Origin of the sequence: Comamonas sp. 23 (assembly GCF_049601575.1) — a bacterium.
In the GTDB taxonomy this organism is placed as follows: Bacteria; Pseudomonadota; Gammaproteobacteria; order Burkholderiales; family Burkholderiaceae_C; genus Comamonas; species Comamonas squillarum.
Map to the genome: position 1 here is coordinate 3645835 of NZ_CP187127.1, position 54954 is coordinate 3700788.

Here is a 54954-nt window from a genome sequence, read left to right on the forward strand (position 1 = left end):
TGGCAGCGGTACACATCCTCATTGGCCATGCCATAGCGCTCGCAGCCAAACAAAAAGGCCACGCCACTCTCGCCGCTGGGGTTGGCGGCTGCGGCGTCGCTGGCTGCGGGGGTGGTCTCTTCATCCAGCGGACCCGGCCCGGCCTGGGCGGCCAGCGCGCCTTGCAGCAGCAGCGCAAAGTGCTCGCGCGGAGTGCGCGCGGGCGGGCCAAAGTCACGCGGGGTCATCGCGGTGGCGCACAGGTGGCTCATGCCATCGAGCGCTTCCTCCACGGTGGCCACAATGCGGCAGTTGGCCAGCACATCCAGTGCGCCGCTGGCGCGCTGGATGGTTTCTTCCTTGCGCAGCACATTGCTCCAGCGCGGGCGCACCAGTACCAGGTCATCGAAACCCATGGTCTTGATGGCGCGGGCGGCGGCGCCCACATTGCCGGCGTGGCTGGTTTCGATCAGAACAAAACGGGTTTTCATAGACAGGTCGAGCAAAAATGGACATGCACCAGCGAAAAAAATCGACCGCAGGTACAATCTAGCCCCTATTGTCGCTGCCGCATCGCCGGCCGCGGTCTACTTGCCGCTCTTGCCCCAGCGTTTCGCAGCGTTTTTGCTGCCCCACTTACGCCCACACAATTTATGTCGTCCTCCTCCCTGCACCCCATGCTCAACATGGCCATCAAGGCCGCTCGCGCTGCTGGCGCCATCATCAACCGTGCCGCGCTTGACGTGGAATCGGTGCGGGTATCGACCAAACAGGTGAACGACTTTGTGACTGAAGTGGACCAGGCCTCCGAGCAAGCGATCATCGAGACCTTGCTGACCGCCTACCCGGACCACGGCATCCTCGCCGAAGAATCGGGCAACGAATACGGCAACCCCCGCTCCAACCACATCTGGATCATCGATCCGCTGGACGGCACCACCAACTTCATCCACGGCTTCCCCGTCTACTGCGTCAGCATCGCGCTGGCCGTGAACGGCCGCGTCGAGCAAGCCGTGGTGTACGACCCCACCCGCAACGACCTGTTCACCGCAACCCGTGGCCGTGGCGCCTTCCTGAACGAGCGCCGCATCCGCGTGTCCAAGCGCACCCAGCTGCGCGACACACTGATCACCACCGGCTTCCCCTTCCGTCCGGGCGACAACTTCAAGCAGTACATGGCCATGCTCGGCGATGTGATGCAGCGCACCAGCGGCGTGCGCCGCCCCGGCGCAGCGGCGCTGGACCTGGCCTATGTGGCCGCCGGCTTCAGCGATGGTTTCTTTGAAACGGGCCTGAGCATCTGGGACGTGGCAGCGGGCTCGCTGCTGGTGACCGAGGCCGGTGGCCTGGTCGGCAACTTCACCGGTGAAGCCGACTTCCTGGAGCAGCGCGAAGTGCTGGCCGGCACGCCCCGCATCTACGGCCAGTTGGTGCCCATCCTCGCCAAGTACAGCAAGTTTGCCAGCGCAGGCGACAAGGCTGCCGTGCGCCAGGCGCTGAACGACGACGGCGCCGAGCCCGCTGCGGCCACCCCGGCCGAGCCCGACGCCGAGCAAGCCGAGTAAATTTCCGCACTCTCCTACGACAAAGCCCACAGGCCAGGCCTGTGGGCTTTGTCTTTGGGCGATCAGAAAACCGCCTCTGTCTGTCAGTTGCCAAACACGATCTGCGCAACCACACCAGACGCAATGGCCACCAGCAGGTAGTCACCGCCATTCTGGATCCAGTGGTAGCCGCGCGGGGGCGAGCTCAGGCGGTGTCCGCGCCAGTCATTGACCACATAGCCATGCGCCCGGTACTGGGGCGGCACGCGCGAGCCCTTGACCCAGCGGTGGTCCGGCCCCGCACCGCGGTGGTTGCGCGCATCGGGCCGGTGCGCATCATGGCGGCGATCGGGCTGCGCACGACCCCGGTCATCATGGCGCTGCGCATCCTGCGGCGGGCGCGGTTGCGCTTGCACGCCGACTGCTCCAGCCCCCATCGTAGCCACCAGTGCAGCGGCGGCGATACGGCTCATCCATGTTGTCGTTGCGTTTGTCATTGAGGACCTCCTATCCTTGTAGAGCACAAGGCAGAACCGCCTTGCTTGCAACCCATGATGGCGCAAGCCTGAGGGCAAGGTGGTAGGAATCGGGCAGCTTTACCGAGATTTTCGAGGCGGTGCGATGGGCTTTACATTCGCATCGGGGTGTTAAATCTCTTCAAAGATAGCGGCGCTTGCCGCTGCGGCGTCCGCCCGCGCCGAGAACTCCTTGCATGGCAGATCTGCCAGATATTTCCATGCGCTGCATGCGAGTGACCGCCAACTTTATTCGCCAATTGCGTTAATATGCTCACCCCGCCCAGGCCAATCGCCCCCCAGCCAGCCTTGTATGATGCGCATAGCGGCCAGACGCACACAGGCGCAGCCACCCTGCCCCCTGATGCACCGCCGGTGGTGCCCGCCTTTATGAGCCCGGTGCTAACCCCATCACCCATGCCATGCCAAGTTGGATGCATACCAACCCATACCAATAGATGAGTTCAAACCCAATGGAAAATCCAACGCTGACAAAAGCCGATTTTTCATCGCATACGCCCATGATGCAGCAATACCATGCTGCTAAAGTTGACCACCCCAACACCTTGCTGTTCTACCGCATGGGGGATTTTTACGAGTTGTTTTATGGCGATGCTGAGAAGGCCGCGCAGCTGCTCAATATCACCTTGACCCAGCGCGGCCAGTCGGCCGGCCAGCCGATTCCGATGGCGGGCGTGCCCTTCCATGCGCTGGAGAACTACCTGGGGCGCTTGCTCAAGCTCGGCGAATCGGTGGCGATTTGCGAGCAGGTGGGCGAAGTGGGGGCCAGCAAGGGCCCCGTCGAGCGCAAGGTGGTGCGCGTGGTCACGCCCGGCACGGTGACCGACAGCGAGCTGATGAGCGACAAGGCCGAGGCCATGCTGCTGGTGGTGCACCAGGCCCAGCGCGCCCGCTGTGGCCTGGCCTGGCTCAGCGTCACCCAGGGCAAGATTTTTCTGGCCGAGTGCACGCATGAAGAGCTGCCCGCCTGGATTGCGCGCATTGCGCCCAGCGAAGTGGCCTACAGCGCCGGTGCCTCGCAGCGCTTTGAGCAATCGCTCTACCAGCTGCGCAGCAGCGGCGTGCTGACCTGCCCGCTGGCGCTGCGCCCCGACTGGCAGTTTGACGAGAAGCTGGGCGAGCGCAAGCTGCTCGAGCAACTGGGCGCGGCCAGCCTGCAGGCCTGGAATGCGCAGACCTTGTATGCTGCCCATGCGGCCGCTGGCGCGCTGCTGACCTATGCCGAGCACACCCAGGGCCGCAACCTGCCTCATGTGCAGACCATCCATGTGGTGCGCGACGATGCACTGATCGACCTGCCTGCGACCACACGCCGCAATCTCGAGCTGGTCAAGACCTTGCGCGGCGAGGACGGCCCGACCCTGTTCTCGCTGATCGATACCTGCCAGACCGGCATGGGCAGCCGCTTGCTCAAGAGCTGGTTGCTCGAACCCAGCCGCGACCGCAGCGATGCGCGTGCGCGCCTGGGCGCCATCGCCGTGCTGCGCGGCGACAGCGACACGCTGTCGGCAGCGCCGTGGCAGATTCTGCGCACCGAGCTCAAGGGTGTCTCCGATGTGGAGCGCATCACCGCCCGCATCGCCCTGCGCCAGGTGCGCCCGCGCGAGTTGGTAGCGCTGGGTTTGACCTTGCAAAAGGCCCAGCAGCTGGCGCGCAATGCCGCTGCGCCCGCGCCACTGCTGGGCGAGATTTTTGAAGCGCTGCAGCCGCCCTTGGAGGCGATGGAGCTGCTGATCCGTGCGATCGATCCCGAGCCCGCAGCGCTGGTGCGCGACGGCGGCGTGATTGCAAACGGTTTTGATACCGAGCTGGATGAGCTGCGCGCGATCCAGACGAATTGCGATGCCTTTTTGCTGGACCTGGAGACGCGCGAAAAAGCGCGCACCGGCATCAGCAACCTGCGCGTGCAGTTCAACAAGGTGCATGGCTTCTATATCGAGGTCACCAGCAGCCACAAGGACAAGGTGCCCGACGACTACCGCCGCCGCCAGACCTTGAAGAACGCCGAGCGCTTTATCACGCCCGAGCTCAAGACCTTCGAAGACAAGGCGCTGTCGGCCCAGGAACGCGCCTTGCAGCGCGAGAAATGGTTGTACGAGCAGGTGCTCGACCAGTTGCAGCCGCATGTCAGCGCCCTCACGCGTGTGGGCCAGGCGATTGCCTCGCTCGATGCGCTGTGTGCGCTCGCCGAGCGCTCATTGACCCTGAACTGGTGCGCGCCGCAGTTTGTGCCCGAGCCCTGCATCGACATCGATGCCGGCCGCCACCCGGTCGTGGAAGCGCGCCTGGCCGAAACCTCCAACGCTTCCTTCATCGCCAACAACACGCGGCTGTCGAGCCTGCAGCGCCTGCAGATCATCACCGGCCCCAATATGGGCGGTAAATCGACCTATATGCGCCAGGTGGCGCTGATTGCGCTGCTCGCCAGCATGGGCAGCTATGTGCCCGCCACGCGCTGCCTGCTCGGGCCCATTGACGCGATCCACACCCGCATCGGCGCGGCCGATGACCTGGCCAATGCCCAATCCACCTTCATGCTGGAGATGACCGAGGCCGCGCAGATCCTGCACAGCGCCACCCCCAACAGCCTGGTGCTGATGGACGAGATCGGCCGGGGCACCAGCACCTTTGATGGCCTGGCGCTGGCCAGCGGCATTGCCACGCATCTGCATGACAAGACCAAGGCCCTGGCCTTGTTCGCCACCCATTACTTTGAGCTGACCGAGCTGCCGGCCAAGGCCAAACATGCGATCAACATGCATGTGGCCGCGACCGAAGCGGGCAGCGACATCGTGTTTTTGCATGAACTGCAACCGGGCCCGGCCAGCCGCAGCTATGGCGTGCAGGTGGCCAAGCTCGCGGGCATGCCCGCGCCCGTGCTCAGCCATGCCCGCCATGCACTGGCCGCGCTGGAAGCGCGCCAGCAGGCGGGCGACTCCCAGGTGGACCTGTTTGCCCAGCCGGCCTCGGCCGAGACCCCCACTCCCAGCGCCGTCGAGGCGCAATTGCGCGAGCTGCAACCCGATACGTTGACACCGCGCGACGCCCTCGATCTACTGTATTCACTCAAGCGACTCGCTGACAAGTCATGACCTATTGTGTAGCCATCAAGCTGAACGCCGGCCTGGTGTTCCTCTCCGACTCCCGCACCAATGCGGGCCTGGACCATATCAGCACCTTCCGCAAGATGATGGTGTATGAGAAGCGCGGCGAGCGCTTCATGGTGCTGCTGTCTGCCGGCAATCTGTCGATCTCGCAATCGGTGCGCGAGATATTGCAGACCCAGCAGCTCGAAGACGAGAACGGCGGCCCGCCCATCACCATCTGGAACGCCAAGAGCATGTTCGATGCCACCCGCGTGCTGGGCGCTGCCGTGCGCCATATCCAGGAGCGCGATGGCAAGGCGCTCGAGCGCGCTGGCGTCGACTTCAACTGCAGCCTGGTGTTTGGCGGCCAGATCGCTGGCGAGAGCCCGCGCCTCTTTCAGGTCTACTCGGCCGGCAACTTCATCGAGGCCACGGCCGAGACCCCCTACTTCCAGATTGGCGAGGCCAAGTATGGCAAGCCCGTGCTCGACCGCGTGCTGACGCCCAAGACCCCCCTCAATGAAGCGGCCAAATGCGCGCTCGTCTCCATGGACAGCACGCTCAAATCCAACCTGTCGGTGGGCCTGCCGCTGGACCTGGTAGTCTACGAAACCGACCAGCTCGCCTGCGACAACATCGCCTGCATCGACGAGTTCAACCAGTACTTCCGCATGGTGCGCAACACCTGGGGTGACAAGCTGCGCCAGGCCTTTGACAGCATCGACGACCCGCACTGGGACAGCGGTGATACGGCCGCATCGATCCAGCCGGACAACAGCGCCATCCGGCCGGTCAAAAAAATCACCAATTCAAATGTGATGCTCTAAAGCGGTAGTTGGTGCGGAGTGCGCCAGCCTGCGCACAAACTATCAGCCATGCACCAGATTGGGGTTTTGCGCCAGCTGCTGGGCAATCGCACGGCAGGTGCGCAGCAGCGGCTGGATATAGGCGGCCTGCACATCTTCGCGCTGGCGGAACAGCAAGGTGCTGACGCTGATGGCGGCCACGGGGCTGCCGTCCGGCCCCAGCACCGCAGCGCCAAAGCAGTAAATGCCCTCTTCATTTTCTTGCGCATCGGTGGACCAGCCGCGTTGGCGCACTGCGTCCACCTGCTGCTGCAGCGCCTGCGCATCGCCCACCGTCTGCGCCGTCAGCGGCGCATAGCTCAGCTCTGCCATCAGCGCACTGGCATCGCCGGGAGGCAGCGCGGCCAGGTAGGCCTTGCCCACGGCGGTGGAGTACAGGTTCACGCTGGTGCCAATGCGCGATGACATCTGCACGGCGCTGTCGCTCTCGAGCTTTTCGATATAGACCATGCTGTGGCCCGAGGGCACGGCGAAATGGATGGTCTCCTGCGTGGCATCGCGCAGATCACGCAACGCCTGGGTCGCTGCCATGCGCAGGCCCGAGCGGCTCCAGCTGCGGCTGGCCAGTTGTACCAGGCGCGGGCCCAGGGTCCAGCAGCGCGTGCTCCCCACTTCCACCAACATGCGCTCGGCCTGCAGCGCCGCCACAATGCGGTGCACCGTCGGGCGCGGAAAACCTGTTGCCTTGGCCATCTCGGCAATGCCCAGCGGCTCGCTGCCATCTGCCACCAGCTGCAGCACGCGCATGAACTTGGAAAACGCTGCCGTGCCGGCAACACTGCTTTCAGAAGACGAAGTAGCCATGCGCCGTAGCATACCCCAGCGCAAGAGGGTTCAGGGTCGCCAGCTGCATGCACTGCGCGCTCTCCTGCCATTCGACGCATACAGAGGCCAAAGCATTCTTCTTTTCCATAGGAATGCGGTTCCATCCCTTCAACGGTGATGCCTTCCGAATGATCACTATGGAAAATCCATAGCCAGCATCGCGGCAGACCGCTACCATGGCGCATCCCCCCACGACACCGCTTCCCGCCCGCCATGCGCTTTGACCTGCAAGACCTGCGCCTTTTTGTCCATACGCTGGAGTCCGGCACCATCACCCAGGGGGCAGAGCGCTGCCATATCACCCTGGCATCGGCCAGCGAGCGCATTCGCGGCATGGAAGCGGTGCTGGGCGCGCCCTTGCTCCACCGCAGCAAGCGCGGGGTCACAGCGACCGAGGCGGGGGCCGTGCTGCTGCCCCATGCCCGCCGCATGCTGCTGCAGATGGAGCAGCTCGCCGGCGACATGCAGGCCTTTGGCCAGGGCCTGGGCACGCGCATTGAGCTGCTGGCCAACACTTCGGCGATCAGCGAGCACCTGATTGCGCCGCTGGGCGCTTTTATGCAAGCCAACCCGCAGCTGCGCCTGGAGCTGCGCGAATGCACCAGCGATGCGATTGCGCGCGCGCTGATGGCCGGTGAGGCGGATATGGGCGTGCTCTCCAACGCCGTACCTGCGGGCAGCCTGCACACCCAGGTCTGGCGCGATGACCCGCTGGTGCTGCTGGGCACGACGCGCCTCTTGGCCGCCCTGCCCCAGGATGTGCAACTGCACCACCTCAAGGACATTGCGCTCCTGGGCCTGCTGCCCCAGCATGCGCTGCACCAGCTGATGGCCGCGCAGGCACTGCAGGCGGGCGTGGCGCTGCGCTACCGCGCGCTGGCCCCGCACCTCGAAGCCCTGTGCGACTGGGTCGCGATGGGCCTGGGCGCTGCGCTGGTGCCGCGCACCGCTGCCGAATGCGCCACCCTGCGCTGGCCCCAGGCCCGGCTGCGCCTGCGGCCGCTGAGCGCCGACTGGGCCGCACGCCAGCTGGTGCTGGCCTGCCGCGACCCCGCCCAGCTGCCGCCCCAGGCGCTGCAGCTATGGACCTTTTTGCAGGAAGCGGCCCACTAGGCATTGCAGCGAGCGCCATCCACGGCCCGCATAGCCGACGGCCTGCCCGGCCTTTGTCCCCGGCGGGCCCATCTTGTGCAACACTTGCGCGCTTATGTTTTCCCGCCTCTCTGTTTACTTGGCGCCAGCGCTGCTGTGCGCCGCCGCCCCTGCCCTGGCTGCAGGCTTTGATGACTGCCCGCAGTTCTTCTCGGGCAAGCCGCCCAGCACCAGTGCCTACGGCCACTTGCGTCCTTTGTGTTTTGAAGAGTTTGCCGTGCTGCATTCGGGCCAGACCAAGACGCCGATCTTTGTGGCCCAGCGCCTGAACGCCCGCATGCTGGACCAGGCCAAGGACTTGAAGCGCAGCGACAAGTTCTACGAAGAAGCCCGTCTGCCCGCGCGCGAACGCGCGCAGTTGTCGGACTACCGGCGCTCGGGCCTCAGCCGTGGCCATATGGCTGCGGCCGGTGACATGAGCACCAAGTTCGGCAAGGCCCAAAGCTATTCGCTGGCGAATATGGTGCCGCAGGACCCGACGCAAAACGGCAAGCCCTGGTCGCAGATCGAGCAGGACACGCGCCGCTATATCCGCCGCGCCAAGGGCGATGTCTTTGTCATCACTGGCCCGGTTTTTGGCAAGCAACACCGCACCATCGGTGACGGCCAGGTCTGGGTGCCCGATGCCGTGTTCAAGATGGTCTACGACCCAGCGACCGGCCAGCGCTGGGTGCATCTGCAGGACAACCAGCCATCGGCCAAGGCGGGCAAGCCCCTCAGCTACGCGGAGTTTGTGCAGCGCACGGGCATTCGCCTGCTGGACTGAGCACAGTCCCTGGCTCAGAAAAAAGGCCCATGCTGCAATGCGCAGACATGGGCCTTCGCGGGTGAATGGTGCGGCTCAGTGGTCGTTGGCCGCATCCAAAAACGCCGTGCCTTCGCTCAGCGGCGCAAAGCGGTAGGACGCGGGCGTGCGGCTGAGCTTGACCGGGGCGCCCAGGCCGGTGTAGTCGCCCATCTTCACGACCATCTCGCGGTGCGCGGTATGCGGGGCTTGCAAGGCCTGCTCCACATTCAGCACCGGCGCGGCAGGCACGCCAATGGCCATCAGGTCTTGGGCCAGTTGCACGCCGTCATGCGCGGCAAAGGCTTTTTCAAGCAGCGGCTTGAGCACATCGCGGTTGACCGAGCGCTGGCCGGCCGTGGCAAAGCGCGTGTCATCGGCCAGGGCCTCCTGCCCCAGGTGCTGGCACATCAGGCGGAACTGGCGGTCATTGCCCACGGCCAGAAAGATTGGCGCCTTGCCGGTGTTCACCACATCGTAGGGGTAGATATTGGGGTGGGCATTGCCGGAGCGGCCGGGGATCTTGCCGTTCATGAACCAGTTGGCGGCATGCGGGTGCAAGAGCGAGATGCCCGCGTCGTACAGCGAGGCATCGACCAGCTGGCCCAGGCCGCTGCGGCTGCGCTCGTGCAGCGCCAGCAGCACGCCAATGACGGCATTGAGGCCGGTGACCATGTCGACCACCGGCAGGCCCACACGCAGCGGGTCGCGGTCGGCCTCGCCATTGATGCTCATCAGCCCGGCCATGGCCTGGATGGCCGCGTCATAACCGGGCAGGCTGCCCAGCGGGCCATCGGCGCCAAAGCCGGTGACGCGGCACCAGACCAGGTGCGGAAACTGCTGCTGCATCTGCTCGTAGCCAATGCCCCATTTCTCCATCGTGCCGGTCTTGAAGTTCTCGACCACCACATCGGCCTGCGCCATCAAAGCGCGCACCTGGGCCTGGCCTTCGGCACTCGCCAAGTCCATGAACTGCACGCGCTTGTTGCGGTTCAGACCCAGGTAGTACGAGGCCACGCCTTCGCGAAACGGCGGGCCCCAGCTGCGCGTATCGTCGCCTTGCGGCGGCTCGACCTTGAGCACATCGGCGCCATGGTCGCCCAGGATCTGGCCGCACAGCGGCCCGCCCAGAATGCGCGAGAGATCGAGCACCTTGATGCCCTGCAAAGCGCCTGCTTGGGCCGCCTGTGTTGTTGTCATGGTCCGTTTTTCCGTTTTCCGTTGTATCAGTCCAGCGTCACACCCGACTGCTGCACCACTGCCTGCCATTTGTCTACTTCAGTACCGATAAAGCGCCCCAGATAGGCGGGCGACCGGTCCGGTGATGCCTCCAGGCCCTGCGCGGCAAAGGCCTTTTTCACACTGTCCGAATCCAGCGCCTTGGAGAAGGCTTGGTTGAGCACCTGCACACGCTCGGGCGGCGTGCCCTTGGGGGCGACGACACCGAAGAAAACACCCACGTCATACCCGGCCATGCCCTGCTCGGCCACGGTGGGAATGTCGGGCAAGGCGCTGGAGCGGCGCGCGGTGGCTACGCCCAGCGGTTTGACCTTGCCTGCCTTGATATAGGGCATGGCCGTCAGGATATCGGTAAAGCTCATGTCGACCTGTCCCGCCAGCAAATCATTGAGCGCCGGGCCCGTGCCCTTGTAGGGAATGTGCTGCAGCTTGGTGCCCGCCAGGTTGTTGAACATGACCCCGGCCAGGTGCGACGAAGCGCCATTGCCCGATGACGCGAAATTGAGCTTGCCGGGCTGGGCCTTGTCCAGCGCGATCAGGCCCTGCACGTTGTCGGCTGGCAGGCTGGCCTTCACCACCAGGATATTGGGCAGGTAGCCCACATAGATGATGGGCGCGTAGCTGGTGCGCGGGTCGTAGCTGATCGACTTGTACAAGCTCTTGTTGATCGCCAGCGGCCCCGAGGTGCCGAACATGATGGTGTAGCCATCGGGCTTGGCGCGCGCCACATACTCGGCGCCGATATTGCCGCCTGCGCCCGCGCGGTTCTCCACCACTACGCTCTGGCCCAGCTCGCGCGTCAGCTCGGTCGCCAGAATGCGGGCCATCGCATCGGTGGGGCCGCCCGGTGGGAAGGGTACGGTGAACATGATCGGACGGTCGGGGAATTTGTCAGCGGCTTGCGCCGAGGCGATGCCCACGCCACCCAGCCCGGCCAGGCATGCGAGGGCGAGCGCCGCCGTGTTCAAGGAAAATTTTTGCATGTTTGTCTCCATGTATTGAGGGATGCAGGTCTGCTGCCTGCGTATTGATGGGGGTGTCTCTGCCGGTCTGCGTATCTGTTATTCAGTCCAGCCAATCGGCGGGAATGGCGTCGCTCGCCAACGGGTCGCGCGGCAACACGCGGTGCAGCAGCACCAGTTGCGACAGACGCAGGCGCTCGGCCGAGTCGATCTGGCCGGCTTCCCAGGCCATCGCAATGGCGGTGGTGCAGTTGTACAGACCGGTGGCAGCCTGGCGGGCCAGCACCGCGCCGCCGTCTTGCGCGGCACGCTCGGCCAGCGCGCTGGCGCGGGCCAGAGCGGCATCCAGCGTCTGGCGGTAGCCTGCGCTGATGCTGCAATGCGCCAGCAGGCCGTGCAGATAGGCCTGCAGCACCGGCAGCGAGCCTTCCCGCTGGATGGCGCGCACGACATCGAGCGCGACAATATTGCTGGTGCCTTCCCAGATGGAGCCCAGGTGGGCATCGCGCACCAGGCGCGGGTCCGTCCATTCCTCGATGTAGCCGCAGCCGCCGCGCACTTCCATCGCGTCACCTGTGACCTTGCGCGCATCGCGGCAGGCGCGGAACTTGATCATCGGCGTCAGGATGCGCAGCAGCGCATAGGCCTCCTTGTCGCCCGCGTCCGAGCGCATCAGGGTCTGCGCGGTCTGGAACACCATGGAGCGCGCCTGCTCGGCGGGCACGCGCAGCTTGTCGAGCTGGCGCTGCATCAGCGGCATGTCCTGCAGGCGCTTGCCAAAGGCCACGCGCTCGCTGGCGACAAACTCGGCCTCGGCGACCGCGCGGCGCATCATGCCGGCCGAGCGCACACCATTGGACAGGCGCGAGTTGTTGACCATGTCGGCCATCTGCACAAAGCCCCGGCCCTGCTCGCCGATCAGGTAGGCCGTGGCGCCTTCCATGCGGATCTCGCCGCTGGCCATCGACTTGGTGCCCAGCTTGTCCTTGAGGCGAATGATGCGGTAGTGGTTCTGGCTGCCGTCATCGAGCTTGCGCGGCAGCAAAAAGAGCGAGATGCCCTTCATGCCAGCGGGCGCGCCTTCGACACGGGCCAGCACCATCGCAAACTCGGCATCAGGGTTGGAGCAGAACCATTTGTCACCCGTCACGCGCCAGCTGCCATCGGCCTGCGGTTGGGCCAGGGTCTGGGTGTTGGAGATGTCGGAGCCGGCGGCCTGCTCGGTCATGAACATGGCGCCCTGGGCCTGGCTGTCCCAGTCCAGCGACAGCAGCTGCGGCAGGTACTTGGCGACCAGCTCCGGCGCGCCGAACTTCTTCAAGGTGCGCGTGAGCGAATCGGTCATCGACAAGGGGCAGCACAGGCCAAACTCGGACTGCACAAACAGATAGGTCAGCGCATATTTGACGATGGGCGGCATCTTGCCCTGCCAGCCCAGCATGTCGTCGCGGTGCGAGATCGCCTGCAGGCCGAACTCGCCATAGGCAATGCGTTCGAGCTCTTCATAGGCCGGGTGCTTGATGATGCGCTGGCGGTCTTCCCCGGCGCGGCTGCGGTGCTCCAGCGTGGGCGGGTTCTTGTCGGCAATGCTGGCCAGCTCATCGATGCGGCCGCCTGCGAGCTCGCCCATGCGCTGCAGATAGGGCTGCAGATGGGCCAGCAGATCGGCGGGCAGGTAGAGCTGCAAGAGCTGCTGCAAAGCCGGGTCGGTGCTGTAGAAATTGCTGCCGTGGCGATCGGGCACGGGGTGGGCATGGGCTTGCGCCACCTGCGCCATGGCGCTGCGCTGGGATGGGTCCGGTGCGGACATGCGGGTCTCCTGATGGCGGGCTGGCGGCGATGCTCTGCCGGCTCGCATGGTTAGGCGTGTTTTGTGCGCGGGTTCGCGCTCGGGTCGCGAGGTTTTGCGCCATTTCAGCAGCCAGCGCTATTCGCGTCAAATATTATTAAAATCTTTATCGATACGTATTAAATATAGATAGGAGCCCCCATGGAGCTGCGGCTGCTGAACTACTTTGCAACGCTGGCCGAAGAGCTGCACTTCAGCCGGGCGGCCCAGCGCCTGTCCATCTCGCAGCCGCCGCTGTCGGTCGCCATCCGCCAGCTGGAAGAAGAAATTGGCGCTGCGCTGTTTGAGCGCAGCAGCAAGGGCGTGCGCCTGACCGCTGCCGGCGCCCACCTGCTGCCACGCGCGCGCCAACTGTTGGCGCTGGCCGGGCAGGCGGCGCAGGAGACGCGCGATGTCGGCCAGGGCGTGCGCGGCCATCTGCGCCTGGGCTTTGTCGGCTCGGCGCTCTACCGGGGCGTGCCCCAGGCTTTGGCCCATTTTCAGAACGCGCATCCGCAGGTGCGCATCGACATGCGCGAGCTCAACAGCGCCGAGCAGCTGCTGGGCCTGCAGCAGGCCGAGCTGGACATGGGCCTGGTGCATTCGGTGATGCTGCCCGAAGGCCTGCGCAGCCAGCTGCTGATGCAAGAGCCCTTTGTGGCCTGCCTGCCGCGCCCGCATGCGCTGGCGGGCCATGCCGCGCTCGATCTGGCGCAGCTCAAGCACGAGCGCCTGGTGCTGTTCTCCAGCGCTGTCTCGCCGCTCTACCACCAGCGCATCTACCAGATGTGCATGGCCCATGGCTTTGCGCCCGAGGTGCGGCATGAGGTGCGGCACTGGTTGTCGGTGCTGTCGCTCGTATCGCTGGGCCAGGGCGCGGCCATTGTGCCCGCCGCGCTGCAGCGCGTGGGCATGCCCAATGTGGTGTTTATTCCGCTCTTGGGCGAGCAGCCGCAGTCCGAGCTGCTGGCGGTCTGGCGCAGCCAGCCAGACAACCCGCTGGTGCACAAGCTGCTGCTCAGCCTGCAATCCGCCGTGCAGGCCGTGCAAGCCCCTGACCCAGGCGCCTGATCAACCCGTGTGGCCGCTCAGCACGGTGCGCAGCAGCAAATCATCGAGCGGCGCAAAGTCCACGCTTGGTGTCTGCGGCGCGGGGGCGGCTTCCAGCTGCGCCAAGGTCGTCTCGATAAAGGCATTGAGCACCGGCATCGCGGCACCATGCTCGGACTCCTTGGCCGCGCGCTTGACCACCAGCAGCGCCGCAATCGCGTCAAGCACGGCCGGGTCAGCGACCGTGCCATCGACCAGATCCTGAAAGCGCATCGGTGCCACGCCCCGGCCCTCGGCCAGCCACAGGCAGGCCAGCAGCGGGCGCAGCACATAGAGGTATTTCTTGAGCCGCACCGTCTCGCCCTGCAGGTACTCGCGGTAGTTTTTGCGCGCCATGTGCAGGTAGTGGTAGTGCGTGCGCTCGGGTAGGTGCACGCGCTCGATGGCGGCGCGCATGTCGGCCACAAACAGCGGATCGGCCTGGTAGACCACGGGAGAATCAAACCATTCGATCAAGGTGGCATTGCCCTTTTTGAGCAGGCCCAGCGCCTTGCGCAGCTCCCAGCCATTGACATCGAAGACATCGGAGATAGGCAGCTCGATCACATCGCGCTGCTCGCTCACGCTCAGGTACCAGGGCAGGCGCGGTGCATAGATAAAGCGCACATCGTAGTCACTGTCGGGCGATGCAAAGCCCCAGCCCCGGCTGCCGGACTCGCAGGCAAACAGAATGCGCACCTGGTGCTCGATCTCGATCTGCGCCAGCTTGGCTTCGATGTCGGCGCGCACTGCCGGGTCGATGGGGTGCACTTGCTCTTGCCAGGCTTCGGATGGGTTCACGCTCGCTCCCTTCAAAACCGTTGATCTTGCCAGAACCGGTGCGACCCAGCCCTGACCCGAGCCGCACTGGCTGCATAGGCAATGCGAATGCATCTGCTTACAGCCCGCATCCAGAGCGGTGCTACATGGGCATTTGGCTGCTTTCGCAACCAAGCGCACGCAGACACGCGATACTGCAGGCTTCGCAAACTCACCCGAGAACAAGAACATGCAAGGCCATCCCGACGTCGTCGACTACCTCAAGGACCTGCTGCGTGGCGAATTGGCCGCACGCGACCAGTACTTTGCCCACTCGCGCATTTACGAAGACCAGGGCTTTACCAAGCTGTTCACCCGCCTGGACCATGAGATGCAGGAAGAGACCCAGCATGCCGACGCACTGCTGCGCCGCATCCTGATGCTGGGCGGCCGCCCCGATATGCGCCCCAAGGAATTCACGCCCGGCGCGACCGTGCCCGAGATGCTGCAAAAGGACTTGGACACCGAATACGAAGTGCGTGCCGGCCTGCGCCAGGGCATGGAACTGTGCGAGAAGCACAGCGACTATGTTAGCCGCGACATTCTGCTGGCCCAGCTGCGCGACACCGAAGAAGACCATGCCTACTGGCTGGAAAAGCAACTCGGCCTGATCCATATGATGGGCCTGCCCAACTACCTGCAAAGCCAGACCTGATTGGTACGGCGCCGTGCGCCACCAAAGCGCACCGCCCCATGCATAAGGCCGCCATATTTGATTCTGGCGGCCTTTGTTATTGCGGCATGTAGCTTAGAACCTGTTCAAAGTCTCCTCGCGCCGCGACAGTGTCTTTGCGAGATGGGATGCGAGGGGGGCGCCCAGCCGCGCAATACCGCAGCAATAGCCCGGCTATTGCGAGGATTTGCAACGACGCAGACCGCTCCCTAGCCGGGCGCCCCTTCCCGGGCAGCGCAAAGCCACTGTCCCTGCGGGTTGGAGTGAAATCGGGCGATTTCTGCGCGCTGGCCCTTGCTTGCACCCAGGTGCAAGCTACGTTCTATCCCTTCGAACTCATCCCGATTGCACTCCAACGCGGCTGCGTAGAGACTTTGAACAGGTTCTTAGAGCCCCCTCAGGCGCTGGCACCTGCCAAAGGCTCTCAGGATGCCGCAGCAGGCGCCGCCGGCATGCGCATCGAGCGCACCAGCGCGGCCAGCACCACGCCATAGGCGGGCACAAACAGCAGCAGGCTCACCGCCAGCTTGATCACATAGTCCACCAGTGCGATCTCCACCCAGTTGGCGGCCATGAAGGGGTCGGCACTGCGCCAGAAGGCGATGGAGAAAAAGGCAGCAGTATCGAGCGCCTGGCCAAACACCGAGGCGGCAGCGGGTGCCATCCACCAGGCGTGGCTCTTTTGGCGAATGCGGTCAAACACCTGGATGTCGAGCAACTGCCCCAGCACATAGGCGGCAAAGCTGGCCAGCGCAATGCGGAAGACAAAACTGTTGAAGGTCTGCAGCGCCTCCCAGCCATTGAAGCGCCCTTCATGAAAGATGACGCCAACGATATAGGACACCAGCAGCGCTGGCAGCATGGCGCGGGTGATGACGCGGCGCGCCTCAGCCTTGCCAATGAGACGCACGGTCAGGTCGGTGGCCAGAAAGATAAAGGGAAAGCTGAAAGCCCCCCAGGTGCTGTGAAAACCCAACAGCGAGATGGGCAGCTGCACCAGGTAGTTGCTGGCAATGACGATGGCGATATGGAAGGCCACCAGCAAGGAGAGATAGAAGGGCACGCGCGAGACAGGGGTCTGCACGGCATGAGCGGAGTTCATGACATTCCTTTTTGGTCAATGGGGGCGAGGGAACCCATGGCTACGAAAAGTGGCCCAGGAACAATGCGGCGTTCCCAGGCACAAGGGGCCCGTATTGTATACGCGCTGCGCAAACCCGGGTGGCCACTGGGCCCAAGGCCGCCCCACCCGCTTTGCCAGCGCAGCGCAGCCGACACACACATTCAATGACTATCGCGATGAAAAAACTGTACAAATAAACAGTTAGCAGGGATACTAGACACTGTTTATTTAAACAGTCACCCTAATCTATGGAAGTCTCTACCCCTATCGCCATCAGCCTGCAGGATTGCCACGGCATTGATCCCGCCCTCAAGCACCGCGCAGAAGCGCGCTTTGCCAGAGAGATCGGCAAGTTTTTCCCCGATGAACAAGACATGCGCGAAGCCCTGAGTGCATTTACCGATGCCGCCGAAGGCGGTGAGATCTCCGCCCAGCAAGAGGTGCTGGCACGCGCCTGGCTCAAGGCCTTTGACAAGGCGCGGCAGGCGGGCTTTCAGGGGATTGGCGTGGAAGAGGCGTACTTCGACGTGCGCCTGGGCTAGGGACCCTCGGCAAAACTCCCTGCCGTGGTCTGAACGCGGTCTCGGGCGATCCGCTGCGTTGCCTTCCTCGGCAATAGCTACGGCTATTGCCTTCAAAAGACGCCTTGCGTCTCATCCCGATCCACGCCCATCCCGCTTGGCGAGGGTTCTGCAGAGGATCCTTTGGCGACACGGCCCTGGCGGCCTGGGCAGCCTGGCTTTACAGGCTGCTGCAAGGCTTCAGATTGGTTAGCCCCACAAAGGCTGGACGTTTGGAGTTTGAGCGCCCTGCCCGCTCCGCTCTATCAGCGCGCGCAGCTGAGCGATTCGCGCCAGCTGGGCTCCGTCACCATGCGCTTTTGCGACTGCAAGGTATCGCGGCAGAGGTTTTCCAGGGTGCTGCGGTTGCCCGGGTCATTCCAGTCCCAGGGGCTGGTGCCGGCAAAGGCCAGCGCTTGCTGCGCGCGCGGGCTTTGGCTGCGCACATCCTGCTCGATGCCCTGGTGCGCGGCCAGAAAATCGGCGCTGCTCTGGGCAATGTCTTCGGGCAGCAAGAAGCCCGCGCTTTCGCAGCGCTGCACCTGGTACCAGTTGTCCAGCGCATACATCACCGCGCCGTCGCAAGGCGTCGCCTGCGCAGTTGTCACCTCGGCAGAGGCTGCGCTGTCCGTGGCGCCACTCTGCACCTGCGCCAGGCTGGCACTGGCCATCACACCAGGCACCAGCAGCGCCACCACATATTTCCACATCGTCATCGGACTCATTTCTCCAGTCGGGCATTTCAAAACTTGGGCGCGCAAACCTGGCGCAGCCAGGCCCGCGGGCGCACAGGCGCCAGCCTGCGGCCAGCGAACATTGTGCATACCTCCGTTTTTTCTGCACGACGCAGCATGCATACCCCACGCAAATGGCGTAAAAAAACCCGCCGAAGCGGGTTGCAAGGGCAGAGGCTGCAAACCCCTGCACGCAGGCCAAAAGGCTTAGATCTTCTCGGCAACCTCGGCGTATTCCGAGATTTCGTTGAAGTTCATATAGCGGTAGACGGAGGCCTTGTCGGCATCGATCACGCCCATTTCCTGGAGGTACTCTTCCTTGGTGGGCAGCTTGCCGATGCGCGATGCGATCGCGGCCAGCTCGGCCGAGCCCAGGAACACATTGGTGTTCTTGCCCAGGCGGTTGGGGAAGTTGCGGGTCGAGGTCGAGATGACCGTCGCGCCTTCGCGCACCTGGGCCTGGTTGCCCATGCACAGCGAGCAGCCGGGCATTTCGGTGCGGGCACCGGCGGTACCAAAGGCAGCGTAATGGCCTTCCTTGATCAGCTCGCTCTGGTCCATCTTGGTAGGTGGTGCCACCCACAGCTTGACGGGGATGTCACGCTGGCCGCCCAGCAGCTTGGCTGCAGCGCGGAAGTGGCCGATGTTGGTCATGCACGAGCCGATGAAGGCTTCATCGATCTTGGTGCCGGCCACCTCGGACAGGAACTTGGCGTCGTCCGGGTCGTTGGGGCAGCAAACGATAGGCTCCTTGATGTCGGCCAGGTCGATCTCGATAATGTGCGCGTATTCGGCATCCTTGTCGGCTTCGAGCAGATCGGGCTTGGCCAGCCAGGCTTCAACCTTCTCGATACGGCGCTGCAGCGTCTTGGCATCGGCATAACCGTCGGCGATCATGTTCTTCATCAGAACCACGTTCGAGGTCAGGTATTCCTTGATCGGCTCGGGGTTGAGCTTGATCGTGCAGCCAGCGGCAGAGCGCTCGGCGGACGCGTCGGACAGCTCGAACGCTTGCTCGACCTTCAGGTCTGGCAGGCCTTCGATCTCCAGGATGCGGCCGGAGAACTCGTTGATCTTGCCGGCCTTGGCGACGGTCAGCAGACCGGCCTTGATCGCGTACAGCGGAATCGCGTGCACCAGATCGCGCAGGGTCACGCCCGGCTGCATTTCGCCCTTGAAGCGCACCAGCACCGATTCAGGCATGTCCAGAGGCATCACGCCGGTGGCAGCACCGAAGGCCACCAGGCCCGAGCCTGCGGGGAAGGAAATGCCGATAGGGAAACGGGTGTGCGAGTCACCGCCGGTACCCACGGTATCAGGCAGCAGCAGGCGGTTGAGCCAGCTGTGGATCACGCCGTCACCAGGACGCAAGGCCACGCCACCACGATTGCTGATGAAGTTGGGCAGTTCGCGGTGGGTCTTGACGTCCACGGGCTTGGGGTAGGCGGCCGTGTGGCAGAAGGACTGCATCACCATGTCGGCGGAGAAGCCCAGGCAAGCGAGGTCCTTGAGCTCATCGCGGGTCATCGGGCCCGTGGTGTCTTGCGAGCCCACGGTGGTCATGCGCGGTTCGCAGTAGGTGCCTGGGCGCACGCCCTGGCCTTCTGGCAGACCGACAGCGCGGCCGACCATCTTCTGCGCCAAGGTGAAGCCGGCCTTGGATTCGGCAGGCGCCTGGGGCAGGCGGAACACGGTCGATGCGGGCAGGCCCAGCGCTTCGCGGGCCTTGGCGGTCAGCGAGCGGCCAATGATCAGGTTGATACGGCCGCCGGCGCGCACTTCGTCAAACAGCACATCGCTCTTGAGCTGGAACTCGGCAACGGTCTCACCGTTCTTGAGGATCTTGCCGTCGTAGGGCAGCACGTCGATCACGTCGCCCATCTCCAGCTTGGAGACGTCCACTTCAATCGGCAGCGAGCCCGAGTCTTCCTGGGTGTTGAAGAAGATCGGAGCGATCTTGCCGCCCAGGGTCACACCACCAAAGCGCTTGTTGGGCACAAAGGGAATGTCCTGGCCGGTGGCCCAGACGATGGAGTTGGTTGCCGACTTGCGCGAAGAACCGGTGCCGACCACGTCGCCGACGTAGGCCACCAGGTGGCCCTTTTTCTTCAGGTCGTCGATGAACTGCATCGGGCCGCGCTTGCCGTCTTCTTCAGGCTTGAAGGCCGCGTCAGGACGCGTGTTCTTCAGCATCGCGAGGTAGTGCAGAGGAATGTCGGGGCGGCTCCAGGCGTCTGGCGCAGGCGACAGGTCGTCGGTGTTGGTCTCGCCGGGCACCTTGAACACGGTGACGGTGATCTTCTTGTCGACTTCGGGGCGCGAGGTGAACCACTCGGCGTCGGCCCAGCTTTGCATCACTTCCTTGGCCTTGGCATTGCCGGCCTTGGCCTTGTCTGCGACGTCATTGAAGAAGTCGAACATCAACAGCGTCTTCTTGAGCGCATCGGCAGCCACGGCGGCCACTTCTGCGTCATCGAGCAGCTCAATGAGCGGATGCACGTTGTAACCACCCACCATGGTGCCCAGCAGCTCGGTGGCCTTGGCCTTGGAGATCAGCGCCACTTTCAGGTCGCCATGTGCCACGGCTGCCAGGAAGGAAGCCTTGACCTTGGCGGCATCGTCCACGCCTGGCGGCACGCGGTGGGTCAGCAGATCGAGCAGAAATGCTTCTTCACCGGCAGGCGGGTTCTTGATCAGCTCGATCAAGTCAGCGACCTGCTTGGCATCCAGCGGCAGTGGGGGGATGCCCAGAGCGGCACGCTCAGTCACATGGTCGCGGTAGGCTTTCAACATACGTTCTCCGGTTCTCTATTTCAATGGTGGGGCGCTCGCAAGGCCTCGGGCAGCCGCGCCGCTGTTCTTATCAGCGGCCGTTGCCTTCAAACAGTGCGGCAGGTGGGTTTTTCTTGATGGCTTCGGCAACCTGGTTTTGCTCAGGGCTCATGCATTCGTCGGCCAGGCGCTGACCGAGCTTGCGGTTGATCAGCATCGACTTGTTGGCCACTTGCAGCCACATGGCGCCAGCGTGCTGGTCTTCCAGGCGGATGGTGCCCGTCGAGGTGGCCACGGGAGCCATGTGGTACTTGAAGCCCTTGCCTTCAACGAAGAAGTAGCCGGGGTTGACCGAGTCCTTGGCGATATTGATCGAGGCACCCAGCTCGCAGCTGATGCGGCCTTGGTAGACCTGCTCGGCAATGGCCAGCTCGGCGGGGGTCAGGGTCTGCTGGGCAGGAATGGACGCGGCCGCAGCGGCTGCACCGGCACCAGCGGCAACCGCTGCGCCCTTTTTGGCGGTGGACGCACGCTTGGCAGGGGCCTTTTTGGCCGGTGCCTTCTTGGCGGCGGTGGTTTTGGCAGCCACTGGCTTGGCCGCCTTTTTCTCTTGCGCCTGCACGCTGCCCATGGACAACGTCAGCGCAGGCACCAGGACCAACAAAGAAATCACGCGATTTTTCATAACAACTCCCGCGATACAACGCAAGAAACAGGAAAAGGGCTGGACCCGGATGGTTACAGCCACTCCCGCACTGTACCCGGCAACGGACAACCCGTCTGCGCGGCACGCTCCAAAATTTGCCAAAAGTAACGATAACTTGCACGGTCATGCAAGACGCCGTCGACGCTGATCGGTGCCCATTGCGCGTCCGCCGCCGCCCGCACAATACGGGCCGCTTCATCGACCTGGCTCTGCGTGGGCGCGAAGGCCTGCAGGATGGGGCGGATCTGCGCGGGGTGGATGCTCCACATGCGGGTGTAGCCCAGCTCGCCGTAGGCACGGCGGGCCGCCTGCTCCATCGCATCGGGGTTCTTGAACTCGGTCACCACGCAGTGCGAGGGCACCTTGCCGTAGGCGTGGCAGGCGGCTGCGATCTCCAGCTTGGCGCGCAGCACCAGCGGATGCGTGAACTGGCCTTGCACGCCCATCGCGCTCGAGGGGATGGCGCCGCCATGGGCAGAGACAAAATCCATCAGGCCAAAGCTGATGCTTTGCACGCGGGGGTGGGCCGCAATCTCGAAAGCGCGGTGCACCGCCTGGGGCGACTCGATCAGCGCATGCAGCGGCACCGGGGTGCTGGTGGCCGCTTGCAGCAAGCGGTCGACCTGGTCGATGTCATCGACCGACTCGACCTTGGGCACCATAATGTGGCAGAGCTGCTCGCCCGCCTCACCGGCGATGGTGGCGATATCTTCGGCCAGCGCGGCGTGGTCGGCCGCATGCACGCGGGCAGCAACCCGGGCGCCGGGCGCGGCGTTCTTGGCCAGCGACGCAACCAGCCGGGCATGGGCCTTTTCCTGGCCGACGGCCGCGCCGTCTTCGCAGTCCAAGGTCACATCGAACACGCAGCGGCCAAACTCTTGCATCATCTGTGCCTGCAAGGCCAGGCTTTTGCGCATGCGGTCTTCCACACCGCTGTAGTGGTCGCAGACCGGCAGTGCCAGGGCCCCAGACTGGGCGCCCAGCAGTACCTGTGCGGGATGGATGGCGGAGACACTCATGGCTACTAATCGTCAGATGGGGCGCTTGGCCACCAAAAACAAGCGGGGAAAGGCCAGCAGGCGCTGGCCATCGCTGCGCAGGCCGTAGGCGGCATCGATGCGGCGGGTGTACTCGGCCACAAAGCTGGTTTGCAACTCGGCACGCAGAGGCTGGAGAAAGGGTCTCAGACCCGTGCCACGAACCCATTGGACAATCGCCTCCGCACTGTCCATTGGGTGCTGGTACGCCGTACGCCAGGCATCCACCTGCGCACCACGGGCCAACACATCGTAGTAATCATTCAAAGACAGCAAATCCGTGCGCAAGGCATGCGGATCGCCGATTTCTGCAGCCCAGGGCTGCAGCGCTGCCACCTCACGCATCAGGCGGTGGGTGGGCTCATCGCGGTTGTCGGGCATCTGCACGGCCAGCACACCACCGGGGGCCAACATGCCCATCAAGCGGGGCAGCAGCTGCGCGTGGCCCGGCACCCATTGCAGGGCCGCATTGGCAAAAATCAGGTCGGGCAAACGACCGTTGTGCAGTGGAGCCTGCCAGTGGGCGATGTCGCCCTGCTCAAAATGCACCTGCGCAAGACGCTGGCGCGCAGCGGCCAGCATGTCTTGCGACTGGTCGATACCCAGCACCCGTGCCTGCACGAAGCGCTGGGCCAGCAGCTCGGTGGAATTGCCCGGCCCGCAACCCAGATCCACCACATAGGCGGTATCGCTGGGCAGGGCCACGCGCGCCAGCAGTTCGGCGGCCGGGCGCGTGCGCTCGTCCTCGAACCGGCTGTAGAGCTGGGCATTCCATGCAAGCATGCGGATCGGCCTTGGATTACAGCAGGTGCTTGACGCCGTCTTGCTCGCCTTGCAGCTCAGCCAGGGTCTTGTCGATGCATTCTTGCGAGAACGCGTCGATTTCCAGACCTTCGACGATCTTGTATTCGCCGTTTTCGGTGGTCACGGGGAAGCCGAAGATGATGCCCGCTGGGATGCCGTATTCGCCGTTCGAAGGCACGCCCATGGTGACCCATTCGCCCGCCGAGCCCAGGGCCCAGTCACGCATGTGGTCGATGGCGGCATTCGCTGCCGATGCAGCCGACGACAGGCCACGAGCGGCAATGATGGCGGCGCCACGCTTGCCCACGGTAGGCAGGAACACGTCCTTATTCCAGGTCTGGTCGTTGATCGCGTCCTTGACCGACTTGCCGTCCACGGTCGCGAAACGGTAGTCAGCGTACATGGTGGGCGAGTGGTTGCCCCAGACGGTCAGCTTGCGGATGTCGCCGACCTTGAAGCCAGCCTTGGCAGCCAGTTGCGAGGCAGCGCGGTTGTGGTCCAGACGCAGCATGGCGGTGAAGTTCTTCGCTGGCAGGTCGGGAGCCGACTTCATCGCGATGTAGGCATTGGTGTTGGCAGGGTTGCCGACCACCAGCACTTTGACGTTGCGCGAAGCGACAGCGTTCAGGGCCTTGCCCTGGGCGGTGAAGATCTGGGCATTGGCAGCCAGCAGGTCAGCACGCTCCATGCCTGGGCCGCGAGGACGGGCACCCACGAGCAGCGCGTAATCGGTGTCCTTGAAGGCTTGCAGCGGATCGCTGTGGGCTTCGATACCGGCCAGCAGCGGGAAAGCGCAGTCTTCCAGCTCCATGATCACGCCCTTGAGCGCGTTCTGTGCCTTCTCGTCAGGAATTTCCAGCAGTTGCAGGATGACAGGCTGGTCCTTGCCCAGCATTTCGCCCGAAGCGATGCGGAACAACAGGGCATAACCGATTTGACCAGCGGCACCGGTGACGGCGACACGTACGGGCTTCTTGCTCATGGGAAAACTCCAGAAAATAGAAATGAGGTGTCCAAGCAGGCCAGCATCGGAGAGGGTGTCAAACGACTGGAATCAGCGATCGGGATCCCCCGATGGCAGGTCTGTAAACAGCGCGTAAGTGTACTCTTGAACAGATCACTCAGTCAATTTGTCTTATGTCTTATATAAGATATGATTGACCCCGGATGCGCTATACAATGCGCGCTGTAAATTTGAACCGTTGGATGTCACATCCACTGTGACACCTGAGAGATTGAATCTCTCCCAAGACAAGCGCATGACATCTTCCACCCCCAATGCAAACGACACCGGAATCACGTCCGCTGGCGACAGCGTGGGTGGTGCGACCCCGGCATTCAGCCCCCTCTACCAACAAATCAAGGGCCTGATCCTGCAAAGCCTGGAGGCCGGCGCCTGGAAACCGGGCGAGATGATCCCCAGCGAGATGGAGCTGGCCGCCCGCTACCGCGTCAGCCAAGGCACCGTGCGCAAGGCCATCGACGAGCTGGCTGCCGACAACCTGCTGCTGCGCCGCCAGGGCAAGGGCACCTTTGTGGCCACCCATGCCGAGCGCAATGTGCAGTACCGCTTCTTGCGTCTGCTTCCGGACAGCGGCGACCTCAACGAAGAAGGCCCGGCACAGCGCAACATCATCTCCTGCCGCAGCATCAAGGGCGCCAGCGAGATCTGCAAGCTGCTGCAGGTACCCACGGGCGAGTCGCTGATCCATGTGCGCCGCGTGCTGGTGTTTGCCGGCATTCCCACGATTGTCGAAGACATCTGGCTGCCCAGCAGCAGCTTCAAGGGCCTGACGGCCGAGCAGATGCGCGACTACCCCGGCGCCACCTATGCGATGTTCGAGGTGGAGTACGGCGTGCGCATGGTGCGCGCCCAGGAAAAGCTGCGTGCCGTGCTGCCCGATGCGGCACAGGCCCAATTGCTCGATATCGACGGCCAGACCCCCCTGCTGAGCGTCGAGCGTGTCGCTTACACCTATAACGATGTTCCCATGGAATTACGACGAGGTCTTTATCGGACGGACACCCACCATTACAGCAATACCCTGAGCTAATGCACCGGTCAAGTCTGAGTAGTCACCACGGGGTTAAAGAGAAACCCTTAGACCTGCGCGCTGCATTGCAATAAAATTTTGCAGGTTTGAGCCTAGCGATTACATAGCAGTTACATCCACGAAAGATTTCACACCATGACAGATACCACGAAGAAGCGGCCTGAGTTTCGCAATATCAACCCCATTTCGGACCTCACCACCTACCGCTTGCCGGTAGCAGCCAAGCTGTCGATCCTGCACCGCGCCAGCGGCCTGGTGATGTTCTTCCTGCTGCCCTTTGTGGTCTGGCTGCTCGACACCTCGATCTCCTCCGAATTCTCCTACGCCCGCTTCACCGCCGCCTTCAACACCGGCGCCGGTATTTTTGCGGGCTGGTTCATCAAGCTGGCCGTGCTGGCGCTCATCTGGGCCTACCTGCACCACTTCTGCGCTGGCCTGCGCCACATCTGGATGGATGTCTCGCACAAGTCGGTCAACAAGGAATTCGGCAAGAGCTCGGCCATAGTCTGCTTTGCCATCAGCCTGGCGCTGACCGCCATCCTGGGTGCCAAGCTGTTTGGCCTGTACTGATCGCCCGCGACTGCATTTACTGATAAATAAGAAAGGATTCCCCATGTCCGTCAATTACGGCTCCAAACGCGTCGTGACCGGTGCGCACTACGGTTTGCGCGACTGGCTGGCCCAGCGCATCACCGGCTTGCTGATGGCCTTGTTCACCGTGGCCCTGCTGGCCCAGGTGCTGATGATCAAGGGCCCCATCGGCTACGAACAGTGGGCAGGCATCTTCTCCCACCAGTGGATGAAGTTCATCACGGTGGGCACCCTGGTGGCCTTGGCCTACCACGCCTGGGTGGGCATGCGTGAAATCCTCATGGACTACGTCCAGCCCGTCGGCCTGCGCCTGGTGCTGCAGATTTTTGTGTTGGTCTGGCTGGTGGGCTGCCTCGGCTGGGGCCTGCAGGTTCTGTGGCGTCTGTGATACCCGCGATTGAAAGAGAACAATGAGCTATACAAAAGAGAACATCACCAAGCGCAAGTTTGATGTCGTCATCATCGGCGCAGGCGGCTCCGGTCTGCGCGCTGCGCTGGAACTGTCCAAGGCTGGCCTGTCCGTGGCTGCCTTGTCCAAGGTTTTCCCCACCCGCTCGCACACCGTGGCAGCGCAAGGTGGCGTGTCCGCCTCGCTGGGCAACATGTCGCCCGACAACTGGGAATGGCACTTCTACGACACCATCAAGGGCTCGGACTGGCTCGGTGACCAGGATGCGATCGAGTTCATGTGCCGCGAAGCACCCAAGGTGGTGTACGAGCTGGAACACTTCGGCATGCCTTTCGACCGCAACCCCGATGGCACGATCTACCAGCGCCCCTTCGGCGGCCACACCGCCAACCATGGCGAAAAGCCCGTGCAACGCGCTTGCGCAGCGGCTGACCGTACCGGCCACGCGATGCTGCACACGCTCTACCAGCAAAACGTCAAGTCCAAGACCAACTTCTTCGTCGAGTGGATGGCGCTGGACCTGATCCGCGACGAATCCGGTGACGTGATCGGCGTGACCGCCATCGAGCTGGAAACCGGCGACCTGTACGAGCTGCACGCCAAGGCGGTTCTGCTGGCCACCGGCGGCGCAGGCCGTATCTTCCAGGCATCGACCAATGCCTTCATCAACACCGGCGACGGCCTGGGCATGGCTGCACGCGCAGGCATCCCGCTGCAGGACATGGAGTTCTGGCAGTTCCACCCCACCGGCGTGGCCGGCGCGGGCGTGCTGCTGACCGAAGGCTGCCGCGGTGAAGGCGCTATTCTGCGCAACAGCGATGGCGAGCGTTTCATGGAGCGCTATGCGCCAACCCTGAAGGATCTGGCGCCACGCGACTTCGTCTCGCGCTCAATGGACCAGGAAATCAAGGAAGGCCGTGGCTGCGGTCCGAACAAGGACTACATCCTGCTGGACATGACCCACCTGGGTGCAGATACCATCCGCAAGCGCCTGCCTTCGGTGGAAGAGATCGGCCACAACTTCGCCAACGTGGACATCACCAAGGAACCGATTCCTGTGGTGCCCACCATCCACTACCAGATGGGCGGTATTCCCACCAACATCAACGGCCAGGTCGTTGTCTGGGATGGTCAAGAAAACAAAGTGGTCAACGGTCTCTACGCTGTGGGCGAATGCTCCTGCGTGTCGGTGCACGGCGCCAACCGCCTGGGCACGAACTCGCTGCTGGACCTGCTGGTCTTTGGCAAGTCGGCCGGCAAGCACATCGTCAACTACGTCAATGGCTATGGCGAATTCAAGCCGATGCCTGAGAACGCATCGGACTTCTCGCTGTCGCGCCTCAACAAGCTCGACGAGTCGACCAGCGGCGAATACGCGCAGGACGTGGCCAACGACATCCGCGCCTGCATGCAGCTGCACGCCGGTGTGTTCCGCACGCAAAAGAGCATGGACGAAGGCGTCAAGAAGATTGCCGACATCCGCGCCCGCGTCGGTGGCGTCACCTTGAAGGACAAGTCCAAGGTCTGGAACACCGCTCGCATGGAAGCGCTGGAAGTGGCCAACCTGATCGAAGTGGCGCAAGCCACCATGGTCTCGGCCGCCGCCCGCAAGGAATGCCGTGGCGCCCACACCGTGGATGACTACGAGCACCCTGCCGATGACCCCAAGTACCCACTGGGCCGCAATGATATCGACTGGCTCAAGCACACCCTGTGGTACAGCGCTGCCAACAGCCTGGAGTACAAGCCAGTGCAACTCAAGCCGCTGACCGTGCCGTCGGTACCGCCCAAGGTCCGTACCTTCTAAATCCACGCAGCCCACGAAAGAACATCCCAAAATGAAGCGTACTTTCAAAATCTATCGCTACGATCCCGATAAAGATGCCAAGCCCTACATGCAGACGGTGGAGGTGGAGCTCGACGGTCATGAGCGCATGCTGCTGGACGCCCTGGTCAAGCTCAAGGAGCTCGACCCATCGATCTCGTTCCGCCGCTCCTGCCGCGAAGGCGTGTGCGGCTCGGACGCGATGAACATCAACGGCAAGAACGGTCTGGCGTGCCTGACGAACATGAACACCCTCAAGGGTGACATCGTCTTGAAGCCCCTGCCCGGTCTGCCCGTGATCCGCGACCTGATCGTGGACATGACCCAGTTCTTCAAGCAGTACCACTCGATCAAGCCCTACCTGATGGCCGACAGCTTTGTCGCCAACGAGAAGGAGCGCCTGCAGTCGCCCGAAGAGCGCGAAGAGCTCAACGGCCTGTACGAGTGCATTCTGTGCGCCAGTTGCTCGACCAGCTGCCCCTCGTTCTGGTGGAACCCCGACAAGTTCGTGGGCCCCGCCGGTTTGCTGCAGGCCTACCGCTTCATCGCCGACAGCCGCGATGACCACACCGGTGAGCGCCTGGACAACCTGGAAGACCCCTACCGTCTGTTCCGTTGCCACACCATCATGAACTGCGTGGACGTGTGCCCCAAGCACCTCAACCCCACCAAGGCGATTGGCAAGATCAAGGAATTGATGGTTCGCCGTGCGGTGTAAGAACCAGATTGAGCAATGATGGAAAACGAACTGCTGGATGAACGTGCGCGCGATCTGCTGCGCTGGCGTAGCCGCCGAGGCCTGGTGGAGAACGACATCTTCGTCGAGCAGTTCTTCCGCACATACGGAGCAAGCCTGAATGTCCGCCAGGCGCAAGGGCTGACCACTTTGATGAACCTGTCGGACAACGACCTGCTGGACTTGATGCTCAAGCGCAAGGAACCAACAGGCGACCTCGACACGCCAGATGTTCATGAAGTGCTGGAGATGCTGCGCAGCCGAAAACCACGTGCATCTCTTGCGGACTAACTCGAGAAGGAACCAGTTTTATGAAACTAGCAGACAACAAAGCCACGCTATCGTTTAGCAACGGCGCAGCAAGCGTAGACCTTCCGGTTTACCAGGGCTCGATCGGCCCGGATGTCATCGACATCCGCAAGCTGTACGCGCAGACCGGCATGTTCACGTACGACCCCGGTTTCCTCTCGACGGCTGCCTGCCAGTCGGCCATCACCTATATCGATGGTGACAAGGGCGAGCTGCTGTACCGCGGCTACCCGATCGAGCAACTGGCCAAGAACTGCAACTACCTCGAAACCTGCTACCTGCTGCTGTACGGCGAGCTGCCCAATGCCACGCAGAAGGCCGAGTTCGAAGACACGGTGACCAAGCACACCATGGTCAACGAGCAGATGCAGTTCTTCCTGCGTGGTTTCCGCCGCGATGCGCACCCCATGGCCGTTCTGACGGGTCTGGTGGGTGGCATGTCGGCCTTCTACCACGACAGCACCGACATCACCAACCCCGAGCACCGCAACATCGCTGCGATCCGCTTGATCGCCAAGCTGCCAACCCTGGTGGCCATGGCCTACAAGTACGGCACGGGCCAGCCTTACATGTACCCGAAGAATGACCTGTCCTATGCAGGCAACTTCATGCGCATGATGTTCGGCAACCCCTGTGAAGAGTATGTGGTGAACCCGGTGGTAGAGCGCGCGCTCGACCGCATCTTCATCCTGCACGCAGACCACGAGCAAAACGCGTCGACCTCGACCGTGCGCCTGTGCGGCTCCTCGGGCACCAACCCGTTTGCGGCCATCTCCGCCGGCGTTGCCTGTCTGTGGGGCCCTGCCCACGGCGGCGCTAACGAAGCCTGTCTGAACATGCTGGAAAACATCCAGGCCAACGGCGGCATCGCCAAGGTCGGCGAGTTCATGGAGCAGGTCAAGGACAAGTCCAGCGGCGTCAAGCTGATGGGCTTTGGCCACCGCGTCTACAAGAACTACGACCCACGCGCCAAGCTGATGCAGGAAACCTGCAACGAGATCCTGGCCGAGCTGGGCCTGGAAAACGATCCGCTGTTCGCACTGGCCAAGCAAGTCGAGAAGATCGCTCTGGAAGACGACTACTTCGTCTCGCGCAAGCTGTACCCGAACGTGGACTTCTATTCGGGCATCGTGCAACGCGCCATCGGCATCCCTGTGAAGCTGTTCACCGGCATCTTCGCGCTGGCCCGCACCGTCGGCTGGATCGCCCAGCTCAACGAGCAAATGGCCGATCCCGAGTACAAGATTGGCCGTCCACGCCAGCTCTACACTGGCTCGGTGGTCCGCGACGTGCAACCTATCGCCAAGCGCTGATAGCACCGGCCAGGCGCTGCCTGGCCCTGCACCAGACCCTCTCCAAAAACCCGCTTCGGCGGGTTTTTTTATGGCGCTGGTCCTATTAATCACTTGTTAAGCTAGCCAGCCGACCATGGCGGGATGAATTTCTTTGCCCGGTTTATCACCCCCACAGGCAAGGCCGCCGACACCGCGGCGTTTCCGCCCCACTCGGCCGCGTTGCCCTTCAGCGCCGACCTGGCCACAACCAGCAGTAGCCCGCCCGCACGTCCCGTGTGGCTGTGGAGCCTGGTCGTCAGCCTGTGGCTGGCCAGCGTGGGCAATCTGGCCTTGTGGAAGGCCCTCTCGCAGGCAGACGGCCTGAGCAGCGCCCAGCAGTGGGTGCTGGGCCTGAGCCTGGGCCTGGCCATTGCCTGCGCTTGCTGGGCCCTCTTGAACCTGCTCAGCTGGGGCCGCGCCGCCAAACCGGTGATGATCGCGCTGTGCTGGATCGCCGCGTTTGCTGCCTGCTTCATGCTGAACTACGGCATTGCCATCGATGCCTCGATGCTCGTCAATGTGCTGCAAACCGATGTGAAGGAAGCGGCCGACCTGCTGCACTGGAGCTTGGTGGTCACCGTGGGCGCCATCGCTATTCCCCCCACCTGGTGGATCTGGCGCCAGACCCTGCCCCACCGCAAGGGCTGGCGCCCAGTGCTCCAGCAGCTGGGCATGGTGCTGCTGGCGGTCCTGGCCATGGCCGTCGTGGTGGTGGCGGGTTTTCGCCCCATCTCGTCAGCCATGCGTAACCACACCAACCTGCGCTACATGATGAACCCGCTGTCCACCGTCTACGCCGCAGGCAACCTGGTGGCCCAGCAAATTCACCACCGCGACACCACGCTGTACCCGATTGGCGAAGATGCCAAGCTGGGTGCCAGCTATGCTGGCCAGACCAGCTTCCCGATCTATGCGCTGGTCGTCGGCGAGACCGGCCGCGCCGGCAATTTTGCGACCAATGGCTATGAGCGTCCCACGACGCCTTTGCTGTCCGCCCGCCAGGACCTCGCCATCGCCACCAACGCCTGGTCCTGCGGCACCAGCACCGCCGTGTCGGTGCCCTGCATGTTCTCCCACCTGGGGCGCAGCAGCCAGGACAGCAACAAATCCTATGAAAACCTGCTCGATGTCTTGCAGCGCGCCGGCCTGGCTGTGCTCTGGGTCGAGAACCAATCGGGCTGCAAGGGCGTTTGCGCCCGCGTGCACAACGCCAATACCGAGACGGACCTGCCCGCCGCGGCCCGTAAGGCGCTGTGCCAGGACGGCGAATGCGTGGACATGGCCCTGCTCGAAGGCCTCGATGAACGCATCAATGCGCTGCCCGCCGAGCAACGCGCCAAAGGCGTGGTGGTGGTGCTGCACCAGATGGGCAGCCATGGCCCGGCCTATTTCAAGCGTTCGCTGGGCCAGGACAAGCGCTTCAGCCCCGAGTGCAACAACGTCAACCTACAGTCCTGCGACCGCGCATCGCTGATCAATGCCTATGACAACAGCGTCGTTGCCACCGACCGCATGCTCGGCAGCCTGATCGACTGGCTCGCCAGCAAGGGCCAGCGCCAGCCCACGGCGATGATGTATGTGGCCGACCATGGCGAATCGCTGGGCGAGAACAACATCTACCTGCACGGCCTGCCCTACTCCGTCGCACCCGATGTCCAAAAGCATGTGCCCTGGATCACCTGGCTCTCGCCCGCGATGCAGCAACGCATGGGCATCAGCACCAGCTGCCTGCAGCAGGCCGTGGGCACTGCCCGCATCAGCCACGACAACCTGTTCCACTCGATGCTGGGCCTCACCGATGTGCAGACCGCGCTGCACCAGCCCGATCTGGATATTTTTGCCAGCTGCAAGGGCCGCTCTGCACCGCCCGCCACTTTGGCGCACCTGGCGTCTGCCTCTGCTCCAGCAACCGTTGCAGCGCAGCCGCCGACCACGGTCGCTGCTGCACGCAAGCGCGGCTAAAACAGCGTGCCCTGCCCCGGGTGCGGCGCCTGCGCGGCGCCCGCCTGGCGCACTGTCTGCTGCAGCTGCTGGGCGCGCCAGGCCTCAAAACCGCGCCAATCCATCTCTTGCCGCTCGCGCCCATAGCCCAGCTGCGCGCAGGCCCGCACAAAGCGCTGGCGCACCAGGTCGGCCCACAGGCCCTGGCCTTTCATGCGGCTGAACGACTGGCTGTCATAGCTCTTGCCGCGCAGCCGGTCGGCCTCGCTGATCTGGTGCAGGTCGCGCACCCGCTGCATTACCCGGGCTGCGCGCTGCGGGTAATGGGCCTGCAGCCACTGCTGGAACACGCCGTTGAGCTCCCAAGGCAGGCGCAGCACGGTGTAGAAGGCCGTGGTGGCGCCGGCCTCGCGCGCGGCCGCCAGTACCTCTTCCATGTCCTCGGTCAAAAACGGAATATGGGGTGCGACGCTCACCCCGACCGGAATGCCGGCCTCCGCCAGTTGGCGTATGGTGCGCAGCCGCCGGTGCGGCGCCGCAGCCCGGGGCTCGAGCAGGCGGGTCAGCTGTGGGTCCAGGCTGGTGATCGTGATGTAGACGGCCGCCGCATTCTTGCGCGCTGCAGCGGCGATCAGGTCGATATCGCGCTCCACCGCACTGCTCTTGGTGATCAGTGAAAAAGGATGCTCGGCCTCACTGAGCACCTCGATCAGCTGCCGCGTCAGGCCCAGCTCCCGCTCGATGGGCTGGTAGCAATCGGTGGCCGAGCCGATATTGAGCGAGGCCGGCTGGTAGCGCGGGCGGCTGATCTCGGCCTTGAGCACCTGGGCAATATTGGTCTTGGCAAACAGCTGGGTTTCAAAATCCAGCCCCGGCGAGAGGTTCAGGTAGCTGTGGTACGGCCTGGCATAGCAGTAGATGCAGCCATGCTCGCAGCCCCGGTAGGGGTTGACCGAGTGATCAAAGAAGATATCGGGTGAGTCGTTTTTCTGGATCGCGCTGCGCGCCCGCTCCGCGTGCACCTGGGTCGGCAGGCTCTCGGCGTCCTGCTGCCACCAGGCGCCTTCTTCCAGATCCAATTCTGGATCAGCGCCGACGGCCGCTTGAGCAGCTGCTGGGGTCCAGCCATCGTCGGCCCATTCCCGCACATCGCTGGCAAAACGGTGGCGGGGCGTGCCAACCGCGCCGCGCCCCTTGCGGGCCACCGGCAGTGGCACACGCACCGGCACAGGCCCATCCAGCTCGTCCGCGCAGCGGTGCAGGGTCTGTGCGTCTTCAAACGGGGCAGAGTCAACGGTGTGGGTGGAGGGATGGCGGGCAGGCATACTAACGGATTATGACTGTTTTTATATACAGTATTTCATGCATTGTCCGCCATCCCGGCAGCCTCTGCAAGCGCCGCCTGCACCAGGGCTATTCGCACCGTTTTGGTGCGAAATGGGGCATAGCCTACATTCGGGGATTACATACTCCGGAGGAAGTTTTCATGTCTCGCAAACCCCAACTCATCCTGTCATCCCTGGATGTGGACCGCCTTGAAGCGCTGCTGGAGGCCATGCCGGCCAGTGCCTTCCCCGGCAAGGCGGATCTGGAGGCCGAGATTGCCCGAGCCGATATCGTGGAGCCCAGCGATATTCCGCCGGATGTGGTGACGATGAACTCCAGCGTCAACTTCGACATTGCCGAATCGGGCAAGCAGTTCCAGCTGACCCTGGTCTACCCCAAGGACCTGGACGACACCAGCAGCAAGATTTCGGTATTTGCACCGGTGGGCAGTGCGCTGCTGGGCCTGGCGATTGGCGACCAGTTGGCCTGGCCCTCCGTGGGAGGAAAGACCATGACCGTGCGCGTGACCGGCATCAGCTACCAGCCCGAGCGCGCTGGCGATCTGCACCGCTGAGCGGCCAACAGACCAGAGCCGGCAAAGGGCGTGCTTACATCGACAAGCGTGCGCCCACCAGGGTCACCAGCAGACCGCCGCCGACCAGGCCCAGCTCCCAGCGAGCCACAGAGCGCAGGCTGGGCGTGCGCGCCTCCACCCCCAGGTAGAGCGCGCGCCCGGCCAGCAGCGACAGCGCAAAGGCCAGGCCCATGCCCAGCCAGTTGAGCCAGGGCTGGCTGGGCCAGACATGCGAGACCACCGCGTTGCACAGCACCACGATGGAAAAGTGCACCAGAAACACCGAGTAGCCCATTTGGCCGAGCGACTGCAGCCAGCGCACGGGCGCCTGGCGGCCCAGCCAGTCGACCAGGCGGCTGTCGTGCGGCAGGCGCATCAGCCACAGCAGCGCGACGGCGCCGCACAGCGCCACCGCAATGCGCAGGCGGAAATCGACCTCCAGTGACACGAGACCCAGCGCCAGCAGACAGGCCGTCCAGGACCAGGGCTTGGCGCTTTGGCTGCCCCAGAAGGCCAGCATGCCCATGCCATAGGCACCGATAAAGTAAACAAACCACATGTCCAGCTCACTGTGGCGGTTGAACACCAGGAGCGACATGGCCGTCAGCGCCAGAACCACCCACTGACCCAGCTGCAGGCCCAGCCACTGGCGGGCCCAGCGGCGGCTCCATGCAAACAGCAAGGTGACGGCGGCAAACAGCTGGAAGTCAATCGCCACGTACCAAACGCCGGCCGACAGCGCATCTTCGCCGCTGATGTCCTGCAGCATCAGCGCATTGGCGATCAGCTGCTGCCAGGTAGGCTCGGCGGGGACGGAGTCGTGGGCAAACCAGGGCCGCACCAGCGCTGCGATGAGCACGGCCAGCAACAGCGCGACGGAGTAAGGCGCGAGCAGGCGCAGCGCGCGCTGGCCGATCTTGGCCAGCGGGCTGCCAAAGCGGGCCACACCTTGCGGGGCCAGGCTGGCCGCCGACAGAAAGCCGCCCATGACCAGAAAAATCTGCACGGCAATGCGCGCATATTCCGCCAGCCAGTCAATGATGCCGGGGGTGACTTGCGCTGCGACATCCGACATCGGGCCGTAGAAAGCCAGGTGGTGCCAGACGATGGCAGCACAGCAAGCCCCTTTGGTCATGTCCAGCCACAGATTTCGTTTGTTATGGGTTGTTGTGGTAGGCAAGATAGTCTCTGGCCAGCGACACCACAATGGGCAAGCCATGGCAGCGCAGGCTGGCAATGTTCTGACAAAGGTGTGGCACCGCGCGCGCAGTGCCACTGCTTGTGTAACGCCTGGGGATCCGCGCCCGTTGACGCTGCCGCCCCGCTGATCGAGCGAAATCTGCCTTCTTTACACGGCGCCGGGTGGTTGGCCGGGTGGCGGCGGCCTGGGCATTTCAGTGCTTCCAGAAAAAACCGATAATCACAGCCATGAAACAAGCCCCAACGCCGCTGCCCGAGCTCACCCGCCAATTCGTGTCACATTTTGGCGAGATGGGCAGCCGCTGGGGCATCAACCGCACCGTGGGCCAGATCTACGCGCTGATCTTTCTCTCGCCCCAGCCGATCAATGCCGACGAGATTGCCGAGGGCCTGTCGTTCTCGCGCTCCAATGTCAGCATGGGCTTGAAGGAGCTGCAATCCTGGCGCCTGGTGCATATGCGCCACCAGCCGGGCGACCGGCGCGAATACTTTGAAGCGCCGGCTGATGTCTGGGAGATCTTTCGCACCCTGGCCGAAGAGCGCCGCCGCCGCGAGATCGAACCCACGCAGTCGATGCTGCGCTCGGCCCTGCTGCAGGAAACCCATTCCGCCGATGAGCAGTACGCCCAGCAGCGCATGCAGGAGATGTACGACCTGATCGACAAACTGATGACCTGGTTTGACGATGTGCAGCGCCTCAACCCCGACACCGCCCTGCAGCTGATGGGCATGGGCAGCGCCGTCACCCGGGTGCTGACCCTCAAGGACCGGCTGACCGGAAAATCGCCCGCCCGCAAGGAAGGCAACGACTGAGATGCTGGCCCTGCAAGCGCCGGCTGCCATTGCCCAGCGGCTCTGGCCCGGCAGCACCTGGCCCGCTGTGGTGCCTGGCCTGATGCCCGGTCATGGCCTGCCCACGACCGAGATCGCCGGCGATTTTGTGCTGCTGGACCACCTGGCCGCGGCCCAAGAGACCTGGGGGCGCGACGCCCCGTTGGCCATGCTGGGCCAGGACTGGTGGGTGTTTGCCTGCTCGGGCACCGGTGACGCCTGGCTGCTGAGCCGTGACCAGCAGCAGGCCGTTGCCTTTCTGGACCACGCTGCCGGGCCTGATGCCCTGCCCCAGCCGCTGGGTATCGATGCCGGGCAATGGCTGCAACTGGCCGATCTGATGGCGCAGCTCGAAGCTGCGCAAGACCAGGGGATGGACCAGGGGCAGGATGTGGTACTGCAAGCCTTGGCGCTGATGGAGCAACTGGCACCAGGCTTATCCGCCCACTACCCCTACACGCTGGCCTAACGCGCTGGCACAGCAGTGGCTGTCTTGGGCGCCAGCACAATGCGCAGGCCTTGCTCCTGCACCTCCATGCGCTCGACCGTATAGCCCAGGCCTTGCAGCAGCATGCGCTGGCTGGCCGGCAGCTCATAGACCAGCAGGCCTTGCAATACCTGCTCGGCCAGGCGGGGCGCATAGGTCTGGAACATGCCCTGGTAGGCAGCAGGCACGCCCTGCATCTGCAGCTGCTGCACACGCACGTTGTGCAGGCGAATGCTGGCTTCGGCGTCATCGAAGGCCAGGCCAAAATCCAGGGTCATCTGGCCAGGGTATTCGTTGCCCATCAGCTTCTCGGTCACCCAGATATCGAAGGCGGCTCGCAGGCTGTTGCTGGCTGTCAGCAATTGCACGCTGGGCTTTTGCAGCTGGATGACGACCATGCCCTGCCAGGAGCGGGCCAGCGGAAACTTGGCAGCGACTGCCTGCTGCAGTTGCGCCTGGCTGATGCGGATGCTGCGTGCACCGGCAGGCAGGCTGGCATCGGCAGCCTGCGCCACGCTGGTCATAAGGCCAGCCATAGCCACCAAGGCAGCGGCAGCCCATAACAGGCAGCGGCGGCGCTGCAGCGGCTGGGGGGCACCCTGGGCAAAAAACTGATTCTCCATCGCATCACACCGTAGCCGTCAAGCGCGGTTGGACAGCGCCGCAGGGCCAAAGTTCAGCCCAGGCGGCCGGTGTAGGTATCTGCGCGTTACGCCGCCTGTGCAGTAGCTGACGCGCGGCTCGGGCCGCCAGCCAGCAGCGCGTCGCGGGCGTCGAAGTACTCGCGCTTGAGCCGGGCCACCAGCTCGGCAGCGGGCACCACCTGCTTGATGGCGCCGATGCCCTGGCCACTGCCCCAGATGTCTTTCCAGGCCTTGCGCTCCTTGCCAAAGCTCATCGAGCTGGGGTCGGAGACCGGCAGGTTGTCCGGGTCCATGCCAGCTGCGCGGATCGACGGGCTCAGGTAGTTGCCATGCACGCCAGTGAACAGGTTGCTGTAGATGATGTCGTCCGAGTTGGAGCTGACGATCATCTGCTTGTACTCTTCGACGGCGCGCGCCTCATCGGTGGCGATAAAGGCCGAGCCGATATAGGCAAAGTCGGCGCCCATGGCCTGGGCTGCCAGCACCGCACGGCCATGGGCAATGCTGCCCGACAAGGCCAGCGGGCCGTCAAACCATTCACGGATTTCCTGCACCAGCGCAAACGGGCTCTTGATGCCCGCATGGCCACCGGCACCAGCGGCCACGGCAATCAGGCCATCGGCCCCCTTGTCGATGGCCTTGTGTGCAAAGCTGTTGTTGATGATGTCGTGCATCACCACACCGCCCCAGGAATGGGCGGCCTGGAACACGTCCTCGCGTGCACCCAGCGAGGTGATCAAAATGGGCACCTTGTACTTTTCGCACAGCGCCATGTCATGCTCCAGACGCTCGTTGGTCCGGTGCACGATCTGGTTGATGGCAAATGGCGCGGCGGGCTGGTCTGGGTGGGCGCGGTTGTGCGCGGCCAGGGTTTCGGTGATTTCGGCCAGCCAGTCATCGAGCTGCTCGGCCGGGCGGGCATTGAGCGCCGGCATGGAGCCGACGATGCCGGCCTTGCACTGCGCAATCAGCAACTGCGGGTTGCTGACGATGAACAGCGGCGAGCCGATGACCGGGAAAGGCACGTTCTGCAACGCGCCGGGAAGTTTGGACATACAAGGTCTCCTTCAAAGGGCAAAAGCCTGCTGCGTCGCTTGGGCGGCGCAGACCCCGTGTACCTTGGCCCAGGCGCACGGGGGGGCTTTGTGTGGGGGCATGGCGCTCAGAAGCTGTCCTGCGGCAGCGCCATCACCGGGGCCGCACCATGCAGGATTTCTTCACGCAATGCCGAGGTTTTTACCAAAATATGCGTGGCATAGAAATGTGCGGTTGTCACCTTGGCTTCGAGAAACGCCTTGTCGCCCGCGCCTTGGCTCAGTTGCTGCTCGGCTGCCAGCAAGGCCCGGCCCATCTGCCAACCGGCCACCAGATTGCCCGCCAGCATCAGATACGGCACGCTGGCCGCAAACACATCGTTGGGCGCGGTCTTGCTGCCGGCCACCACGTAGTCGACCACGGCCAAAAAGTCCTGCCGCGCCTGCGCCAGCGCACGCACAAAAGCCTGGGCAGCGCCCGAGCTGCTGGCCTTCAGCGCCTGCTCGGTCTGCGCAATCTGGCTGGCGATGCCACGCGCAGCCTGGCCGCCATCGCGCGCGGTCTTGCGGCCCACCAGGTCATTGGCCTGGATGGCGGTCGTGCCTTCATAGATGGTCAAAATCTTGGCATCGCGGTAGTGCTGGGCGGCGCCCGTCTCCTCGATAAAGCCCATGCCACCGTGCACCTGCACGCCCAGGCTGGTCACCTCCTGGCTCATCTCGGTGCTGTAGCCCTTGATGAGCGGCACCATGAATTCGTAGAACGCCTGGTTGTCCTGGCGCACCTGCTGGTCGGGATGGGCATGGGCGGCATCAAAGGCGGCAGCTGCCGTCAAGGCCATCGCGCGGCAGCCTTCGGTGTAGGCGCGCATGGTCATCAGCATGCGGCGCACATCGGGGTGGTGGATGATGGTGGCGCTGCCGGCCACACTGCCATCGACCGGGCGGCTTTGCACACGCTCCTTGGCAAAGGCCGCTGCCTGCTGGTAGGCCCGCTCGGCAATGGCCACGCCCTGCAGGCCCACGGCATAGCGGGCCGCGTTCATCATGATGAACATGTACTCCAGGCCCCGGTTCTCTTCGCCCACCAAGAAGCCGGTGGCACCGCCGTGGTCGCCATACTGCAGCACACAGGTGGGGGAGGCCTTGATGCCCAGCTTGTGCTCAATGCTCACGCAGTGCACATCGTTGCGCGCGCCCAGCGTGCCATCGGCATGGACCAGGAACTTGGGCACCACAAACAGGCTGATGCCCTTGACGCCATCGGGCGCTCCCGCCACCCGGGCCAGCACCAGGTGCACGATGTTCTCGGCCATGTCGTGCTCACCGTAGGTGATGAAGATCTTGGTGCCAAAGACCTGGTAGCTGCCATCGCCCTGCCGCTCGGCGCGCGTGCGCACCAACGCCAGGTCCGAGCCGGCCTGGGGCTCGGTCAGGTTCATCGTGCCGGTCCACTGGCCGGAGACCAGCTTGTCCAGGTAGGTCGTTTTCAGCGCATCGCTGCCGGCGGTCAGCAAGGCCTCGATGGCGCCATCGGTGAGCAAGGGGCAGAGCGCAAAGCTCATGTTGGCACTGTTGAGCATCTCCACACAGGCCGCGCCAATCGTCTTGGGCAAGCCCTGGCCGCCGGCATCCACCGGGTGCTGCAGGCCCTGCCAGCCGCCTTGCACATACTGCGCAAAGGCCTCCTTGAACCCCGCCGTGGTGCTGACCTGGCCATCCTTCCAGGTCGAGGGCTGCAGGTCTCCCACCACATTCAGCGGCGCCACCACCTCTTCGTTAAAGCGTGCGCATTCCTCCAGCACGGCCTGCGCCGTCTCCAGCCCCGCTTCTTCAAAACCGGGGATCTGTGCCACCTGGTCGATGCGGGCCAGGTGCTCCATCGCAAACAGCATGTCCTTGACAGGTGCCTTGTAGCTCATCGTTGTCTCCTCGTCTTATCGTCTTGTCATTGCTCGTGGTTCGGGTGCGCCGCACACACAAAAAAAGGCATCCCCCAGGGGATGCCTTGATGTGCTTTTGCCTACCACCACGCTGCCCCTCACATCCAGCGTCAGCGGGATGCTGTGGCGGCGTGGGGTGGTTGCAGGCACGTTTTTACAGCTTGCTGGCCATCTCAGGCACAGCCTCAAACAGATCGGCCACCAGGCCATAGTCGGCCACGCTGAAGATCGGCGCTTCTTCGTCCTTGTTGATCGCCACGATCACCTTGGAGTCCTTCATGCCGGCCAGATGCTGGATCGCGCCCGAGATGCCCGCTGCCACATACAGCTGGGGCGCGACGATCTTGCCGGTCTGGCCCACTTGCAGGTCGTTGGGCGCGTAGCCCGCATCCACCGCTGCGCGGCTCGCGCCAATGGCCGCGCCCAGCTTGTCGGCCAGCGGGGTCATCACTTCGTTGAACTTCTCGGCGCTGCCCAGCGCCCGGCCACCGGAGACGATGATCTTCGCTGCCGTGAGTTCCGGGCGGTCGTTCTTGGTCACTTCGCGGCCCACAAAGCTGCTCTTGCCGCTGTCAGCGGCGGCTGCCGCGTTCTCGACCGAGGCCGAGCCGCCGGTGGCCGCTGCGGCGTCAAAGCCGGTGCCGCGCACGGTGATGACCTTGGTGGCATCGATCGATTGCACGGTGGCAATGGCATTGCCCGCGTAGATGGGGCGCTCGAAGGTGTCGGCGCTCACCACCTTGGTGATGTCGCTGATCTGGGCCACGTCCAGCTTGGCTGCCACGCGTGGCGCCACGTTCTTGCCCGAGGCAGTGGCTGGCGCCAGGATGTGGCTGTAGTTGCCGGCAATGGCCAGCACTTGCGCGGCCAGGTTTTCGGCCAGGCCGTCTTTCAGCGCCGGGCCATCGGCCAGGATGACTTTGGCAACGCCTGCGATCTGGGCTGCGGCCTGGGCTGCAGCTGCTGCGCCTTCGCCCGCTACCAGCACATGCACATCGCCGCCGCAAGCCAGGGCTGCGGTGACGGTGTTGAGCGTGGCGGTCTTGATCGTTTGGTTGTCGTGTTCTGCAATAACGAGAGCGGTCATGTCTATCGTCTTTCCATTCAATGTGTCAGGTGTCGGGTCAAGGTCAGATGACTTTGGCTTCGTTCTTGAGCTTGTCGATCAAGGTCGCCACATCGGGCACCTTCACGCCGGCGCCGCGCTTGGCAGGTTCCTGCACCTTCAAGGTCTTCAGGCGCGGGCTCACGTCCACACCCAGGTCTTCGGGCTTGACGGTGTCGAGCTGCTTTTTCTTGGCCTTCATGATGTTGGGCAAGGTGACGTAGCGCGGCTCGTTCAGACGCAGGTCGGTGGTGATGACAGCGGGCATGGACAGAGACAGGGTCTCCAGACCGCCGTCCACTTCGCGCGTGACGCTCACCTTGTCGCCAGCGACCTCGACCTTGGAGGCGAACGTGGCCTGGGGCAGATCAGCGAGCGCTGCCAGCATCTGGCCGGTCTGGTTGGCGTCGTCGTCAATCGCTTGCTTGCCGCAGATCACGAGGCCCGGCTGCTCCTTGTCCACCAGCGCCTTCAGGAGCTTGGCAACCGCCAGCGGCTGCAGCTCTTCGGCCGTTTCGACCAGGATGGCGCGGTCTGCACCAATGGCCATCGCCGTGCGCAGCGTCTCCTGGCACTGGGTCACGCCGCAGCTCACTGCGATGATCTCGGTGACCACGCCCTTTTCCTTCAAACGCACGGCCTCTTCCACCGCGATTTCATCAAAGGGGTTCATCGACATCTTCACGTTCGCAATGTCCACTCCCGAGCCATCGCTCTTGACGCGCACCTTGACGTTGTAGTCCACCACGCGTTTGACGGGTACCAGTACTTTCATAAACCTCGACTCCTGAGTTGTTCAATAGGTTTGCGCCAGTGGCGGCGCGTTGGCGCGGCCACTCAGCCATGGGCATGGATCAGGCCATCATCGCACAAAAACAGCACGGTCGTGCTTTTTTATGACCAGACGAGCCATAACGACCAATTATCGGCGCATCGCTGCGCAGCAGCCTCCATTTTCCGCACAAGTTGGCGGTTCATCAGCCCTGGCTGGCAGGTATTGCACCGCCGCTATTGTTCTGGATATGCAAAACACGTTGCGGGAACGGAATCTCGATGCTGGCAGCGCGCAGGCCCTCGAGCACGGCGATATTGACCGCCGACTTCACATTGGCCTGGCCGTTCATCGGATCGTTGATGTAAAAGCTCAGGCTGAACTCCAGCCCGTCGGGCGCGAAATTCACCAGAAACACCGAGGGCTCGGGCTTTTCCAGCACCCGGGCCTGCGCCAGTGCTGCGCTCTTCAAGACCTCGCGCACCTGCGCGACATCGCTGTCTGCGCCCACGACAATCTGGGTGGTCAGATTGAACTTCTGGTCGGCATCGGTGAGGTTTTCCACCCGCTGGGTGATCAAGGTCTCATTGGGGACAATCGATTCGCGCCCGTTGGATGCGCGAATCACCGTGTAGCGCGTGCGGATGTCAGTGATGCGGCCTTCAAAACCGTCAACGCGCACGTTGTCGCCAATGCGCAAGGCGCGCTCGATCAGCACCAAAAAGCCGCTGACATAGTTGGAGGCGATCTTCTGCATGCCAAAGCCCAGGCCGACCCCGAAGGCACCGCCCAGCACCGACAGCGCCGTCAGATCGACCCCGACCAGTGACAGCGCCACCAGCAGGCCGACCGTGATCAGCAGCATGCGCGTGAGGTTGACGGCCATCTTGCGCATCGACAGGTCCTTGACCATGTCATCGATCACGCGCTGCTCGAAGGTGGTCGAAATCCACAGCACCACCAACATCACCATGCCCACCGATATCGCCCCCTGGAACAGCTCCAGCACCGATATCGACGTCTTGCCAAAGGCGAACTGCACGGCATCGAGCTGGGCCATCACCTGCGGCAGCACACCCAGGATGCCCAGCACCGCCACACCCCAGGCCAGCCACGAGAAAATGCGCTCGATCAGGCGCACCAAGGTGGAGTTGGGAAAGGTCTTGGCCAGCACCCGGGCCACCAGGCGAATCACCGCCAGCGACAGCAAAATCTGCACCGCCAGCCGCAGCAAAAACACCGGCTGGTAATGCTCCACCACCATGCGGGCAGCGGCCGTCATCAGCAATGCCATCAGCGGAAACAGCGCCCCGCCCCAGGCCGTCTTGCCAAACCAGACTGAAGGCTTGCCATCGTCGCGGTGGCGGTAAAAGCTGCGCGTGAGCAACCAGGCCAGGCCCAGGCAAATCACGAGAACAGCCAGCTCCTGCCAGGTGCTGGCCTGTTCAAAGTCCTGTAGTAAACGATCAAAGATATCCATGCGCCGGTCTCATAGAGTCAAAAAAAAAGCATAGGCGCGAGCATATGCTGGTTTCGTACCCTATCACCGATGGCGCGCTGGCGTTTGTAGGACCGGCCGACATCCTAGACGGACTTGGCCCTGCCGGATGCGCGCGGGATTCAGGACCAGACCGGCTTGCGCTTTTGCGCAAAGGCCTGCGCGCCTTCCTGCGCGTTGCTGTCCATCATGTTGGAGGCCATGCACTGGCTCGCCACCTGGTAGGCCGCTTCGATGCCCAGCTCGCGCTGCTGGTAGACGAGGGCCTTGCCCATGCGCACGGCCGCAGCGGGTTTGCTGACAATGGCCGCGACCAGCTTTTCCAGCTCGGCATCGAGCTGCTCGGGCGCGGCCACCCGGTTGACCAGGCCCTGGGCCAGCGCCTGCTCGGCACTGATGAATTCGCCCGTCAGCAGCATCTCCATCGCCTGCTTGATGGGCATGTTGCGCACCAGGGGCACGCTGGGCGTGGCGCAGAACAGGCCGTACTGGATGCCGCTGGTGGCAAAGCTCGCCTCGCTGCTGGCAACGGCCAGGTCACACTGCGCCACCAACTGGCAGCCGGCTGCAGTCGCCATGCCCTGCACACGTGCGATCACGGGCACCGGCAGCTTCTGGATCGCCATCATCACCTGGCTGCAGCGGTTGAACAGGTCCTGGTACCAGGCGCGGTCCGGGTGGGCAGCCATGTCCTTGAGGTTGTGGCCCGCGCAAAAGGCCCGGCCCTGCGCGGCCAGCACCACCAGCCGCACCGATGGATCCTGCGCAATGGCCGCCAGCGCGGCGCGCAAGGCCGCCAGCATCTCATCGCCCAGCGCATTGAAGCGCGCCGCATCATTCATGCACAAGGTCACCACACCGCGCGCATCGCGGCTGTGCACAAGCAAGTTGCTGTCCGTCATGGGTCCGGGTCCTCAAAAGGTGTTTACAGATCGGCGAGCACGCGGATGTGGGCTTCCACACTGGCTGCCAGCGGCGTCATCACATAGCCGCCTTCCAGACAGGAGACGATGCGGCCTTTGCTAAAGCGCCGTGCAATGTCCTTGATGCGGTGGGTGATCCAGGCGTAGTCGGCCTCGACCATGCCCAGCTGGCCCATGTCGTCTTCGCGGTGGGCATCAAAGCCGGCGCTGATGAAGACCATCTCGGGCTTGAACTCTTCGAGGCGCGGGATCCAGTAGGTCTCGACAATCTCGCGGATGTCCATGCCCTTGGTGTATGCCGGCACCGGCACATTGAGCATATTGGCCGCCGGGTCCTTGTCGCCCGAATGCGGGTAGAAGGGGTGCTGGAATATGCCCACCATCAGAATGTGCGGGTCGCCTGCGCAGATGTCTTCGGTGCCATTGCCGTGGTGCACATCAAAGTCGACAATCGCCACGCGCTTGAGCTGGTGGCGCATCAGCGCATACTTGGCAGCCACCGCGACATTGTTGAAAAAACAAAAGCCCATGGCCTGCTTGCGCGTGGCATGGTGGCCCGGCGGGCGCACGGCGCAAAAGGCGTTTTCCATCTCGCCGCTGATGACGGCATCGGTCGCAGCCAGAGCCGCGCCACAGGCGCGCAATGCGGCATTCCAGGTGGCACCGTTGACGGCAGTGTCGGTGTCCAGCATCAAGGTTGCGGGGCCGCCAATGGCCTGGTTATCGGCCGCCATCTCGGACAGGCCGCGTATCGATGCGATATGCAGGCGCTCATGGCCCAGTTCCAGATCGGACATGCTGGCCTTGGGGGCGTCGCGCCGCTCCAACGCATCCCCCACCCCAGTGATCAGCAAGCGGTCTTCAATCGCATCCAGGCGTGCAGCGCATTCCGGGTGGGCAGGCCCCATGTCGTGCAGCCAACAGTCACGGTGGCTGAAATAACCTGTCTTGGACACAGTTTTCGTCTCCTTAACTGCCTTTGTCGTTTATTGTGCTGGTATGCAGACACAGCACACCATACAAAAATTATTGACTCAGCTTAACACGGTGATTGTGGGGAAACCGGCGCAGGTTCAGGATTGTCTGACTTGTTTGCTGGCGGGAGGACATCTGCTGATTGAAGACGTACCGGGCGTGGGCAAGACCACGCTGTCGCATGCGCTGGCCCGCACCTTGGGGCTGCAGTTTGCGCGGGTGCAATTCACTGCAGACCTGATGCCCAGCGACTTGATCGGCGTATCGGTCTATGAGCGCGAGCAGCAGGCCTTTGTGTTTCATCCCGGCCCCGTATTCACCCAGGTTTTGCTGGCCGACGAGATCAACCGCGCCAGCCCCAAGACGCAAAGCGCGCTTCTGGAGGCGATGGAAGAAAAGCAGGTCACGGTCGAAGGCGCCACGCGCCCACTGCCCCAGCCTTTCTTTGTCATCGCCACGCAGAACCCGCTCGACCAGCTGGGCACCTATGCGCTGCCCGAGAGCCAGCTCGACCGCTTTTTGATGCGTATCTCGCTGGGCTACCCCGACCAGGCGGCAGAGTTCCAGCTGCTGGCCGGCCAGGGCCACCGCGACATCGCCAACCAGTTGCCTGCGCTCACTTCGGCCGTCGAGCTGAAGTTCCTGCAGCAGGAGGTGACCAGCGTGCGCGCCAGCGATGCACTGATCCACTATGTGCAGGCGCTGATCGCTGCCACGCGCTCGGGCCAGTGGTTTGTGCAAGGCCTGTCCCCGCGCGCGGGCATTGGCCTCATCCGGGCCGCCAAGGCGCAGGCCTTGATCCAGGGCCGCGACTATGTGGCGCCCGATGATGTGCAGGCGATCCTGCCGCAGACCACCGCACACCGGCTGGTGCCGGTCAGCACCTCGGGGCGCAGCGCGGTCGAGCAGGTGCGCGCGATGATGGACAGCGTGGCGCTGCAGTAGCGTGAGTGCGCCCCCAGCGGCTTCAGGGCAGCCCCGCAACCGCCCTGTTCAGCGGCTTGGCCAGCGCATGCGCCAGTGGTGGCTGGCCCAGTTGCCCAGCGCCAGCCGCCATGCCATCAGCCGCCGCAACCTCTACCTGCTGCCCACGCGTGCCGGTTGGATGCTGGCGCTCACCTTGCTGGTGCTGCTGGTGACCAGCATCAACTTTCAGCTCAACCTGGGCTTTTTGCTGACCTTCATGCTCACCGGCGCGGCGCTGGTGTCGGTGGGTATCGGCTACCGCAATCTGCTGGGTCTGCAGCTGGAGCTGCATGCCCCCGAGGCGCAATTTGCCGGTCAGCCGCTGCGCCTGGATCTGCGCCTGGACAACCCCAGCCGGCGCGCCCGCTATGCACTGGGCACACGCCACTACCAAGGCCATGAACTGAGCCTGGTGGACGCCCCGCCCCAAGCCACCACCCCCATGCAACTGAGCACGCAGGCCCAGCAGCGTGGCTACCAAAGCCTGCCTGCGGTGCTGGTCGAGACCCGCTTTCCACTCGGCGTCTTTCGCATGTGGACCGTCTTTAGAACCACTGAAAAAGCGCTGGTCTACCCCAGCCCCGAATCCCACCCGCCCCCCTTGCCTTTGGGCCTGGCCGATGCCGGCAGCGGCAGCAGCACCAGCCTGCGGGCCAGCAGTGGGGAGTTCGATGGCGTGCGCAGCTACCGGCGCGGCGACCCGCTCAAGCTGGTGGTCTGGAAGAAAGCGGCGACCTCGCTGGCCACGGGCAGTGGCCATTTCGTCGTGCGCGACAACCAGCACCAGGCGCAGCAGGACCTGTGGCTCGATGCCAGCCACTGCGGCCTGGCAGAGCGAGAGGCCCAGCTCTCGCGCCTGACCGCCTGGGTGCTGATGGCCGACCAGCAAGGCCTGCGCTACGGACTGCGGTTGGGAGCGGCCAATGCCGAGCAAGCCGCTGACAGCGGTCCCGCCCACCGCCAGGCCTGCCTGCGCGCACTGGCGCTGGCCTAGGAGCAGCACGATGCCCTCTGTTTTCAACCCTGCCCACACCTCAGGCGCGAGCCGCTGGTCCAGCCTGCCACGCGAGGCGCGCGACACCCTCTTTTTGCTGGCCGTTGTGGGCTGGATACTGCTGCCGCTGACGGCCACCTTGCCGCTGTGGGCCTCGGCGCTCGCCTATGCCTTGCTCGCCTGGCGCGGCCGCATTGCGCTTTTGCAAAAACCGCTGCCCGGCCGCTGGCAGCTGCTGGCCTTACTGGTGCTGGTCGTTGGTCTGACCTTGTTCAGCTACCGCACCATCTTGGGCGCCGATGCCGGCGTCACGCTGGTCAGCATGCTGCTGACACTCAAGACCATGGAGCTGCGTGCCAAGCGCGATGCGATGGTCATTTTCTTCCTGGGCTTTTTTGCGCTGATTGCCAATTTCCTGCATTCGCAATCGCTGCTGACAGCCTTGGCCATTGCCATGGGCCTGGTGGGCTTGCTCACCGCGCTAGTCCATGCGCATATGCCCGTGGGGCAACCATCGCTCAAGTTTGCAGCGGGCCTGTCGCTCAAGATGGTGGCCATTGGCGCGCCACTCACGCTGGCGCTGTTTGTGCTCTTCCCGCGCATGGCGCCGCTCTGGGGGGTGCCCCAGAATCCGACGGCCAAGACCGGCCTGTCTGATGAGATGACCGTGGGCTCGGTGGCATCGCTGGCCCAGGACGAGGGCATTGCGTTTCGCGTCAAGTTCGACACACCGCAAAACCGGCCGCCCCCCGCCAACCAGCTGTACTGGCGCGGGCCGGTGCTGTCCGATTTCGATGGCACGACCTGGCGCGCGACGCCCAGCTTTCGCAATCCCGACGACCGGATGTTTGCCGACATCCGCACCGAAGGCGAGGCACTGCGCTACGAGCTGACCCTGGAGCCGCACCAAAAGCCCTGGCTGCTGACCTTGGACCTGACCCGAGAGGCGCCCGTGCTGCCACGCGGCCGCGCCTACAGCACCGGCGATCTGCAGTGGCTCAGCAACCGGCCCATCACCGAGGTGACCCGCATCGCTGTGGAGAGCCACACGCGCTACCAGTTTGGCATGCAGGCGGGCAAGCGCGAGCTGGCCTTCAACCGCCGGCTGCCAGCGAGCAGCAACCCGCGCACCCAGGCCTGGGTGGCGCAGCTGAGCGCCGAGGTGGGCGAGCGCCCCGACCGCAGCGCCCAACTGGTGCAGCGCCTGCTGGGGCAGCTGCGCAGCGGCGGCTACACCTATACGCTGGACCCGGGCGTCTACACAGGCCAGGCGGCCGACCAGTTCTGGTTCGACCGCAAAGAAGGCTTTTGCGAGCATATTTCCGCCGCCTTTGTGATTGCACTGCGCAGCGCCGGCGTGCCCGCGCGCATTGTGACCGGCTACCAAGGGGGCGAAGCCAACAGCGTCGACGGCTACTGGACCGTGCGCCAGGCCGATGCCCATGCCTGGGCTGAAGTGTGGCTGGGCGAAGAACAAGGCTGGGTGCGCTTTGATCCAACCGGCGCAGTGAGCCCTGGCCGTGTCGGGGCTGCACAGCGCCTCAACACCCCCAACTTCATGGGGTTCAGTGTCAGCAATGCCGCCACCATCAACGGGCTGCAGCGCATGCGCGCAGTCTGGGAGGCGGTCAACAACAGCTGGAACCAGTGGGTGCTGAGCTACACCCAGCGCGAGCAAATGGACATGCTCAGCAAGCTGGGCCTGTCCAGCCCCAACTGGATGGATCTGGTGCGCATTCTGGGTGGCCTGGTGCTGGCGGCGGCCATCATCGTGGTGCTGGCCCTGCAGTACCAGCGCAGGCGCACAGACCCCTGGCTGGCCCTGCTGGGCCTGGCGCGCAAACGGCTGCGCCAGGCCGGCCTGCCCGAGGCTGCGCAGGGCCATGCGGCCACGCCACGCGCGCTGGCCCGCATGCTGCACGCCCAGGCACCCGAGGTGGCACCCGCCTTTGGCCAATGGCTCAAGGCCATGGAGCGCCAGCGCTACGCGCATGCCACCGGCGAGTCAGCGCCCAAGGCCGAGCTGGCAGCGCTTCGCAAACAATTACGACTTCTGCCCTGGTCCCGCCTGCGGGCCCTGGCAAACAAGGTATAAAACCCCATGCACCGAATTCTTCAGACCACTGTGGCCCTGCTTTGCGCCGGCCTGTGCGCAACGGGCGCCTACGCACAAAAGAACACGACCAACAAGGCCCGCAGCGCTGACTCCGCCCCCACCGCATCCAGCTATGCCAACCGGCCCGAGGCCGAAGCCTTTGTCCGCGAAGTCGCCGAGCGCCGCCATATCGATGAGGCCTGGCTGCGCGCCAGCATCAAGCAAGCCCGCTTCAACGCCACCGTGCAGCGCCTGATGACGCCGCGCACGGGGCCCGCTGGCGTCAAGAACTGGCGCGGCTACCGCAGCCGCTTTGTCGAGCCGATCCGCATACGCGCCGGCCTGCGCTTCTGGAACGAGAACGCCGCCACGCTGGCCCGTGCCGAGCAGACCTATGGGGTGCCGGCTGAGTACATCGTCGGCATCATCGGGGTCGAGACCATCTATGGCCAGCAGATGGGCAACTTTACCGTGGTCGATGCGCTGGCCACCTTGGCCTTTGACTATCCCGCCAGCCACCCGCGCGCGGCCGACCGGGCCAAGTATTTCCGGGGCGAACTGGAGCAGTTTCTTGCCACGGCCTACCTCACTGACAGCAACCCCTTCGATACGGTGGGCAGCTATGCCGGCGCCATGGGCATGCCCCAGTTCATGCCAACCAGCTGGTCCAACTACGCGGTCGATTTTGATGGTGACGGCAAGATCAACCTGTTTGGCAGCACGGCCGATGCGATCGGCTCGGTGGCCAACTACTTTGTCGCCCATGGCTGGCAACGCGGCATGCCGGCTTACTACGATGTGCAGGTGAACAGCACACCGGCACAGCTGGAGACCTTGCTCGCGCCGGATATCAAACCCAGCTTCAGCGCCGCCGAGATGGCCGCGCTGGGCCTGCGCATCCAGGCGCCAGGCGACCAGCACACAGGCCCGCTGGCGCTGATCGAGCTGCCCAACGCGAGCGCTGCGACCCAGTACGTGGTGGGCACGCCCAACTTCTACACCATCACGCGCTACAACCTGTCCAGCTTTTACGCGATGTCGGTGGTTGAGCTGGGTCAGGCGATTGCGCGTGCGCGCAGCGGTGCGCCCGCAGCGACGGACAGCGAGCCCGGCAGCGAGACCAGCAATTCTCCCACCGCCGAGGCTGCCGCCAAGGCCTATCTGCGCAGCAAGGCGCGCCAGCAGCGCACGCCCGACCCGGCCAATTTCAGCGCACCTTGATCGCTGGCCGGGCAATCCATATGGACGTGATCTGCAGGCTTTCAAGGCCTGCATTGCAAAAATAAAAGCCAGCAATTTTCTCTTGAAATTGCGGCTTCTTCATCCAACTATCAGTCATCGAGCAGCAAACCCGCTGCCCTGTTTCACAAGGATTGAAGATGATCATGACCCCTCTGATGCACCGCTCGGCCTACGCTGTCTCCCCATCCGCGATGGATGCCGCCTTGCAGCGTTTTCTGCAAGCCACTACCACGGGCACCACGAGCCAGGACACCGTGCAGCAAGACGGCTCCGTGTTCAGCATCGGCATCGATGTGCCCGGCCTGTCGCGCGAACAGCTGCGCATTGAGCTGCAGGACAAGACCGTGCGGCTGACCAGCATCGAAGGCGCACCACGCAGCATCCAGCGCGCCTGGAAGCTGCCTGCCAGCATCGATGCCGCAGCGTCCAAGGCCAGCCTGGAAAACGGCGTGCTGACCCTGGTGCTGAGCACCACCCAGCCAGCGACCCAAACCTTGGCGATTGCATAAGATCAGCGCAAGCACACCCACCGAGCAAAAGGGGCCTGAAAAGGCCCCTTTTGATTGCGTCACCGGTACATGACCAGCGCCAGTGACCGTCTATGCCGCAGTGGCGGGAGCCGGCGGCTGCTGCACGATGGCATCAAGCGGCCAGCGCGGCTTGACGTCAAAGGCATAGACCTTCTCGGCCTGCTGTTGCCCCGCTTCGATGCGCATGGCAGCCGCCATCGCAATCATCGCGCCATTGTCAGTGCACAGGTGCAGCTCGGGGTAGTGCACGCGGATGCCACGCTTGCGGCAGGCGTCGTTGAGCTGCTCGCGCAGCAGCCGGTTGGCCCCCACGCCGCCGGCGACCACCACGCGCTGCATGCCGGTCTCCTTCAGCGCATTCAGGGTCTTTTTCACCAGCACATCCACAATGGCCGCCTGGGTCGATGCGGCCAAGTCCGCCTTGCGTGCCTCCAGGCCATCGCCGAGCTTTTTGGCCTGGGTCAGCACGGCGGTTTTCAGGCCAGCAAAGGAGAAATCCAAATCGCCGCTGTGCAGCAGCGGACGCGGCAGCTTGAAGGCCTCCGGGTCGCCGCCCTGCGCCAGGCGGGACAGCTCGGGCCCGCCGGGGTATGGCAGGCCCAGCAGCTTGGCCGATTTGTCAAAGGCCTCGCCCGCTGCGTCATCGATGGTCTCGCCCAGAATCTGGTAGCGGCCAACGCCGTCCACGCGCATCAGCTGCGTGTGCCCCCCAGAAACCAGCAGGGCCACAAAGGGGAACTCGGGCGGGTCTTCGCTCAAAAACGGCGAGAGCAAATGGCCTTCGAGGTGGTGCACGCCCAGCACCGGCTTGTCCAGCGCAGCAGCCATGGCGCAGGCCACGCCTGAGCCCACCAGCAAGGCGCCCGCGAGCCCCGGGCCACGGGTAAAGGCAATCGCATCGATCTGCGCGAGCGTGCAGCCCGCGTCATCGAGCACTTTTTGTGTGAGCGGCAGCACGCGGCGGATATGGTCGCGGCTGGCCAGCTCAGGCACGACACCGCCGTAGGCGCGGTGCATCTCGATCTGGCTGTAGAGCGCATGGCTCAGCAACTCAGGCACCGTACCTGGGCCACGGGTGCGCACCAGGGCCACACCGGTTTCATCACAGGAGGATTCGATCCCCAATATCAGCTCAGTCATGGGCCCAAAGTGTAGGCGCTCTGGGCCGCTTTTGCGCCCGGGGGCGGGGCTACCCTGGCGGGCCGCCAGGGTTTGCCGCTTGGGCAATGGGCTCAGCGCTTGCCGCCCAGCAGCGAGCCACCAATCTTCATCAGGTCGCTGACATCGAGTTTGCCGTCGCCATTCTGGTCCAGCAGCGAGCCCAGCAAGCCGCCACCCAGGCCGCCTTGCTGCTGCACCTGGGCTTTTTCCTGGCCCAGCGCATTGCCCAGCTGCGAGGAGTTGAGGCCACCCGACATGACGCGCTGCGCCAGGAACGACATCACCAGCGGTGCCAGCATCTTGAGCAGGTTGCCGGCATTGGCCCCCAAGCCTGTGGCCTGGCCTAGACTGGCCGAGGCCTGGTCTTGCTGGCCGCCAAAGATATGGCCCAGAATGCTGGCGCCATCCAGAGCCGCAGGCGATGCGGAACCGGCACCCGAGCCCGCAGCAGCGCCGCCGCCCAAAGCGCCACCGAGCACACTGCCCAGCATGCCACCCAAACCGCCCATGCCACCGGCTTGCGCCCCACCGCCACCACCCAACAGCGAGCCCAGCAGCCCGCCCAGGTCAGGGCCTGCGCCAGCACCGCCTGCAGCGCCGTGGTCACGCTGCAGTGCTTCGAACAAGGCACTGGCGCCGCCCGCGCTTTGCGCGTTGTTGCCCAGTGCGCCCAGCATCATCGGCACGGCCGCCTGCACGGCCTGCTCGGTCTGGGCCTCGCTCTGGCCCAGGCTTTGGGCCATCTGCTGGATCGGTGCGCCCTGCAGTTGCGCGAGGAGCTCATCGACCATAGAGGGAGATGCGGACATGTTCTTTCCTTTCAAAAGCCCAAAGGGCGTGGCACAGAATGCAGATAGTAGACGTTCAGCATGGCCGTGCAATACACAGGGGCGCAAATCTTCGTTAACCGGAACCATCTGCTGGCGCAGGCTCGGCATACCCGAGATGCCGGATGGGCTGATTTTTCTTATTACTTCCGTATATATAAAACCTAAAATAATGGGTGAACGCATTTTTTACTGCCATGGCCATACAGCACTACATCAAGGAAATCGGGCGCGGCGCACGCGGCGCCAAAGCCCTTAGCCGCGTCGAGGCCAGCGATGTGATGGCGCAGATACTCGATGGCCGGGTCAGCGACTATGAAATCGGCGCCTTTTGCATTGCCATGCGCATCAAAGGGGAAACGGCCGAAGAGATGTGCGGCCTCTGGGATGCCGTGCATGCGCGCATCGCCCGCTTTCACAGCCCAGCCGCCTTGCCCACCGTGGTGCTGCCCAGCTACAACGGCGCGCGCCGCCTGCCCACCTTGACCCCGCTGCTGGCCTTGCTCCTGGCGCGCGAAGGCCTGCCGGTGCTGGTGCATGGCATGCAGACTGAAGCGAGCCGCATCTCGGCCTTTGCGGTGTTCGAGCGCCTGGGTTTAGTGCCCCGCGCGCAGACTGGCACCATTGCCGCATCGGAAGTGGCCTTGGTGCACACCGCCACCTTGCTGCCCGCGCTGGCCAAGCTGCTGGCGGTGCGCCAGCTCATCGGCCTGCGCAACCCGGGGCATAGCATTGCCAAGCTGCTGCAGCCAGTGCAAGGACCGGCCGTCTTGCTGGGCAGCTACACGCACCCGGAATACCTGCCGATGCTGCAAGCCACCTTGGCCGAGCTGCAGACGAATGCCCTGCTCTCGCGCGGGCTGGAGGGCGAAGTCTGCGCCGACCCGCGCCGCAGCCCCCAGTACGACGGCTTTGTCGCAGGCCAGCACCAGTTGCTGCAGGCACGCAGCAGCGGCACCGACAGCCAGGTGCCCGGCTTGCCCAGCGAGCGCGATGCGGACACCACCGCGCGCTACACCGAGGCCGTGCTGGCCGGCCAATTGCCGGTGCCCGCCGCCTTGGCCCAGCAAGTGGAACATGTGCTGGCCATCGCCCAACAAACACAACCAGCTCCCCAAGCCTCCCACCATGACTGACAGCAGCCTGCCCTCTCTTACTGCACGCCCGCCGGCTGATGCGCCATTGCCAGGCCAGGGCCAGTGCACCCTGGTCGGTGCCGGCCCGGGCGACCCGGACTTGCTCACCATCGCTGCCGCCAAGGCTTTGCAGCGCGCCACCGTGCTGTTGGTGGACGACCTGGTCAATGATGCCGTGCTGCAGTGGGCGCCCGCTAGTGCCCGCATCGTCCATGTGGGCAAGCGCGGCGGCTGCCAGAGCACGCCCCAGGCCTTCATCCAGCGCCTGATGCTGCAGGAAGTGCAAGCCGGTGAGAACGTGGTGCGGCTCAAAGGCGGCGACCCCTTTATCTTTGGCCGGGGCGGTGAAGAGGTGGAGTTTTTGCGCGCCCACG

The 54954-nt window shown here is 64.0% G+C and carries 53 protein-coding genes (2 of these 53 cut by a window edge); 26 read left to right on the forward strand and 27 right to left on the reverse strand.

The genetic code is table 11. The features are described 5' to 3' along the window. Positions 1–470, reverse strand: the 5' portion of a protein-coding gene (locus ACPEE1_RS16545; RefSeq protein ID WP_116924969.1) for an RNA methyltransferase. It extends 343 nt beyond the left edge of the window; only the first 470 of its 813 coding nucleotides appear in the window; its start codon is at positions 468–470; its stop codon lies off the left edge, out of view. 162 nt (positions 471–632) lie between these two features. Here ACPEE1_RS16545 and ACPEE1_RS16550 point away from each other — a divergent pair, with 162 nt between their 5' ends. Further along, entirely contained in the window at positions 633–1544 is a 912-nt protein-coding gene (locus ACPEE1_RS16550; RefSeq protein WP_423933959.1) for an inositol monophosphatase family protein, read from the forward strand. An 83-nt stretch (positions 1545–1627) separates the two neighbouring features. On the opposite strand, the gene ACPEE1_RS16555 is transcribed toward ACPEE1_RS16550, so the two are convergent. Further along, positions 1628–1996, reverse strand: a complete 369-nt coding sequence (locus ACPEE1_RS16555; protein WP_423933962.1) for an RcnB family protein — start codon at positions 1994–1996, stop codon at positions 1628–1630. A gap of 563 nt (positions 1997–2559) precedes the next feature. Between ACPEE1_RS16555 and mutS the strand changes: the two genes are divergently transcribed. Both mutS and ACPEE1_RS16565 read left to right on the forward strand, forming a co-directional pair. Further along, on the forward strand, positions 2560–5151 hold the full coding sequence (gene mutS, locus ACPEE1_RS16560; RefSeq protein ID WP_182345279.1) for a DNA mismatch repair protein MutS: 2592 nt from the start codon (positions 2560–2562) through the stop codon (positions 5149–5151). Beyond that, positions 5148–5972 (forward strand): proteasome-type protease, encoded by an 825-nt coding sequence (locus tag ACPEE1_RS16565; RefSeq protein WP_116924966.1) that lies wholly within the window; start codon positions 5148–5150, stop codon positions 5970–5972. Before mutS ends, ACPEE1_RS16565 begins: the two co-directional genes overlap by 4 nt. Before the next feature lie 42 nt (positions 5973–6014). Here ACPEE1_RS16565 and ACPEE1_RS16570 read toward each other — a convergent pair whose 3' ends face one another. Beyond that, a complete protein-coding gene (locus tag ACPEE1_RS16570) occupies positions 6015–6815 on the reverse strand; it encodes an IclR family transcriptional regulator (RefSeq protein ID WP_021027677.1) in 801 nt (266 codons plus the stop codon). A 234-nt stretch (positions 6816–7049) separates the two neighbouring features. On the opposite strand from ACPEE1_RS16570, the gene ACPEE1_RS16575 reads away from it, so the two are divergent. Together ACPEE1_RS16575 and ACPEE1_RS16580 are read left to right on the forward strand one after the other, a co-directional pair. Continuing rightward, positions 7050–7949, forward strand: a complete 900-nt coding sequence (locus tag ACPEE1_RS16575) for a LysR family transcriptional regulator (RefSeq protein WP_260719155.1) — start codon at positions 7050–7052, stop codon at positions 7947–7949. A gap of 94 nt (positions 7950–8043) precedes the next feature. After that, positions 8044–8754, forward strand: a complete 711-nt coding sequence (locus ACPEE1_RS16580; protein ID WP_423933967.1) for a DNA/RNA non-specific endonuclease — start codon at positions 8044–8046, stop codon at positions 8752–8754. A gap of 75 nt (positions 8755–8829) precedes the next feature. Here the strand turns inward: ACPEE1_RS16580 and ACPEE1_RS16585 are convergent, their stop codons facing one another. The 3 genes from ACPEE1_RS16585 to ACPEE1_RS16595 all read right to left on the reverse strand — a co-directional run bounded on the left by ACPEE1_RS16585 (position 8830) and on the right by ACPEE1_RS16595 (position 12783). Beyond that, positions 8830–9972 carry a CaiB/BaiF CoA transferase family protein gene (locus tag ACPEE1_RS16585; protein WP_423933970.1) on the reverse strand — a complete coding sequence of 381 codons (1143 nt, stop codon included), beginning with the start codon at positions 9970–9972 and terminating at the stop codon, positions 8830–8832. 26 nt (positions 9973–9998) lie between these two features. Further along, entirely contained in the window at positions 9999–10994 is a 996-nt protein-coding gene (locus ACPEE1_RS16590; RefSeq protein ID WP_116924962.1) for a Bug family tripartite tricarboxylate transporter substrate binding protein, read from the reverse strand. An 82-nt stretch (positions 10995–11076) separates the two neighbouring features. After that, complete coding sequence (locus ACPEE1_RS16595; protein WP_116924961.1) at positions 11077–12783, reverse strand: acyl-CoA dehydrogenase family protein; 1707 nt, start codon at positions 12781–12783, stop codon at positions 11077–11079. 180 nt (positions 12784–12963) lie between these two features. Here ACPEE1_RS16595 and ACPEE1_RS16600 point away from each other — a divergent pair, with 180 nt between their 5' ends. Further along, the gene (locus ACPEE1_RS16600; RefSeq protein WP_423933974.1) at positions 12964–13872 is read left to right on the forward strand and encodes a LysR family transcriptional regulator; all 909 of its coding nucleotides are present in this window, start codon (positions 12964–12966) and stop codon (positions 13870–13872) included. On the opposite strand, the gene ACPEE1_RS16605 is transcribed toward ACPEE1_RS16600, so the two are convergent. Then, positions 13873–14691: a nucleotidyltransferase domain-containing protein gene (locus ACPEE1_RS16605; protein ID WP_232539567.1), complete on the reverse strand. Its 819-nt coding sequence runs from the start codon at positions 14689–14691 to the stop codon at positions 13873–13875. Positions 14692–14899: 208 nt separating this feature from the next. Between ACPEE1_RS16605 and bfr the strand changes: the two genes are divergently transcribed. Further along, entirely contained in the window at positions 14900–15364 is a 465-nt protein-coding gene (gene bfr / locus ACPEE1_RS16610) for a bacterioferritin (protein WP_116925234.1), read from the forward strand. A gap of 442 nt (positions 15365–15806) precedes the next feature. On the opposite strand, the gene ACPEE1_RS16615 is transcribed toward bfr, so the two are convergent. After that, positions 15807–16484, reverse strand: coding sequence for a 7-cyano-7-deazaguanine/7-aminomethyl-7-deazaguanine transporter (locus ACPEE1_RS16615; RefSeq protein ID WP_116924958.1), 678 nt, complete (start codon positions 16482–16484; stop codon positions 15807–15809). Positions 16485–16753: 269 nt separating this feature from the next. Between ACPEE1_RS16615 and ACPEE1_RS16620 the strand changes: the two genes are divergently transcribed. Continuing rightward, positions 16754–17047, forward strand: coding sequence for a hypothetical protein (locus tag ACPEE1_RS16620; RefSeq protein ID WP_312990331.1), 294 nt, complete (start codon positions 16754–16756; stop codon positions 17045–17047). A gap of 284 nt (positions 17048–17331) precedes the next feature. On the opposite strand, the gene ACPEE1_RS16625 is transcribed toward ACPEE1_RS16620, so the two are convergent. From ACPEE1_RS16625 to ACPEE1_RS16650, 6 genes are all read right to left on the reverse strand, one after another. After that, positions 17332–17781, reverse strand: a complete 450-nt coding sequence (locus tag ACPEE1_RS16625; RefSeq protein WP_116924956.1) for a hypothetical protein — start codon at positions 17779–17781, stop codon at positions 17332–17334. A 225-nt stretch (positions 17782–18006) separates the two neighbouring features. Continuing rightward, on the reverse strand, positions 18007–20592 hold the full coding sequence (acnB, locus tag ACPEE1_RS16630; protein WP_423933978.1) for a bifunctional aconitate hydratase 2/2-methylisocitrate dehydratase: 2586 nt from the start codon (positions 20590–20592) through the stop codon (positions 18007–18009). A 70-nt stretch (positions 20593–20662) separates the two neighbouring features. Further along, the gene (locus ACPEE1_RS16635) at positions 20663–21256 is read right to left on the reverse strand and encodes a hypothetical protein (RefSeq protein WP_116924954.1); all 594 of its coding nucleotides are present in this window, start codon (positions 21254–21256) and stop codon (positions 20663–20665) included. Between the two features lie 53 nt (positions 21257–21309). Then, entirely contained in the window at positions 21310–22296 is a 987-nt protein-coding gene (locus tag ACPEE1_RS16640; protein WP_116924953.1) for an HpcH/HpaI aldolase/citrate lyase family protein, read from the reverse strand. 12 nt (positions 22297–22308) lie between these two features. Then, positions 22309–23097, reverse strand: a complete 789-nt coding sequence (gene tam / locus ACPEE1_RS16645; protein WP_116924952.1) for a trans-aconitate 2-methyltransferase — start codon at positions 23095–23097, stop codon at positions 22309–22311. Between the two features lie 16 nt (positions 23098–23113). Continuing rightward, positions 23114–24100, reverse strand: coding sequence for a malate dehydrogenase (locus ACPEE1_RS16650; RefSeq protein ID WP_116924951.1), 987 nt, complete (start codon positions 24098–24100; stop codon positions 23114–23116). Between the two features lie 277 nt (positions 24101–24377). On the opposite strand from ACPEE1_RS16650, the gene ACPEE1_RS16655 reads away from it, so the two are divergent. From ACPEE1_RS16655 to ACPEE1_RS16690, 8 genes are all read left to right on the forward strand, one after another. Continuing rightward, positions 24378–25172: a GntR family transcriptional regulator gene (locus ACPEE1_RS16655; protein WP_021026923.1), complete on the forward strand. Its 795-nt coding sequence runs from the start codon at positions 24378–24380 to the stop codon at positions 25170–25172. Between the two features lie 135 nt (positions 25173–25307). Next, on the forward strand, positions 25308–25742 hold the full coding sequence (gene sdhC, locus ACPEE1_RS16660; RefSeq protein ID WP_182345270.1) for a succinate dehydrogenase, cytochrome b556 subunit: 435 nt from the start codon (positions 25308–25310) through the stop codon (positions 25740–25742). A 43-nt stretch (positions 25743–25785) separates the two neighbouring features. Next, the gene (gene sdhD / locus ACPEE1_RS16665) at positions 25786–26151 is read left to right on the forward strand and encodes a succinate dehydrogenase, hydrophobic membrane anchor protein (RefSeq protein ID WP_133858580.1); all 366 of its coding nucleotides are present in this window, start codon (positions 25786–25788) and stop codon (positions 26149–26151) included. Positions 26152–26173: 22 nt separating this feature from the next. Beyond that, positions 26174–27979 carry a succinate dehydrogenase flavoprotein subunit gene (gene sdhA / locus ACPEE1_RS16670; RefSeq protein WP_182345269.1) on the forward strand — a complete coding sequence of 602 codons (1806 nt, stop codon included), beginning with the start codon at positions 26174–26176 and terminating at the stop codon, positions 27977–27979. A 31-nt stretch (positions 27980–28010) separates the two neighbouring features. Further along, positions 28011–28715 (forward strand): succinate dehydrogenase iron-sulfur subunit, encoded by a 705-nt coding sequence (locus tag ACPEE1_RS16675; RefSeq protein WP_021026927.1) that lies wholly within the window; start codon positions 28011–28013, stop codon positions 28713–28715. Between the two features lie 15 nt (positions 28716–28730). Next, on the forward strand, positions 28731–29024 hold the full coding sequence (locus ACPEE1_RS16680) for a succinate dehydrogenase assembly factor 2 (protein WP_116924947.1): 294 nt from the start codon (positions 28731–28733) through the stop codon (positions 29022–29024). A gap of 20 nt (positions 29025–29044) precedes the next feature. Further along, positions 29045–30355 carry a citrate synthase gene (locus ACPEE1_RS16685; protein WP_182345268.1) on the forward strand — a complete coding sequence of 437 codons (1311 nt, stop codon included), beginning with the start codon at positions 29045–29047 and terminating at the stop codon, positions 30353–30355. Positions 30356–30478: 123 nt separating this feature from the next. After that, positions 30479–32338: a phosphoethanolamine transferase gene (locus ACPEE1_RS16690; RefSeq protein ID WP_182345267.1), complete on the forward strand. Its 1860-nt coding sequence runs from the start codon at positions 30479–30481 to the stop codon at positions 32336–32338. Here ACPEE1_RS16690 and ACPEE1_RS16695 read toward each other — a convergent pair. Continuing rightward, on the reverse strand, positions 32335–33528 hold the full coding sequence (locus ACPEE1_RS16695) for a PA0069 family radical SAM protein (RefSeq protein WP_409935215.1): 1194 nt from the start codon (positions 33526–33528) through the stop codon (positions 32335–32337). The two genes, ACPEE1_RS16690 and ACPEE1_RS16695, sit on opposite strands and share 4 nt — an antisense overlap. A gap of 275 nt (positions 33529–33803) precedes the next feature. On the opposite strand from ACPEE1_RS16695, the gene rnk reads away from it, so the two are divergent. Then, a complete protein-coding gene (gene rnk / locus ACPEE1_RS16700) occupies positions 33804–34217 on the forward strand; it encodes a nucleoside diphosphate kinase regulator (protein ID WP_116924943.1) in 414 nt (137 codons plus the stop codon). Between the two features lie 34 nt (positions 34218–34251). On the opposite strand, the gene ACPEE1_RS16705 is transcribed toward rnk, so the two are convergent. Continuing rightward, the gene (locus ACPEE1_RS16705; protein WP_332839223.1) at positions 34252–35436 is read right to left on the reverse strand and encodes an acyltransferase family protein; all 1185 of its coding nucleotides are present in this window, start codon (positions 35434–35436) and stop codon (positions 34252–34254) included. A 209-nt stretch (positions 35437–35645) separates the two neighbouring features. On the opposite strand from ACPEE1_RS16705, the gene ACPEE1_RS16710 reads away from it, so the two are divergent. Together ACPEE1_RS16710 and ACPEE1_RS16715 are read left to right on the forward strand one after the other, a co-directional pair. Further along, complete coding sequence (locus ACPEE1_RS16710; RefSeq protein WP_182345264.1) at positions 35646–36230, forward strand: GbsR/MarR family transcriptional regulator; 585 nt, start codon at positions 35646–35648, stop codon at positions 36228–36230. Position 36231: 1 nt separating this feature from the next. Beyond that, positions 36232–36717, forward strand: a complete 486-nt coding sequence (locus ACPEE1_RS16715) for a hypothetical protein (protein ID WP_423933988.1) — start codon at positions 36232–36234, stop codon at positions 36715–36717. Here ACPEE1_RS16715 and ACPEE1_RS16720 read toward each other — a convergent pair. From ACPEE1_RS16720 to ACPEE1_RS16755, 8 genes are all read right to left on the reverse strand, one after another. Beyond that, the gene (locus tag ACPEE1_RS16720; protein WP_423933990.1) at positions 36714–37259 is read right to left on the reverse strand and encodes a hypothetical protein; all 546 of its coding nucleotides are present in this window, start codon (positions 37257–37259) and stop codon (positions 36714–36716) included. The genes ACPEE1_RS16715 and ACPEE1_RS16720 overlap by 4 nt on opposite strands. A 185-nt stretch (positions 37260–37444) precedes the next feature. After that, positions 37445–38434, reverse strand: a complete 990-nt coding sequence (locus tag ACPEE1_RS16725) for an NAD(P)H-dependent flavin oxidoreductase (RefSeq protein ID WP_260719150.1) — start codon at positions 38432–38434, stop codon at positions 37445–37447. Between the two features lie 107 nt (positions 38435–38541). Next, a complete protein-coding gene (locus ACPEE1_RS16730) occupies positions 38542–40335 on the reverse strand; it encodes an acyl-CoA dehydrogenase (protein ID WP_260719149.1) in 1794 nt (597 codons plus the stop codon). A 175-nt stretch (positions 40336–40510) separates the two neighbouring features. Further along, positions 40511–41443 carry an electron transfer flavoprotein subunit alpha/FixB family protein gene (locus ACPEE1_RS16735; RefSeq protein ID WP_182345261.1) on the reverse strand — a complete coding sequence of 311 codons (933 nt, stop codon included), beginning with the start codon at positions 41441–41443 and terminating at the stop codon, positions 40511–40513. Between the two features lie 43 nt (positions 41444–41486). Then, positions 41487–42236 (reverse strand): electron transfer flavoprotein subunit beta/FixA family protein, encoded by a 750-nt coding sequence (locus ACPEE1_RS16740; RefSeq protein WP_116927872.1) that lies wholly within the window; start codon positions 42234–42236, stop codon positions 41487–41489. A 202-nt stretch (positions 42237–42438) separates the two neighbouring features. Beyond that, positions 42439–43713 (reverse strand): mechanosensitive ion channel family protein, encoded by a 1275-nt coding sequence (locus ACPEE1_RS16745; RefSeq protein WP_182345260.1) that lies wholly within the window; start codon positions 43711–43713, stop codon positions 42439–42441. A 140-nt stretch (positions 43714–43853) separates the two neighbouring features. Continuing rightward, on the reverse strand, positions 43854–44633 hold the full coding sequence (locus ACPEE1_RS16750) for an enoyl-CoA hydratase (protein ID WP_182345259.1): 780 nt from the start codon (positions 44631–44633) through the stop codon (positions 43854–43856). Positions 44634–44656: 23 nt separating this feature from the next. Next, positions 44657–45610, reverse strand: a complete 954-nt coding sequence (locus tag ACPEE1_RS16755) for a histone deacetylase family protein (RefSeq protein WP_232539566.1) — start codon at positions 45608–45610, stop codon at positions 44657–44659. Positions 45611–45653: 43 nt separating this feature from the next. Here ACPEE1_RS16755 and ACPEE1_RS16760 point away from each other — a divergent pair, with 43 nt between their 5' ends. The 4 genes from ACPEE1_RS16760 (at position 45654) to mltB (ending at position 50905) form a co-directional block, all read left to right on the forward strand. After that, positions 45654–46574: an AAA family ATPase gene (locus ACPEE1_RS16760; RefSeq protein ID WP_116927305.1), complete on the forward strand. Its 921-nt coding sequence runs from the start codon at positions 45654–45656 to the stop codon at positions 46572–46574. Between the two features lie 67 nt (positions 46575–46641). Beyond that, positions 46642–47589, forward strand: a complete 948-nt coding sequence (locus ACPEE1_RS16765) for a DUF58 domain-containing protein (RefSeq protein ID WP_260719147.1) — start codon at positions 46642–46644, stop codon at positions 47587–47589. Positions 47590–47599: 10 nt separating this feature from the next. After that, a complete protein-coding gene (locus ACPEE1_RS16770; RefSeq protein ID WP_260719146.1) occupies positions 47600–49684 on the forward strand; it encodes a DUF3488 and transglutaminase-like domain-containing protein in 2085 nt (694 codons plus the stop codon). A 6-nt stretch (positions 49685–49690) separates the two neighbouring features. Further along, complete coding sequence (gene mltB / locus ACPEE1_RS16775) at positions 49691–50905, forward strand: lytic murein transglycosylase B (RefSeq protein ID WP_260719145.1); 1215 nt, start codon at positions 49691–49693, stop codon at positions 50903–50905. Here the strand turns inward: mltB and ACPEE1_RS16780 are convergent. After that, complete coding sequence (locus tag ACPEE1_RS16780; RefSeq protein WP_133248206.1) at positions 50892–51071, reverse strand: hypothetical protein; 180 nt, start codon at positions 51069–51071, stop codon at positions 50892–50894. The two genes, mltB and ACPEE1_RS16780, sit on opposite strands and share 14 nt — an antisense overlap. Here ACPEE1_RS16780 and ACPEE1_RS16785 point away from each other — a divergent pair. Next, complete coding sequence (locus ACPEE1_RS16785) at positions 51064–51435, forward strand: Hsp20/alpha crystallin family protein (protein WP_116927301.1); 372 nt, start codon at positions 51064–51066, stop codon at positions 51433–51435. The two genes, ACPEE1_RS16780 and ACPEE1_RS16785, sit on opposite strands and share 8 nt — an antisense overlap. 90 nt (positions 51436–51525) lie before the next feature. Here ACPEE1_RS16785 and tsaD read toward each other — a convergent pair whose 3' ends face one another. Beyond that, positions 51526–52596, reverse strand: coding sequence for a tRNA (adenosine(37)-N6)-threonylcarbamoyltransferase complex transferase subunit TsaD (gene tsaD, locus ACPEE1_RS16790; protein ID WP_116927300.1), 1071 nt, complete (start codon positions 52594–52596; stop codon positions 51526–51528). 92 nt (positions 52597–52688) lie between these two features. Then, on the reverse strand, positions 52689–53426 hold the full coding sequence (locus ACPEE1_RS16795; protein ID WP_116927299.1) for a DUF937 domain-containing protein: 738 nt from the start codon (positions 53424–53426) through the stop codon (positions 52689–52691). Positions 53427–53641: 215 nt separating this feature from the next. On the opposite strand from ACPEE1_RS16795, the gene ybiB reads away from it, so the two are divergent. Both ybiB and cobA read left to right on the forward strand, forming a co-directional pair. Further along, entirely contained in the window at positions 53642–54580 is a 939-nt protein-coding gene (ybiB, locus tag ACPEE1_RS16800; RefSeq protein WP_260719144.1) for a DNA-binding protein YbiB, read from the forward strand. After that, positions 54573–54954: the 5' portion of a uroporphyrinogen-III C-methyltransferase gene (gene cobA / locus ACPEE1_RS16805; protein WP_116927297.1), read on the forward strand. Its footprint extends 515 nt past the window's final position; only the first 382 of its 897 coding nucleotides appear in the window; the start codon lies at positions 54573–54575; its stop codon lies off the right edge, out of view. The genes ybiB and cobA overlap by 8 nt, the downstream gene beginning before the upstream one ends.

Excerpts from the sequence above, each read along its gene's own strand:
- ACPEE1_RS16550 (WP_423933959.1), top strand. The coding sequence starts at position 633 with ATGTCGTCCTCCTCCCTGCACCCCATGCTCAACATGGCCATCAAGGCC.
- ACPEE1_RS16555 (WP_423933962.1), bottom strand. The coding sequence starts at position 1,996 with ATGAGCCGTATCGCCGCCGCTGCACTGGTGGCTACGATGGGGGCTGGA.
- mutS (WP_182345279.1), top strand. The coding sequence starts at position 2,560 with ATGATGCAGCAATACCATGCTGCTAAAGTTGACCACCCCAACACCTTG.
- ACPEE1_RS16565 (WP_116924966.1), top strand. The coding sequence starts at position 5,148 with ATGACCTATTGTGTAGCCATCAAGCTGAACGCCGGCCTGGTGTTCCTC.
- ACPEE1_RS16570 (WP_021027677.1), bottom strand. The coding sequence starts at position 6,815 with ATGGCTACTTCGTCTTCTGAAAGCAGTGTTGCCGGCACGGCAGCGTTT.
- ACPEE1_RS16575 (WP_260719155.1), top strand. The coding sequence starts at position 7,050 with ATGCGCTTTGACCTGCAAGACCTGCGCCTTTTTGTCCATACGCTGGAG.
- ACPEE1_RS16580 (WP_423933967.1), top strand. The coding sequence starts at position 8,044 with ATGTTTTCCCGCCTCTCTGTTTACTTGGCGCCAGCGCTGCTGTGCGCC.
- ACPEE1_RS16585 (WP_423933970.1), bottom strand. The coding sequence starts at position 9,972 with ATGACAACAACACAGGCGGCCCAAGCAGGCGCTTTGCAGGGCATCAAG.
- ACPEE1_RS16590 (WP_116924962.1), bottom strand. The coding sequence starts at position 10,994 with ATGCAAAAATTTTCCTTGAACACGGCGGCGCTCGCCCTCGCATGCCTG.
- ACPEE1_RS16595 (WP_116924961.1), bottom strand. The coding sequence starts at position 12,783 with ATGTCCGCACCGGACCCATCCCAGCGCAGCGCCATGGCGCAGGTGGCG.
- ACPEE1_RS16600 (WP_423933974.1), top strand. The coding sequence starts at position 12,964 with ATGGAGCTGCGGCTGCTGAACTACTTTGCAACGCTGGCCGAAGAGCTG.
- bfr (WP_116925234.1), top strand. The coding sequence starts at position 14,900 with ATGCAAGGCCATCCCGACGTCGTCGACTACCTCAAGGACCTGCTGCGT.
- ACPEE1_RS16615 (WP_116924958.1), bottom strand. The coding sequence starts at position 16,484 with ATGAACTCCGCTCATGCCGTGCAGACCCCTGTCTCGCGCGTGCCCTTC.
- ACPEE1_RS16620 (WP_312990331.1), top strand. The coding sequence starts at position 16,754 with ATGGAAGTCTCTACCCCTATCGCCATCAGCCTGCAGGATTGCCACGGC.
- ACPEE1_RS16625 (WP_116924956.1), bottom strand. The coding sequence starts at position 17,781 with ATGACGATGTGGAAATATGTGGTGGCGCTGCTGGTGCCTGGTGTGATG.
- acnB (WP_423933978.1), bottom strand. The coding sequence starts at position 20,592 with ATGTTGAAAGCCTACCGCGACCATGTGACTGAGCGTGCCGCTCTGGGC.
- ACPEE1_RS16635 (WP_116924954.1), bottom strand. The coding sequence starts at position 21,256 with ATGAAAAATCGCGTGATTTCTTTGTTGGTCCTGGTGCCTGCGCTGACG.
- ACPEE1_RS16640 (WP_116924953.1), bottom strand. The coding sequence starts at position 22,296 with ATGAGTGTCTCCGCCATCCATCCCGCACAGGTACTGCTGGGCGCCCAG.
- tam (WP_116924952.1), bottom strand. The coding sequence starts at position 23,097 with ATGCTTGCATGGAATGCCCAGCTCTACAGCCGGTTCGAGGACGAGCGC.
- ACPEE1_RS16650 (WP_116924951.1), bottom strand. The coding sequence starts at position 24,100 with ATGAGCAAGAAGCCCGTACGTGTCGCCGTCACCGGTGCCGCTGGTCAA.
- ACPEE1_RS16655 (WP_021026923.1), top strand. The coding sequence starts at position 24,378 with ATGACATCTTCCACCCCCAATGCAAACGACACCGGAATCACGTCCGCT.
- sdhC (WP_182345270.1), top strand. The coding sequence starts at position 25,308 with ATGACAGATACCACGAAGAAGCGGCCTGAGTTTCGCAATATCAACCCC.
- sdhD (WP_133858580.1), top strand. The coding sequence starts at position 25,786 with ATGTCCGTCAATTACGGCTCCAAACGCGTCGTGACCGGTGCGCACTAC.
- sdhA (WP_182345269.1), top strand. The coding sequence starts at position 26,174 with ATGAGCTATACAAAAGAGAACATCACCAAGCGCAAGTTTGATGTCGTC.
- ACPEE1_RS16675 (WP_021026927.1), top strand. The coding sequence starts at position 28,011 with ATGAAGCGTACTTTCAAAATCTATCGCTACGATCCCGATAAAGATGCC.
- ACPEE1_RS16680 (WP_116924947.1), top strand. The coding sequence starts at position 28,731 with ATGATGGAAAACGAACTGCTGGATGAACGTGCGCGCGATCTGCTGCGC.
- ACPEE1_RS16685 (WP_182345268.1), top strand. The coding sequence starts at position 29,045 with ATGAAACTAGCAGACAACAAAGCCACGCTATCGTTTAGCAACGGCGCA.
- ACPEE1_RS16690 (WP_182345267.1), top strand. The coding sequence starts at position 30,479 with ATGAATTTCTTTGCCCGGTTTATCACCCCCACAGGCAAGGCCGCCGAC.
- rnk (WP_116924943.1), top strand. The coding sequence starts at position 33,804 with ATGTCTCGCAAACCCCAACTCATCCTGTCATCCCTGGATGTGGACCGC.
- ACPEE1_RS16705 (WP_332839223.1), bottom strand. The coding sequence starts at position 35,436 with ATGGCTTGCCCATTGTGGTGTCGCTGGCCAGAGACTATCTTGCCTACC.
- ACPEE1_RS16710 (WP_182345264.1), top strand. The coding sequence starts at position 35,646 with ATGAAACAAGCCCCAACGCCGCTGCCCGAGCTCACCCGCCAATTCGTG.
- ACPEE1_RS16715 (WP_423933988.1), top strand. The coding sequence starts at position 36,232 with ATGCTGGCCCTGCAAGCGCCGGCTGCCATTGCCCAGCGGCTCTGGCCC.
- ACPEE1_RS16720 (WP_423933990.1), bottom strand. The coding sequence starts at position 37,259 with ATGACCAGCGTGGCGCAGGCTGCCGATGCCAGCCTGCCTGCCGGTGCA.
- ACPEE1_RS16725 (WP_260719150.1), bottom strand. The coding sequence starts at position 38,434 with ATGTCCAAACTTCCCGGCGCGTTGCAGAACGTGCCTTTCCCGGTCATC.
- ACPEE1_RS16730 (WP_260719149.1), bottom strand. The coding sequence starts at position 40,335 with ATGAGCTACAAGGCACCTGTCAAGGACATGCTGTTTGCGATGGAGCAC.
- ACPEE1_RS16735 (WP_182345261.1), bottom strand. The coding sequence starts at position 41,443 with ATGACCGCTCTCGTTATTGCAGAACACGACAACCAAACGATCAAGACC.
- ACPEE1_RS16740 (WP_116927872.1), bottom strand. The coding sequence starts at position 42,236 with ATGAAAGTACTGGTACCCGTCAAACGCGTGGTGGACTACAACGTCAAG.
- ACPEE1_RS16745 (WP_182345260.1), bottom strand. The coding sequence starts at position 43,713 with ATGGATATCTTTGATCGTTTACTACAGGACTTTGAACAGGCCAGCACC.
- ACPEE1_RS16750 (WP_182345259.1), bottom strand. The coding sequence starts at position 44,633 with ATGACGGACAGCAACTTGCTTGTGCACAGCCGCGATGCGCGCGGTGTG.
- ACPEE1_RS16760 (WP_116927305.1), top strand. The coding sequence starts at position 45,654 with ATGCAGACACAGCACACCATACAAAAATTATTGACTCAGCTTAACACG.
- ACPEE1_RS16765 (WP_260719147.1), top strand. The coding sequence starts at position 46,642 with ATGCGCCAGTGGTGGCTGGCCCAGTTGCCCAGCGCCAGCCGCCATGCC.
- ACPEE1_RS16770 (WP_260719146.1), top strand. The coding sequence starts at position 47,600 with ATGCCCTCTGTTTTCAACCCTGCCCACACCTCAGGCGCGAGCCGCTGG.
- mltB (WP_260719145.1), top strand. The coding sequence starts at position 49,691 with ATGCACCGAATTCTTCAGACCACTGTGGCCCTGCTTTGCGCCGGCCTG.
- ACPEE1_RS16785 (WP_116927301.1), top strand. The coding sequence starts at position 51,064 with ATGATCATGACCCCTCTGATGCACCGCTCGGCCTACGCTGTCTCCCCA.
- ACPEE1_RS16780 (WP_133248206.1), bottom strand. The coding sequence starts at position 51,071 with ATGATCATCTTCAATCCTTGTGAAACAGGGCAGCGGGTTTGCTGCTCG.
- tsaD (WP_116927300.1), bottom strand. The coding sequence starts at position 52,596 with ATGACTGAGCTGATATTGGGGATCGAATCCTCCTGTGATGAAACCGGT.
- ACPEE1_RS16795 (WP_116927299.1), bottom strand. The coding sequence starts at position 53,426 with ATGTCCGCATCTCCCTCTATGGTCGATGAGCTCCTCGCGCAACTGCAG.
- ybiB (WP_260719144.1), top strand. The coding sequence starts at position 53,642 with ATGGCCATACAGCACTACATCAAGGAAATCGGGCGCGGCGCACGCGGC.